Below are 55,570 nucleotides of genomic sequence, written 5' to 3' on the forward strand. Positions count from 1 at the left end.
GACCCCGATACCTAGCGGAGCGAGCGAATTGCGCAACATCCCTTCCGGCCGTCCCCTACGCGGCGGGTTCGATGGTGCCGACCTTGGCGAAGTTCGGTGCCGGCCTTGCACCCCAGGTGTCGAGCGAGGCAGGGACGGGTTCCAGCATGCGCGGGTCGCGCGGCGCCTCCTCCGGGAACTCCTCCATGCCGAAGCTGTACTCCACCGTCATACCGTCGGGGTCCAGGTAGTACAGGAAGATGCTGCCCGACGGCGGATGGCGGCCGGGGCCGAACACGATCTCCACCTGGGCGTCCTGCATGCGGTGGATCGCACGGCCGACATCGTCGATGTCGGTGACCATGAAGTTGACATGGTGCAGCCGGTTCTCCGGCCCCGCGGCGATCGCCAGGCTGTGGTGCAGCGGATTCGGAAAGCAGCGCAGGAACGCCACGATGCCCGGCACATAGTCGGAGGTCCTGAAGTTCAGCACCTCGGCCAGGAAGCCGTGTACGGCCTCCAGGTCCGTCACGCTGACCACCACATGTCCCAGCCGTTCGATCTTGGCGTGCGGCGGGGCATAGGGGATGGCCATGTGCTGAAGGCCACGGAAGAACTCCAGGCAGAGGCCGGAGACGGGCTCCCGGAAGCGGATCGCCCGGCCCATCTTCAGGCCCGCCAGCTCGTCCGCCGCCACGGCCTCCACGGCGATCCCGCGCGACTTCAGGTGCGTCTCGGCCGCTGCCAGGTCGGCATCGGATTCCAGTTCGAAGGCAAGCCGCTTCAGTCCCGGCGCCTCGGCCCGGTACAGCAGCAGGTTGTGATGGTCGTCGCCGCAGCGCAGGGCGGCACGATCCTCGTCCCGGTCGCTGAGGTTCAGCCCGACCAGGTCGCGGTAGAACGCCACCGACCGGTCCAGGTCGGTGACGTTCAGCGCGGCATAGGCCAGCCGCCGGTAGCGGAAGGGGAAGCTCATCCGCCCGCCCCTAGAGGATGATGCTGATGCGGCCCTGCGGCTTCAGGCCGTTCATGTCCAGCTCGCAGCGCTTCTCGCGGATCTTCAGCCCGCTGCCATTGGCGACGATGCGGTAGCGGATCGATCCGACATAGACATCCGTCACCTCGTTTCGGGAACGGTAGGTGGCGAAGGCCGCGCCGACCTCCATTTCGTCGCCCTTGCGTTCGCGGATCCGCACGTTGGAGACCAGGTGCCGCGTCTTCGACCGCGGATATTCCGCGTGGGCGCTTTTCTTCAGCAGGCGCTCCACCCGCTCGCCCAGCCGGAACCGGTCGTCGGCGATGTAGAACAGGTTGGTGTCGGGAGAGGCGTCCGGCGGCAGGTCCGTCGCGGGCACGTAGTAGTGGGCGTCGTCGGTGAACAGCGCCAGCCAGTCCTTCAGCCGCCAGTCGTCCAGCAGTTCCGCCTCGTAGAACAGGAAATCCTCGACCTCGATCCGGTTGACCTCGCCCATCACTCGGCCGCCTCCTGCGCGTGCACCCGCTGCGCCGGGCTGTCGGGGAACAGCAATTCGTTCCAGCGCCGCCAGAAGGCGCGCATCTGCTCCTCGTCGTCGGTGCGGAACTCCGTCTTGCCCATGCCCTTGGAAATGTCGGACCAGGGCGCCTCGGCGGCGTTCTGGAAGCCCTTCTGGCACTGCTCCAGCGCCTCCACGTCGTCCGGCGTTGCGAAGCCGCCCGGGCCGAGGAACTCCAGGAAGTTGTTCAGGCGGTACTTGCGTGCCCACTGGCTCTCTTCGCTGGGCGCGATCGCCCAGGCATTGACCTGCATCAGGGCGGGCGCGGTCGGATAATAGGTCCGCACCGTGATCGCCATGATGTCGTTGATGATCAGGTTCGGGAAGATGAACAGGTTGCGGTTCCGCTCGCCGATCCGCTCCGCCCGCTTCTCGCCGAAACGTTCCACCAGCCTGGCGTAGATCGCGTCGATCTCGCGCTTGCCGTCGTCGCCCCAGGCCGGGATCCACTGCGCCACCGGGCGGCCCCAGGGGGCGGCATATTCGACCACGCCATGGCCGTTGCCCAGGTCGCGGCCATAGCCGCCGACCGCCATCTTCACCAGGCTGCCGGCGGTGTTCTGCAGATAGGCGAAATAGGTCGCATGGGTGGTCGCGGCGTGATAGCCGTCGATGCTGTTCTCGGTCAGCAGTTTCCAGTTCGCGCGGATCGAATAGTCCTGCGTGCCGCCGACCACGGTCATGCCCGCCTCGGACTGGTCGCAGATCACGTCCAGATATTCGCGCGCATTGCCCAGATACTCCTCCAGCGGCACCACGTCGCGGTCGAAGCAGATGAAGCAGAAGCCGCGATACTCCTCGAACCGCGGCACGGCGAGCAGGTCGACATCGCCGTCGGCGTTGAAGCCTTCCGGATAGTCTTCCTGCCCGGGCCAGCTGCGCAGCTTGCCCTCCGGGGTGAAGGTCCAGCCGTGATAGAAGCACTGGAAGGATTTCGACCGGCCGGACCGTTCCCGGCAGACCTGTGCGCCGCGATGCGGGCAGGTGTTGAAGAAGGCGTGCAGTTCGCCCTTGCCGTCGCGGTTGAAGATGATCGGCCGGCCGCCGACATCGCGGGTCACGAAGTCGTTGGGCTGCGGCAGCTCCGAGATATGGCCCAGATAAAGCCAGCAGCGGGAGAAGATCTTCGCCCGCTCCGCCGCCAGGACGTCGGGGTCGGTGAAGCTGGTCCGGGCGACGCGGAAGGTCATCCGGTTCCTGTCCTCCACCACCATGCGCCCGGCTGTGCCACGGCCGTCTTCGCCCCGGCCTTCTTCGTGATGCACGCTCATGGTCATCTCCTCCCGCGGATTGCCGCCTGCGATCGGGTGCAGGTCGGCAGGCTTTCTGCGTCTCCTGGCGGAGGGGGCGGATCCGCCACCCCCCCCTGTCGTTGGCCGTCCCGGGCGGCGGTCTTTCTGCCGCCTGCCCGGCGTTTCGCGTCCGCGCCTCAGTGCATCGCCGCGGCGGTCGGATCGCTGATCAGTTCGCCCTGCGGCACCCAGCTGGTGCCGTCGAACTTGCGCAGCTGCAGTTCCTTGTAGGCGTTGAAGTCCTTTGCATCGTTGCGCAGCTTGATGCCGGGGACCACCATCGGCACCTGCACGCCGTCCAGCGAGGTGGCGACCTTCATCAGGTTCTCCCGGGTCAGGTTGTCGCCGGCCTCGCGCAGCACATGTTCGAACATCGCCGCGTTGATGTAGCCGGAGACCGCCAGCGAATTGCCGGGATTCTCGTTCGGCAGATATTCCTTCATCAGCGCCATGTATTCCTTCATGTCGGCGTCGCCGGCCCAGCGCGGGTCGCTCGGCTCCTTCACGAAGGTCGCGGTCATCATGTCCTTGGACTTGTCCAGGCCGGCCGGCTCCAGCACCGCCTTGATCGAGGTCGAGGGGCTCGCGACATAGTGCACCGGGTGCCAGCCGATCTCGTCCAGGCGCTGGATCGCCTGCGCGGCGAACTTCGGCGTGGTGAACTGCATGAAGGTGTCGGCGCCGGACTGTTTCAGCGATGTGATCTGCGAGAACACGGTCGGGTCGGTAAGCTGGTAGCTCGCTTCCGCCACGATCATCTCGTCGGCCTTGTCGCCCAGCGCAGCGCGCAGCCCCTTCACGTAATCCTTGCCGTAATCGTCATGCTGGTACAGCACGGCGATCTTGGCGTCCGGGTTGGTCTGCAGGACGTGCGCGCCGTAGATCGCGCCCTCCATCTCGAACGGCGGATAGAAGGACATCGTCCAGGGGTAGTTCTCCGGGTCGTTGAAGCGGCTGCCGCCGGCGGAGATCAGCAGCTGCGGCACGCCCTTGCCGTTCAGGTATTTCTGGGTGGCGACGTTGGGCACGGTGCCGACCGTGCCGACCTCGGCCAGGATGCCGTCCTCCTCGACCATCTTGCGGGTCGCCTCGATCGCCTTCGGCGGGCTGTAGGCATTGTCCAGCAGGATCAGGTTGACCTTGCGGCCGTTGATGCCGCCCTGGTCGTTCAGCCGCTCGAAATAGGCCTTCCAGGCATGGCTGTAGGTGCCGAACACCGAGGCCGGGCCGCTGAGCGCGACGCTCTGGCCGACCTTGATCTCGGTGTCGCTGGCGCCCTGGTCGTATTTGGGTTCCGCCGCGGCCATGCCGGCCGAGAGTGCGAGGGCGGCGGACAGCGCACCCCCAAGAAGTCCTGCCGTGAATCCGGTCCGCATAGTTTCCTCCCTCGGGTCCGTTCCGGGTTTCTTTGTGTGCCCCAGTTGCCGTAGGCGCCACTGCCGGCCGCCGGCTGCTCTGTGCGGGGCGCCAGCCACACCATAAAAAAACAGTTCTGACTGTTTGTAAATCGGTAAGACCATTGGGCCATGCGCGGCGGCCGTCCGGGCCGGCGGGAAGGCGGCGCTTCGGACGGCGCCTGGCGGCAGGGCTCAGCGCCGGCCGATCCCTTCGATGTCGAACGGCGTCGACTGGTAGATCTCGTTGATCCAGTTGCCGAACAGCAGGTGCGCATGGCTGCGCCAGCGGTTCTCTGGCGGCCGGGCGGGATCCTCGGCGGGGAAATAGTTGCGCGGGACCTGGACCGGCTTGCCCGTATCGCGGTCGCGGGCATATTCGTCCGCCAGCGAAAAGGTGTCGTACTCGATATGGTTGAACATGTGCAGCGAGCGATGCGCCGGATCGTGCAGCAGGCAAAGCCCCGCCTCGTCGGACTCCATCAGCACGGTCATGCCGCTGTCGGCGGGGATGTCGGCGCGGCGGACCTCGGTCCAGCGCGACACCGGGATCGAGAAATCGTCGGAGAAGCCGCGCAGATAGGGCGAGGCGGGCGCCAGGTTGCGGTGGCGGTAGACGCCGAATGCCTTCTCTGCCAGCAGGTATTTCGGCACGCCGTGGAAGTGGTGCACCGCGGCCTGAGCGCCCCAGCAGATGTTCAGGCAGGCATGCACATGATCCTGCGTCCAGTCGAAGATGCGGCGCAGCTCGTCCCAGTAGGTGACCTGCTCGAAAGGCAGGGTCTCCACCGGCGCCCCGGTGACGATGAAGCCGTCGAAGCGCTCGTCGCGGATCTCCTCCCAGTCGCGGTAGAAGGTGATGATGTGCTCGCCCGGCGTATTGCGGGGCACATGGTGGGTCATCTTCACCAGGGTCAGTTCGACCTGCAGCGGGGTTGCGCCCAGCAGGCGCGCGAACTGGGTCTCGGTGCGGATCTTGTTGGGCATCAGGTTCAGGAGCGCGATGCGCATCGGGCGGATGTCCTGGCGCACCGCGTCCGCCTCGCCCATGACCATCACCCCCTCCGCATCGAGGGTCGCGCGGGCAGGCAGGTCGTCGGGGATCTTGATGGGCATTCTTTACTTCTCGTTCGGCCGGCTGCGCGCCGGCTTCGTCTTCGCGTCCGGCTTCCTCGCCGGGGCCAGACGTTACACCAGAACCGGGACGGATTGACCATCTGCAAATATGCTGTGTGTTCCTGGCCGATCCGCGGTCAGGTTCAGGGCAGGATCCGGTGGCCGGCCCCGGGCGCGGTGGTATCTGGATCTTCACGGATCGGCAACCTGTGCACGGCCACCATGCCGCTTCTTTCCGGCAGGGCGGCGGTCGCGCTTCTTACCGAGTCAGCAGCGAGCGGTCACAGCGGCCATGCAGATCATCCGGCAGCCTGCCCTTTCCCGTCTGTTCCGCCGCCCGGCTGTTTCCCGGGCGATGCTCCTTGCCCGCACCGCGCCCGGCCGGACCGCAGCAGTTCCGGCCATGTCCGCCGGCCTCAGGAATGCGGTGGAGGTCGAGAAGCTGCTGCAGCTGAACCGGAACCAGCTTGTCGCGGCCATCATCGGCATCATCAACCCGCTGCTGCTGGCCTCCGTCCTGTGGCGGCCGGAGACGGCGCATTTCCTGGCCGGCTGGGTGCTTGTCGGGCTTGCCTTCTGCGGCCTGCAGCTGCGCGCATGGTGGCGCAACCGCCATCGCCCGCGACCCGCACGGGCGCCGCGGAACCTGGACCTGCGGGTCTGCCTGGCTGCGGCCTTGGGAAGCCTCTACTGGGCGGTGCTGCCGGTGGTGGCGATACCGCAGGCCGACGAGGCGGAGGTGCTGGCCGTCGTGATCGTGGTCTGCGGCACCGGCGTCGGCGGGGCCGTCCTCCTGTCCCTGGTGCCGCTGGCGGCGGCGATCTACTTCGCGATCACCTTCGTGCCGACGATCGCCATCGTCCTCGCGCGGATACCGGAAACCCCCTGGCTGCTGGCACTGCTGATCTTCAACCTGTTCGTCTTCATGACGGTCACGGTCCAGCGGCTGCACCAGGTCTTCTTCACCAACTGGGCCAATGCGATAGAGACCAGCCGCCTGGCGGAAGAGGCGCGTGCGGCCGAGCGGACGAAGGCGGAGTTCGTCGCCAATATGAGCCACGAACTGCGGACGCCGCTGAATGCCATCAACGGCTTCTCCGAGGCGATGGCGGCGCAGCTGTTCGGCGATCTCGGTTCCGACCGCTACCGGACCTATGCCCAGGACATCCAGGCCAGCGGGCATCACCTGCTGGAGATCATCAACGACCTGATCGACATTTCCAGGATCGAGGCCGGCCGGTACGACCTCCAGAAGGCGGATGTGCCGGTCGCGGACGTGCTGGAGCTGGGGCGGCGCCTGGCCCTGCAGGCGGCGATGGCGGCCGGCGTGGAGCTTCGCGTGCAGGTGCCGGTCGCCCTGTCCGCCCGCCTCGACAGGATGGCGGTGTCGCATGTCGCGATGCATGTCCTGCTGCAGGCGGTGCGCAGCGCGCCGAGCGGCAGCGGCGTGGAACTCTCTGCCGCCGCCGGGCCGGACGGCGCGCTGACGATCGCCGTCCGACTGTCGGATCGGGTAGGGCCGGGGCCGGGCGCAGCGGCGGAGGTCGCCGGCGGCCCGGCGCTGGGGATGCAGCTGGCGCAGGCGCTGATGGTCCTGCATGACGGCGAACTGGTCCTTGGCGCGCCTGCGTCGGACCTGGTCGCGGAGGGCCGCTTTCCGCCAGGTACGGCGACAGGCGTGTCGAAGCCCGGCTAGCTGCCGCCGCGGCCGTGGCACGGATCCTGTATCGCTGCCGCCAGCATGTGCCACCCGTGCCGGGCTGGTGCAGTGTCCCAGCCCATCCGCGACGGAGCGAGTGATGCGAACCGCCATTCTTGCGACCTGCCTGATCCTTGCCGGCACCGTGCCGGCTTCAGCGGAGGACGACTGGACCATCGCGCTGCAGGGCGACGGGGTCCGCTTCTCAAGCGTCCTGCCGCAGAAGGACTGCACGGCGAACAATGCCGGCACGCAGGTCTCCGGCACCTGCGACCATTCGGACATCTTCAACGACTTCGCCGCAGACGTGCAGATCATCGTGCAGAGGGTGACCTCCCAGGGCAGCGTCAACGGCAATACCGAATATGGCTGGGGCGCCAGCTGCTCCTTCACCCTGCACGACCCGGCGATCGGTTCGATGAAACTGACCACGACCCAGGCGTTCGAGCCCAGCTACCCAGCCGAGCCGCTCTGCGGGAAGCTGCAGATCACCGGCGGTGGCGGCTATGACTGGACCATCGTGTACAGCGGCGGATGACGGCACGATGACCGGGCCGGATGACCGGGCCGGATGACCGGGGCGGATGACCGGGGCCGCTGACTTGGGCTGCTGGCCGGGGCAGTTGGACGGGCGGAAGGCTCACGGCCGCTTCCGGTCCTGCGGGTAGGGGCCGAGGACCCGCTCGCACAGCAGCGAGTCCTGGTACTCCTTCATCTCCAAGATCCTGCCGTCCTTCAGGCGGTACAGCAGGCAGTAGTCGTTGCGATAGGGCGTGCCGTCGGCGCGCACCATGTCGCCCTTTGCCTCGACCACGACCCAGTCCCCGTCGGCGATGAAGCGGAAGGCGTCGGTGCGTCCCGGCTCGCGCAGAAGGGTGTGGAGATAGCCGTAGAGGTCGGCCAGCACGCGTTCCTTGCCGCGGAAGACCTGCGACCAGGAATGGGAACCGGTCACCTCCATCGTCACCTCGTCCGCCAGCCGCGCCAGGAACAGGCGCCGGCGGTCGGCACGGTCCCCGGCGCCGAAGATCTCCTGCATGATCCGCTTGTTGTCGGCCGCGCTCATCCTGTCCTCCATTGCGTCGGTCACCCGCCGGACAGGAATCGCCGCAAACGCCGCGCGCCGCCAACGCAACGGCTTCAGCTCGCCATGAATCTCCTTCATGATCGGGCATGGACCGCCTGCCGCCCTTCGATGCCCTCATCGCCTTCGAGGCCGCCGCTCGCCTGGGCGGGATGACCCGGGCCGCAGGCGAACTGGGCCTGACCCAGAGCGCCGTCAGCCACCGGATCCGACGGCTCGAACGGTTCATGGAGGTGGCGCTGTTCCATCGCGGCAATGCCGGGCTTGCAACCACGGCCGCCGGCACCGCCCTGCTGGAGGATGTGCGCGACCTGCTGGCGCGGGCAGCCGACCTGCGGGGACGCTGCCTTCAGGCGGAGGCGCCGCAACGCATCCGGGTCGGCGTCGGCGCGGCGCTGGCGGACAACTGGCTGGTGCGGCGCCTGCCGGACTTCTCCGCCCGGCACCCGGCCGCGATGGTGGAACTGGCGGTGGTGGAGAACGAGGCGCCGGAGCGGATGGCAGGGCTGGACCTGCGGATCCTCTGGGTCGGCGCGTCGGAAGCGCGCGCGAGTACGACCCAGCGGGCGCTGTTCCGCGAGCATGTCTTCCCGGTCTGCGCGCCGGACCTGCTCCGCGGCATCGGGCCATGCGGGAACCCGGACCTGCTGGTCCGGCTGCCGCTCCTCCACAAGCAGGCGCCCGGCGGGCAGGGCGCGGAATGGCACTGGCAGACCTGGTTCGACCGGCTCGGCCTGCCCGGCCGCCCGGCGGAGGCGCTGCGCTTCACGGCGATCGGCCCGGCGATCGCCGCGGCCCTTGGCGGGGCGGGCGTGGCCCTGGCGCGGTCGATGCTGGTGCGGGACGCACTGCGCGACGGCCGCCTGGTCCGCCTGCTGCCGCCCGAACGCGACATGCTGTCGGCCAAGGTGCATGTGGTGCGCTGGCCCGGCCGGCATGCCGGCAATCCCCGCATCCTGGCCTTTGCCGCCTGGCTTGCCGCGGCGGCGCAGGAAGGTGAGGATCGGCTCCAGAACGCAGAAACCGGCGCACCGGTCCGGCGCCATGGCTCGCCATTTCGCTTGGCGCCGTGACGTGCGGTAGCCGGAAGAGGTCAGGGGCCGGAAGAGGTCAGGGGCCGGACGCGGTCAGTGGCCGGACGCGGTCAGGGGAGGAACGAATGGGACGGACTTCGGGCACGACGGCCTACAGGCCTTCCGACGCCTATCTCGCGATCAAGCCGGAGGTTTCCGGCAATGTCATCAACGGGCTCGGGGAGACGGCGCCGCGGCGGGCCTCGCCGAGTTTCTGGCATCCGCCGGAACTGCATCCCTTCGGCGCGGTGCGGGAGATGGCGAGCGAATCCGTGCGGGTGGACCCGGCGGTGCGCGCGGTATTCGCGGAAGCGCACCAGCATCCGCCGCTTGACCCCATCGCCGCGCGACAGATCGTCCGCCCGGCCGCGGAATGGACCGATGCCGCGCGCGACTTCGCACTGTCGCACGAGGCGGACCTGTTCGGTGCCGTGCCGATGCAGGATCACTACATCGTCGACGGCTACGAGATCGCGGAGCGCAACGTCATCGTGCTCGGGGTCGCGCACGACTACGAGAGGATCCGCAAGCTGCCCAGCACAGCGGAGGAGACGGAGGGCGTGATGGATGTCGGCGTGCAATACGCCCGCGGCACCCGCAGCTCCTTCGCGCTGGCGAACTGGATCCGCGCGCAGGGCTTCAGCGCCCATGCCTATCCGGGGCCGAAGGCCGATGCCCTGCTGCTGATCCCGCCGGCGATCGATGCCGGCCTGGGCGAGCTGGGCAAGCACGGCTCGATGATCAACCGGACCTACGGCTCCGGCTTCCGGCTCGCCGGGGTGACCACGGACATGCCGCTGGCCTGCACGCAGCCGGATATCTTCGGCGCGGACGATTTCTGCACCGGCTGCCAGGTCTGCACCAACGCCTGCCCGCCGGGCGCGATCGGGCCGGAGAAGCAGACCGTGCGCGGGGTGGAGAAGTGGTATGTCGACTTCGACCTCTGCATTCCCTACTTCGCCGAGAATGCCGCCTGCGGCCTGTGCATCGCGGTCTGCCCCTGGACCCGGCCCGGCGTCGCGGAGAACCTGCTGGCGAAGATGGCCCGCCGCCGCGAGCGGTCAGGGGCTGAGCGGGCGGGAGCTGAGCGGGCAGGAGCTGAGCAGGCGGGCGCGCGGCTGCCGGACGGCGCGCCGGCGGAATGATCCGCCGGCCGCGGACTGCCGGGTAGCAGCAGCCTGACCCAGGCGCCTCAGTTCAGCCAGCGCTTGCGCCGCCGATAGGAGCGCACGTCGCGGAACGAGCGGCGGCCCTGTTCCGACATGCCGAGATAGAACTCCTTCACGTCGGCATTCTCGCGCAGGGCGGCGGCGGCGCCCTCCATCACCACGCGGCCATTCTCCAGGATATAGCCGTAGCGGGCATATTTCAGGGCGATGTTGGTGTTCTGCTCCGCCAGCAGGAACGACACCCGTTCCTTCTCGTTCAGGTTCCGCACGATCTGGAAGATCTCCTCCACCAGCTGCGGCGCCAGGCCCATCGAGGGCTCGTCGAGCAGGATCGTCTCCGGCCGTGACATCAGCGCGCGGCCGATCGCGCACATCTGCTGCTCGCCGCCGGAGGTATAGCCCGCCTGGCTCTTGCGGCGTTCCGCCAGGCGCGGGAAATAGGCGTAGACCATCTCCAGGTCCGCGGCGACCTTGCGGCTGCCGTCGCGGCGGGTATAGGCGCCGGTCAGCAGGTTCTCCTCAACGGTCAGGTGGCGGAAGCAGTGGCGGCCCTCCATCACCTGGATCACGCCCCGCCGGACCAGCTCGGCGGGCGAGAGCCCGGCGATCGGCAGGCCGCGATAGGCGATCGTGCCCTTTGTGACTTCGCCGCGCTCCGAACCCAGCAGGTTGGAGATCGCCTTCAGGGTGGTGGACTTGCCGGCCCCGTTGCCGCCCAGCAGCGCGGTGATGCCGCCTTCCGGCACCTCCAGGCTGACGCCGCGCAGCACAAGGACGACATGGTTGTAGACCACCTCGACATTCCGCACCGCGAGGAGCGGCGCGGCTGCCTGCGCGGCGGGTGTATCGGGGGCGGCGGCGGCTGTGTCGGTCATCGCGGGTTCCGGATCGGCGGGGCGGGCGGGGCGCCGCCCGCCGGCGGCGCCCCCGAAGGCCCCATGGGGACCTACATGTTGCACGCGCGCGGCGTGATCCCGGCCTCCTTGGCATAGGCCATGGAATCCTCCTGGATCAGCGGATCGACCACCTCGCGGTCGGCGGGGATGTAGTCGGTGATCAGCTTCCATTCCTTGGCCTTGGCGTCCCACTGCTGGATAGCGCCCAGGCCGGGGCCGCCGTGATTGGCGCAGCTCACCTTCACCGGCACGGTGAAGCCGGGCAGGCCGAGCGCCTCCAGCCGCGCCTCGTCCACGTCCAGCGCCTCGTAGCCGTCGCGGACCATCGCCGGCGTCAGCTCGTTGGTGCCGTGGATCTCCATCGCCTTGCGCATCGCCTCGGCGGCCCACATCGCCGCGACCATGCCGCGGTTGTAGAGCACGGTGCCGGGATTGCTGCCGTCGCCGGCGGCCTGGCCCTTGTCATAGACATGCGCCTTCAGGTCGCCGTAGATCGGATAATCGTCGCCGACGCCGTGGAAGGCGACCGCCTTGTAGCCGTCGGCCTCCTCGCCGGCGGGGATCACGTCGTTCTCGGACGCCGACCACCAGACGCCGATGAACTTGTCCATCGGGAAGCGGACCGATGCCGCCTCCTTGATCGCCACCTGGTTCATCACGCCCCAGCCCCACATCGTCACATAGTCGGGACGCTCGCGACGGACCTGCAGCCAGGTCGCCTTCTGTTCCTGGCCCGGATGGTCGACCGGCAGCAGCATCAGTTCGAAGCCGTGCTTCTTCGACAGCTCCTCCAGGGTGCGGATCGGCTCCTTGCCGTAGGCGGAATTGTGGTAGACCAGCGCGATCTTCTTGCCCTTCAGGTCGCCGCCCTCCTGCTCGGCGATATGCTTCACGATGATCGAGGCGGCATCCCAGTAGGTGCCGGGGAAGTTGAAGACGCCGGGGAAGACCTTGCCGTTGGCCGCCGAGGTACGGCCATAGCCCATCGAGTGGATCGGGATCTCGTCTTCGGTCGCCTTCGGGATCAGCTGATAGGTGATGCCCGTCGACAGCGGCTGGTAGACCAGGGCGCCCTGCCCCTTGGTCGCCTCGTAGCATTCCACGCCGCGCTGGGTGTTGTAGCCGGTCTCGCACTCCACCAGCTTGACCTTCGCGCCCTCGATGCCGCCGTCGCGCTCGTTCAGCAGGGTGAAATAGTCCGCATAGCCGTCGGCGAAGGGAATGCCGTTCGGGGCATAGGGGCCGGTGCGGTAGCTCAGCGCCGGCACCACCAGTTCCGCGGCTTCGGCCAGCGGCGGTGCCGCCGCGATGCTCAGGGCCGCCGCGGTCGCGGCGGCCATCATTGCCTGTCTCATTGCATCCTCCCTGGATGTCGGTTCTTGGTTCGCCTTTTGTCGTTCCGGCTGGCGGTGCGGTCGCGCCTCCTCAATAGGGGAACGGCCAGTGGCGAAGCTTCTCCTTCGCCATCGCCCAGAGCCGCGCCAGCCCGTGCGGCTCGACGATCAGGAAGAACACGATCAGGGCACCGACGATCGTGATCTCGAAATGCCGGGCGAGCACCGGCGCCATGCCGGCGGCATCCACCATCGCCTGCTTCAGCACGATCGGCAGCACCACCAGCAGCAGCGCGCCGAGGAAGGAGCCGAGCATGGAGCCGAGCCCGCCGATGATCACCATGAACAGCACCAGGAAGCTCTGGTTGATGCCGAACGCCTCGGTCGGCTCCACCGCGCCGAACCAGATGCAGAAGTACAGCGCGCCGGCGACTCCGATATAGAAGGACGAGATGGCGAAGGCGGACAGCTTCGCCTGCAGCGGCGGCACGCCGATGATCTGGGCGGCGATATCCATGTCGCGGATCGCCATCCAGCTGCGGCCGATGCGGCCGCGCACCATGTTCTTCGCCGCGAAGCCCAGCAGGGTCAGCAGCGCCAGGGCGAACAGGTAGGTCGCCCAGGGCGGCGCGGCCGGACCGGTGACCGCGATGCCGAACATCGTCCGCTCCGGCACGGTGATCATGCCGGTGGCGGAATGGTTGTAGAACCAGGGCACCTTGTTGAAGAGCCAGACCAGGAAGAACTGTGCCGCCAGGGTCGCGACCGCCAGGTAGAACCCCTTGATCCTTAAGGAGGGCAGGCCGAACAGCAGGCCGACGCCTGCGGTGATGCCGCCGGACAGCAGCACGACGACGAAGATGTTCAGCCATTCGAACTCGGTCATCAGCTTGTAGGACGCATAGGCGCCGACCGCCATGAAGCCGCCGGTGCCCAGGCTGACGAGGCCGCAATAGCCGGTCAGGATGTTCAGGCCGATCGCCGCCAGGCTGAAGATCAGGAACGGCAGCAGGATCGACTTCTCCCAGTAGTCGTCGATCAGGAACGGGACGACGAGGAAGGCGAAGGCCAGGGCGAACCAGAACGCCCAGCGGTCCAGGCGGACCGGGAAGATCTGCCCGTCCGCGGCGTAGGAGGTCTTGAAGTCGCCGGTCTCGCGGTAGAACAAGGGACTGCCTCCTTGCCGGCGCGCTCAGACGCGCTCGATCAGACGTTCGCCGAACAGCCCCTGCGGCCGGACCAGCAGGAACAGCAGGGCGACGACATAGGCGAACCAGTTTTCGAGCGCGCCGCCGATGAAGGGACCGAGATAGATCTCCGCCAGCTTCTCCCCCACGCCGATGATCAGCCCGCCGACGATGGCGCCGGGGATCGAGGTGAAGCCGCCCAGGATCAGCACCGGAAGGGCCTTCAGGGCGATCAGGGAGAGCGAGAACTGCACGCCGGATTTCGCGCCCCACATCACGCCGGCGACCAGGGCGACGAAACCGGCGATCGACCAGACGATCACCCAGATGGTGCGCAGGCTGATGCCGACGGACAGGGCCGCCTGATGGTCGTCCGCGACGGCCCGCAGCGCGCGCCCGATGCGGGTGTACTGCGAGAACAGGGTGAGCAGGATCACCAGCACCGTCGCGATCACGGCGGCGGCGACCTCCAGCTTCTCGACATAGATGTCGAAGCGGTCGAGCATCCAGTCCGAGGCGCCGGAGGGCAGGCCGATATCGAGCGGCTTCACGTCCGACCCCCACATCAGGTCGCCCACCCCTTCCAGCACATAGGCCAGGCCGATGGTGGCCATGAACAGGATGATCGGTTCCTGGTTCACCAGATGGCGGAGGATCAGCCGTTCGATCAGGAGCGCGAGGCCGACCATCACCGCCATGGTCAGCGGGATCGCCAGCCAGAGCGGCAGTTCCGGCATCCATGCGGCCGGCAGACCGAGGACGTGCAGGATCTCCGCGAACGGGGTGTAGCCCAGGATCAGGCCGGCCAGGGTCAGCGCCGCGAACAGGCACATCACCCCCTGCGCGAAGTTGAAGATCTCCGACGCCTTGAAGATCAGCACGAAGCCCAGCGCCACCAGGGCGTACATGACCCCCGCCAGCAGGCCGGAGATGACGGTCTCGATGAAGAACAGCATCGCCCGCCTCCCGTCCCTAGCTCTCGTCGTCGTGCGCGACGCCGAGATAGGCGTCGATCACCGCCTGGTTGCGGCGCACCTCGTCCGGCGTGCCGTCGCCGATCTTCTTGCCGTAGTCGAGCACGACGACCCGGTCGGAGATGTCCATCACCACCCCCATGTCATGTTCGATCAGCGCGATGGTGGTGCCGAATTCCGCGTTCACGTCGAGGATGAAGCGGCACATGTCGGCCTTCTCCTCCACATTCATGCCGGCCATCGGCTCGTCCAGCAGAAGCAGCGAGGGCTCCGCCGCCAGCGCGCGGCCCAGTTCCACACGCTTCTGCAGGCCGTAGGGCAGGCGGCCGACCGGGGTCTTGCGGATATGCTGGATCTCCAGGAAGTCGATCACCCGCTCGGCCGCGGCGCGATGCGCCACCTCTTCGCGTTCCGCCGGCCCCTTCCACAGCACCTGCCAGAACAGGTTGCGGTGCATCTTCGTCAGCCGCCCGGTCATGATGTTGTCCAGCACCGTCATGCCCTTGAACAGGGCGATGTTCTGGAAGGTGCGGGCGATGCCCTGGCGGGCGATCTGGTGCGGCTTCAGCGCCCGGCGCAGCTGCCCGTGGAAGACGATCTCGCCCTCCTGCGGGTGGTAGAAGCCGTTGATCACGTTCAGCATCGACGATTTGCCGGCGCCGTTCGGTCCGATGATGGCGCGGACTTCGCCGTCGCGGATGTCGAAGCTGATATCGCTGATCGCGGTCACCCCGCCGAAGCGCAGGGTGATGTTGCGCACTTCCAGCACCGGCGGGCCGATGCGCCGGTCCGCAGCGGTCGGCCGGCCCGAAGCGTCAGCGCCCGCTGCGGTCCCTGCAGCGGCTTCGCCGGCGCCGCCGGACCGGAACGGCATGGCCAGGCCACCGGCGGTCATGCGGCCCTCCCGTGCGGCGCGGGCGCATCCTCCGCCGTGTCCCTGATCTCCAGGGTGGCCGCGAGGCTGCCGCCGCTGCCGTCCTCGTAGCTCACCTCGATCTCCGCGTGCACCGATCGCGCCTCGCCGTACAGCGCTTCCACCAGCGGGGCGTAGCGGGCGGCGATGGCGTCGCGGCGCAGCTGGCCGAGGCGTGTCAGCTCGCCATCGTCGGCATCCAGTTCCTTGTGCAGCACCAGGAAGCGCCGCACCCGGCAGCCGGCAAGGTCGGCATCGGCCGACAGGCTGCGGTTCACCGCTTCCACCTCCTGCCGCAGCAGGTCATGCACGCGGGGATGACCCGCCAGCTCCTGGTAGGAGGTCGTGACGATCTCCTCCCGTTCGGCCCACTTGCCGACAGCCTCGGGGTCGATGTTCAGCAGAGCGGTGCAGAAGGGTCGCCCGTCGCCGAGGACGACGGCGTACAGGATGTGCGGCTGGGCCGTCAGGCGGTTCTCCACGGCACCGGGGGCGAACAGGCCGCCATCGCCGAGGCGGCCCAGATCCGCCGCACGGTCCAGGATGACCAGTTGGCCGCTGCCCGCGTCGAAACGGCCTGCATCGCCGCTGCGCCGCCAGTCTTCCGCGGACTGCGCCGCCTCGGATGCGATCTCGGACAGGCGGTACTCCACCGCACCGTCGCCGGCGATCCGTAGTTCCACGCCGGGCAGCGCCTCGCCCACCGTGCCGGGCCGGACCGCGCCGTCGCGATGCAGGGCCAGGAAAAGGGCGGCCTCGGTCTGGCCATAGGCCTGCTTCAGGTTCACCCCCAGCGCACGGAACCAGAGCAGTGTTTCCGGCGTCAGCGCACCGCCGGCGGCATAGGCATGGCGCAGGCGCGACAGGCCCAGCGCGTCGCGCAGCGGCGCCAGGATCAGCAGCGACCAGAACAGGGACGGGCGCCGGCCCTCGGCAAGCGCCCGCTCTGCGGCCGCCATCGCGCGGCTGTGGAGCCAGCGCTGCAGGCGGCCGGCATCGGCGATGCGCAGGTCCACCCTCGCGCGGATCGCGTCGAAATCCTGCGGTCGCGCCAGCATGTAGCTGGGCCCCAGCTCGCGCATGTCGGCCGGCGCGGTCTCTTCGCCCTCGGCGCAGGCGGTGCAGAAACCGCAGACCAGTGCCTGTGCGACGGAGACCATGAAGTCGCCGATCCAGCACAGCGGCAATGTGCCGAGAACGGAGTCCTGCGGGCCGAGGCGGTCGACCGCGGCAGCGGCGGTGGCGCGCGCGATCACCGTTCCATGAGACAGCAGGACCGGGCGCGGCGCTTCGCCGTCGCCGCCATCGCCGTCGTGAAACAGGATGCAGGGTGCGGTGCGTGCCGTCTCCGCCGCCGCACGGACCAGCGCAGCGCCGGATCCGGCAGAGCGGCCGGCGTGCAGCACTTCGTCGAAGGCATGCAGGGTGTCGCGGTCATAGTCGCGCAGGCCGCGCGCGCTGACGAAGACGACCTGTCGCAGGTCCGGCAGCCGGGTCCGCATGGCCAGCAGCTTGTCGACCTGTTCCTGGTCTTCCGCGATGGCGAAGCCGGCGCCGCTCGCCCGCAGAAGTGCCTCCGCCTCTGCCGGCGTGCTGTCGGGATGCAGCGGCACCGGCACCGCGCCCAGCATCTGTGCCGCCAGCATCGACCAGTAGAGACGCGGATTGTTGCAGCCGAGCAGGGCAAGCCGCGCATCGGGGCCGAGGCCCAGCGCCTGCAGCCCCAGGGCGAGCGCGACGATCTCGTCGCGGGCCTCCGCCCAGGACCAGCTGCGCCAGATCCCCGACCGTTTCTCGCGGAAGGCGGGCCGCGCCGCATGGCGCTCGGCGTTCCGCAGCAGCAGGGCCGGCAGGCTCTGCTCCGCCGGCTCGCCCGGCAATGCCGCGCGCTCCCGTTCGGGCAGGGATTCCGCCCGTTGAACGACTGTCACCCCAGGCGCCTCCCTTGCGACCCGAAACCATGCGACCGGCCTCTGTCAGTGCGGGCCTTGCGGTCGGTCTTGCCGCCCGTTCCGGCGGCTCGTGACAGTTCCTTTTACCCCCGCCGCGTGGCGGAAGCCAGCCGCACCGCGGCCGTGCCGCGGCCCGCGGCCGCTCGCGGCACGAAAAAGGCCGGTGTCCCGTCGCATCGGACGGGACGCCGGCCCTGTCGAAAAAAGGGCGCGCCGGGTCGCCGGCGCTGAGGATTCAGTTCGCGGGGACCGTGATGTCCTTGCTCAGATAGTCGTTGGAATAGAAGCTCTCGACGTCGAACGGCTCGGCCAGGTCGAAATAGGTGTCGACCAGGGCGTAGTCGGCCTTCAGCCGCTCCGGCTCCAGATAGCCCAGCGCGATGTTTTTCGTGGCGTCCGTGGTCATCAGCTCGATCACCCGGTTCCACTGGTCCTCCTGCGCCTTGCGGTCCAGGCCGCTGGCATGGGCCAGCAGGGCGTCGATGCAGGGCGCCGGGTTGTCGGCGCAGGCGCGGAACGCCTTCTGGGTGACGGCGACGAACTTGCCCACCGCCTCCGGATGTTCCTTCAGGTAGCCGGCATTGACGATGATCGAATTGCCGTAGGGGTTCACCCCCAGCTCCCGCCAGCCGACATAGCCGAAATCGTCGCCCAGTTCGCGGATCTTCAGGTCATGGCCGTTGTAGAAGTCGCTGATGATGTCGACCTGGCCCGACATCAGGGTCGGCAGCTTCGCCTGCGGTGCCACGTTCACGAACTTCACCGAATCCTCCGGAATGCCGGCGGCCTGGGCGAAGGCCGGCCACATCACGCGGGAGGCATCGGCCGGCGGGTTGCCGATCGACCGGCCCGGGAAATCCTTCGGCCCGGTGATGCCGGAGCTCTTGCGCCAGTAGAAGCCCTGCGGCGAGTTGGCATAGACCGCCATCAGCGCCTTGATGTCGCCGCCCTTGGAGCGGGCGATCATCGCCGTGGGCAGGTCCGCCACGCCAAGTTCGGACTGCCCGGCGGCCACCGACTGGGAGGAGGCGCCGGAGCCCTTGCCGGTCTGGATGTCGACCTCCAGCCCGGCATCTTCATACCAGCCCTGGTCGAGGGCGTAGAAATAGGGGGCATGGTCGGCGCCCGGGAACCAGTTGAGGATGAAGTCGATCTCGTCCGCGGCCTGGGCCGGCGCCGCGGCCGCCCAGCCGAATGCGCCGATGGCGGTGGCGGCCAGAGCGGTCCCCAGTCTTTTCATGACCCTGCTTTTCATGACCCTACCTCATCAGGTTGTCGCAGGTCCCGGCCGGCCATGCCGGCATTCCGTCTGCAAGGCCGGAATACCGCCATCGCACCCGTGCCTGCGGGCGGAAATGATGGTACGGAGGGGGTATGAGCGAGTCAACGAGACCCAACTGTTTGGTTGAAGCATGACGAAGGCGGTGGAGCTGCCGGTGCGCCGGCGGCGGCGCGGCCCGGCCGGCGTGGCGACCGGGGGCGCGGCCGGTCCGGAGACGGGCGCCGCCGGTCCCCAGACCGAAGGCAAGGGTGCGGCGGACCGCAAGGCCGCGGCGGAACGCAAGAGTGGCGCCGATCGCGCGGCGAAGGGTGCGCGCGCCAGGTCCGGTCGCGGACGCAGCGCGCCGCGCGCGGATTCCCGTGCCGCCCTGCTGCGGGCGGGCCGGGCGGCGTTCGCTGCCGGCGGCCTGGAAGGCGCGCGGGTGGACGAGATCGCGGCCCTGGCCGGGGTCAACAAGCAGCTCGTCTACCATTACTTCGGCAGCAAGGACGGCCTCTATGTCGCCGTCCTCGAAGAGGCCTATCACGAGATCCGCCAGCGAGAGCAGGAACTGGACCTGAGCGAGCTGCCGCCGCGCGAGGCGATGCGGCGGCTGGTGGAATTCTCCTTCGACTATCTGGACGAGCATCGCGACTTCGTCGCCCTGCTGGCTGACGAGAACACCCATGGCGGCCACCACATGGCCGGCTCGGCCACCCTGGCGGACCTGAACCGGCCGATCATCGACCTGATGGCCGCGACCCTGGAGCGCGGCGCGCAGAGCGGCGATTTCCGCCCCGGCCTGGATCCGCTGCAGGTCTACATCTCGGTCGCCGGTCTGGCCTATTTCTACTTCGCCAACATCCACACCCTGTCGCGGATCTTCGACGGCGACCTGGCGCGCCGCAGCGCGATCGCGGCCCGCCGCGCCCATGTGGTGGATTTCGCCCTGGCGGCGGTCAGCCGCTGAAGAGCACGCTGGCGGCGGTCAGCCGCTGAAGAGCACGCTGGCGGCGGTGAGCCGCTGAAGCGGCCTGGTGGCGGCGGTGAGCCGCTGAGGCCGGGGTCCCAGCGGCCCGCTTGACCGACGGCCGCCTGTCGAGCGATTATCAACCAATTGGTTGATCCGTCGGTGGGTGCCGGCGGCGGCCCGGAGCGGACAGGTCATGAGCGCAACTGGCGTCGACGAGACGAAGGCCGGGACTGGGGGCGATACCGGGGCGACGGCAGCAGTGAGCGGCTCGTCCTGGCTCAAGCCCGGCCTGCTCTGGCCGATCGCGCTGTCGCATGCGGCCGTGATCCTGATCTGGTGGCTGGCCGCCGAATATGCCGGCATCCCCCGCTTCATCCTGCCCTCGCCGGAAGAGACCCTGGCGACCCTGGGCAGCGGCAGCTATGCCTGGGTGCGCAACACTGCGGCCACGGTGATCGAGATCTATCTGGGCTATGCGATCGCGGTATGCTTCGGCGTCGCGCTGGCGCTGGGCTTCTACTGGTTCCGCTGGGTCAGCCTGATGATCTTCCCGCTGTTCGTCACCCTGTCGATGGTGCCGAAGGTCGCGCTGGGGCCGCTGTTCGTCGTCTGGTTCGGCTATGGCATCGACACCAACGTCTTCATCGCCTTCACCATCTCCTTCTTCCCGGTGCTGCTGACCACCTGGCGCGGCCTGCGGGAGGTGGAGCCCGACATGCTGGACCTGGCGCGGGCGCTGAAGGCGACCCGCTGGCAGATCTTCACCAAGATCCAGTTCCCCAATGCGTTGCCCTACATCTTCTCCGGCATGAAGGTGGGCAGCATCCTGGCGGTGGCAGGCGCCATCGTCGGCGAATTCATCGCCTCTGAAAGCGGCCTCGGCTACCTGATGATCCAGGTGCAGTCGGTGCTCGACACCGCGGCGATGTTCATGGCGGTGATCCTGCTGACCATCGTCGGCGTGCTGCTCTACCTGGCGATCATGTTGCTGGAGCGGCTGCTGGTGGTGCAGGACGCCCGTATCCAGTAGGTGCCCTGTCCGGCAGCTCCGGCACGCGGCGGCCCGGACCGGGCCCCCCGGGATGCGCGGCAGCGGCGCGGGCAGGTCGAAGTTTGGGAGGAAGCAGGAATGAACGATCAGTCCGCGCCGGCGGGGCCGCTGCCGGAACGCATTGCGGATGTCGACGCGCTGGAGGAACTGCTGTCGCGGCCCAGCCCGGCGGTGATCCGGGATCTATCTGCGCTGGACGGCGACATCATCCTGCTGGGCGCCGGCGGCAAGATCGGCCCCTCCCTGGCCCGCATGGCGCGCCGCGCCTGCCCCGGCCGGCGGATCTATGCCGTCGCCCGCTTCTCCGAGGCCGGCGTGCGGGAGGGGCTGGAAGCCGACGGCATCGAATGCCTGACCGCCGACCTGCTGGACCGTGCCGCGATCGAGGGGCTGCCGAAGGCGAAGAACGTGCTGTTCCTGGCCGGGCGCAAGTTCGGTTCCTCCGGCCAGCAGGCGCTGACCTGGGCGATGAACGCGCATCTGCCGGCCCTGGTGGCGGAGGCCTTCCGGGAGAGCCGGATCGTCGCCTTCTCCACCGGCTGCGTCTATCCCTTCGTGCCGGTGAATTCCGGCGGCGCGACGGAGGACCTGGCCCCCGACCCGCCCGGCGAATATGCCCAGTCCTGCGTCGGCCGCGAGCGCATGTTCGAGCATTTCTCGCAGGTTCACGGCACGCCGGGGCGGTTGTTCCGGCTGAACTATGCCATCGACATGCGCTACGGCGTGCTGCTGGACGTGGCCGAGAAGGTGCGCGACCGCCGCCCCGTCGACGTGACCATGGGGCATGTGAACGTGATCTGGCAGGGCGATGCCAATGCGCTCGCGCTGCGCTGCCTCGCCCATGCCACGGCACCGACCAGCCCGATCAACGTGTCGGGGCCGGAGACGATCTCCGTGCGCTGGCTGGCGGAGGAATTCGCCCGGCGGCTGGACGTGCCGGTGGAGATCACCGGCAGCGAGGCGGAGCGCGGCTGGCTGACCAATACGGCGGAAGCGAACCGCCTGTTCGGCTATCCGGACGTGGCGCTGAAACAGCTGATCGACTGGACCGCCGCCTGGGTCGCCGGCGGCGGCACCACCCACAACAAGCCGACCAAGTTCGAGGTGCGGGATGGCCGCTACTGACGGCGGCACGCCGGCGGAGATCCTGGCGGCCGCCGGCCTGCGGCAGGCGGCGCTGGAGCCTGGCCAGTTCCAGGCCGCCACCGCCCTGGTGGCGGAGGCCGGCTGGAACCAGGTCGCCGACGATTGGGCGCTGATGCAGCGCACCGGCGCGGCGATCGGCCTGGTGGACGAAGCCGGCGGCCTCGCCGCGACGGCCCTGGCCCTGCCCTATGCCGAAGGGGCGCGGCCGGAAGCGGCGCCGTTCGGCTGGATCTCCATGGTGCTGGTCGCCGCCGCGATGCGACGCCGGGGCCTGGCCACCCACCTCCTGAAGGACCGCATCGCCTGGCTGCAGGGGCGCGGCCTGGTACCGATCCTGGATGCGACCGAGGCGGGGGAGCAGGTCTACCGGCCGCTGGGCTTCGGCCCCGGCATCCGGATCAGCCGCTGGCAGGGCCACGGTTCCGGTTCCGGGGATGGCGCGGTCGCGGCCGGCGGCGACGGCATCCGGCAGGCGGTGGCGGCGGACCGGCCCGCCATGGCGACCATGGACCGCGAGGCCTTCGGTGCCGACCGGCGGGCGCTGATCGACGCCTTCCTGGACCGGCCCGGCAGCCATGGCTTCGTCGCCGGGGAGGGCAGCGACATGGCCGGTTTCGCGATCGTCCGCAGGGGCCGCACTGCCGCCCAGGTCGGGCCGCTGCTGGCCGCGGACGAGGATCGTGCGATCGCGCTGCTGGATGCGGCCCTGGCGACGGCCCAGGGGCCGGTTTTCCTGGACGTGCTGGATGTCCGCGCCCGGCTGGTCGCACAGCTGCAGGCGCGCGGCTTCACCCGGCAGCGCGGCTTCCTGCGGATGGCCTTGGGCGCGATGCCGCGCTTCGGCGAACAGGCGACGGACAGGGGCGGCCGGTCGATGGTGATCGCCGGCCCCGAATATGGTTGAGGATTGCAGATGAAGTGGACTGACATCGACCCGGCGCTGCGGACGGCGTTCCGCAACGGCATGGTGATCCCGGCCCATCCGCTGGCGCTGGATGCGGAGCGGAAGCTGGACCTGCGGCGGCAGCGCGCGCTGGCGCGCTACTATGTCGATGCCGGCGCCGGCGGGCTGGCGGTCGGCGTCCATACCACCCAGTTCGCGATCCGCGATGTCGGCCTGTACCGGCCGGTGCTGGAATGCGCGGCGGAGACGGTGGCCGGCTGGGCGACCCGGCCGGTGCTGATGGTGGCTGGCGTGGTCGGCCCGACCGCGCAGGCGAAGGCGGAGGCGGAGACGGCGAAGGCGCTGGGCTATCACGCCGCCATGGTCGGCCTGGCCGCGCTGAAGGAAGCGAGCGAGGACGAACTGGTCGCCCATTGCGCCGAAGTGGCGGAGGTGATGCCGATCGTCGGCTTCTACCTGCAGAAGGCGGTCGGCGGGCAGCGCCTGTCGCGGGAGTTCTGGCGCCGCTTCGCCGGGATCGAGAACCTGGCCGGCATCAAGATCGCGCCGTTCAACCGCTATGCCACCCAGGACGTGGTGCGCGGCGTCGTGGCCGCGGGCGCGGAGGACCGGGTGGCGCTCTATACCGGCAATGACGACCATATCGTGCTGGACCTGGTCAGCCGCTACCGGGTGGCGCGCGGCGGTGAGGTGGTGGAGACCGGCATCGTCGGCGGGCTGCTGGGGCATTGGAGCGTCTGGACCCGCAGCGCGGTCGACATCCTGGACCGCTGCCGGGCGGCGCGCATCGCCGGCCGGGCGGACAACGACATCCTGGCGCTGGATTCCGCCGTCACCGACATGAACGCCGCGATCTTCGACGCCGCCAACGATTTCCACGGCGTGATCGCCGGCTGCCACGAGATCCTGCGCCGCCAGGGCCTGCTGGAGGGGCGCTGGTGCCTGGACCCGGCGGAGGATCTGGGACCCGGCCAGATGGCGGAGATCGACCGGGTCTGTACCGAGCATGCCGACCTGGTCGATGATGCCTTCGTCGCCCGCAACCTGGAGCGCTGGCTGTCATGACCGAGGCGCAGCCCACCGCCGGACCCCCAACGGACGGGGCGCCGCCGATGATCCGGCTGGAAGGGGTCAGCAAGACCTACCGCAGCCGCGGCCAGCCGGCGCATATCGCCGTGTCGGAAGTCGACATGGTGGTGGAGAAGGGGGCGCTCGTTTCCCTGGTCGGGCCGTCGGGCTGCGGCAAGACCACGGTGCTGAAGATCCTGGCCGACCTGCACGACGCCGACGAAGGCGTGGTGGAGATCGGCGTGCCGGGGGAGGCCTTCGCGCCGGGCCGCGACGTCGGCATGGTGTTCCAGCAGGCGCTGCTGCTGAAATGGCGCCGGGTGCTGGACAATGTGCTGCTGCCGGCGGAGATCCTGGGCCTGCCGATGCGCGAGGCGCGCGACCGCGCGCGCCACCTGATCAACATGGTCGGGCTGGAGGGGGCGGAGGCGAAATATCCCTACGAGCTGTCGGGCGGCATGCAGCAGCGGGTCGCCATCGCGCGGTCGCTGGTGCACGACCCGAAGCTGGTGCTGATGGACGAGCCGTTCGGGGCACTCGACGCGCTGACCCGGGAGAAGATGAACCTGGAGCTGCTGCGGATCTGGGAAGAGAGCCGCAAGACCATCGTCTTCGTGACCCACTCCATCCAGGAGGCGGTGTTCCTGGGCTCCCATTGCGCGGTACTGACCGCCGGCCCGGCCCGCATGGCGGACTATTTCGCCATCGACCTGCCCTATCCGCGCAAGCTGGCCGTCAAGCAGGATCCGGCCTTTGGCGCCTATACGGCGCGGATCTACCGCCTGCTGGGCATGGAGTAGGCCCGGAAGTCCTGCGTCCCGAAAGGGGGTGGCCGGGCCGCCCCGCCCGCGCGTCGGGAGGAGTGCGGCCGCTGCGGATACGCAGCAGCGGGCCGCTGAGCGGACCGGCCCGGCCAGTGGTGCGCCGCATCGCCGTCAGGAGGAAAGGGGGGGACCTCCCGGCCGGCACGGGCACCGGTGCCGAGGCGGCGTGGGATTCGACCGCCTGCGACACGAGAAAGACTATCCGGAAACCATTTATGCGGGATTAAGAAGACCCTTATACTTGGGTATAGATTCTCTTCCTTTTTCTGCATCGCATTCTGCAACGGCCGTGACTTGCGCGATGGTCCGTGCGGCCGTGGCCTGGCGGTCCCCGGGCCGGCGACGGACCGGACCGCGACAGTTGCACTCGGTCGTCGCAGCGACGATCCTTCATGCCTTCGTATGCGCGGGGCCCGAAGCGGGGGCGGGGGCCGGCGCATATCCCGTTCCGCGCCCGTAAGCAGATGAGAAGGAGCAGCCCTGTGACCCACAAGGACCTCGGGATGGCCGGCCTGGTCGAGACCGGCGCTCGGATCGCGAAGAAGGAGGTCTCGCCGGTCGAGGTGACCAAGGCGATGCTGGAGCGGGTGGAGGCCTTCCAGCCGAAGCTGCACGCCTATGCCACCGTGATGGCGGACGAAGCGATGGCCGATGCGAAGCGCGCGGAGGAGGAACTGTCGCGCGGCGAGGTGCGCGGCCCGCTGCACGGCGTGCCGGTGGCGGTGAAGGATCTCTGCTTCACCAAGGGCGTCTCGACCGCCTCCGGCATTCCGGCGCTGATGAAGTTCAAGCCCGAGTTCGACGCCACGGTGGTGGAGAAGCTGCGCGCTGCCGGCGCGGTGATCCTGGGCAAGATCCAGCTGACCGAGGGCGCGCTGGGCACCCACCATCCGGACGTGACGATCCCGGTCAATCCGTGGAACAAGGCGATGTGGTCCGGTGCCTCCTCCTCCGGCTCCGGCGTCGCCACCGCAGCCGGCCTGGCCTTTGGCACCCTGGGCAGCGATACCGGCGGCTCGATCCGATTCCCGTCCTATTCCAACCATTGCGTCGGGCTGAAGCCGACCTGGGGCCGGGTCAGCCGCTACGGTGTCTTCCCGCTGTCGGAGAGCCTGGACCATGTCGGCCCGCTGACCCGCAAGGTGGAGGATGCCGCGGCGATGATGGCCGCGATCTCCGGCCTCGACCCGAAGGACCCGACCACCCGGCCGGAGCCGGTGCCGGACTATCTGGCGGAGATGGCGAAGGGCGCCAAGGGGCTCCGCATCGGCTATGACGAGGCCTATTGCAGCAAGGGTGTCGAGGCCCGGGTCACCGACGCGATCCGCCGCGCGCTCGACATCCTGAAGGATGCCGGCGCGGAGATCGTGCCCGTCACCATGCCCGACACCTCCGGCGCGCTTGGCGGCTGGGTGGCGATCTGCGCGCCGGAGGCGGCGCTCGCCCACAAGGCGACCTACCCGTCCCGCAAGGAGATCTATTCGGAGGCCTTCGGCGGCTTCCTGCAGGCCGGGCTGGACCTGACCGCCGCCGACTATGCCGCCGCCCATATCGCGCGGCTGAACTTCACCGGCGCCCTGCGCCTGGTGCTGGAAAAGGTCGACATGATGATCTCGCCGGTGATGTCGACCTCGGTGCCGACCCACGACCGCCTGATGGAGATCCTGGACGCCCCCGACGGGCTGGAGACCCTGATCCGCTTTACCGGCCCGCATGACAGCGCCGGCGTACCGACGATCACCCTGCCGGCCGGCTTCGATGGCAAGGATGAGATCCTGGGCTTCCAGCTGGTCGCCTGGCAGATGGGCGAACCGGCCCTGTTCCGTGCCGGCAAGGCCTACCAGGACGCGGCGGGCTGGCCGCAGGTCCCGCCGGCGGCCTAAACTCCCCCGCCGCCATGGCCCCGGCAGGGGGCCGGGGCCATGGCGGCGCAGGCAAGGGGGAATTGCATGGCCGCAACGCCGGCCGGGCCGTCGAAGGCGGTGTCCATCACCATCCTGGTGGTGGCGGAGATCGCCGCGATGGGCCTGTGGTTCACGTCCGCCGCGGTGCTGTCCGACTGGATCGCGGAGGCCGGCCTGACGCCGGGCCGGGCGGCGTTGCTGTCCAGCGTGGTGCAGGGCGGCTTCGTCGTTGGGGCGGTGCTGGTCGCGGTCCTCGGCCTGGCCGATCGCTTCGACCCCCGGCGGGTGGTCGCGGCCTCCGCCCTGCTGGCCGCCGGCGCCAACGCTTTGCTGCTGGTGGTGCCGGTCGGCGGTGACCTGGCGGTCGGCCTGCGTGCCCTGACCGGGGCGGCCCTGGCCGGCGCCTATCCGGTGGGCATGAAGATCGCCGCCGGCTGGGGGCTGAAGGATCGCGGCTTCCTGGTCGGCCTGCTGGTCGGCGCCCTGACCCTGGGCACCGCCAGCCCGCACCTGGTCGCCTTCCTGGGCGGGGCGGACTGGCATTTCACCATCACCGTCAGCTCGATCGTGGCCGCCTGCGGCGGCCTGGCCGTGCTGGCCTGCGGCCTGGGGCCCTGGCACGGCCGCAGCGCCGCCTTCCGCCCGGCTGCCATGCTGAAGGCCTGGACCGACCGGCGCATCCGCTTCGCGATCCTGGGCTATCTCGGCCATATGTGGGAGCTGTTCGCGCTCTGGGCCTGGCTCGGCGCGGCGCTGACCGCCTCCTTCGCCACCCGACTGCCGGATGACGAGGCCCTGCCCCTGTCGCGCCTGGTCACCTTCCTGGCGATCGGGCTGGGCGGTCTGGTCTGTGTCGCGGCCGGGCTGATGGCCGACCGGATCGGCAAGGTCCAGGTCTCGATCTGGGCGATGGTGCTGAGCGGCGGGACCGCGATCCTCACCGCCCTGGCCTTTGGCGGGCCAGTCTGGCTGATGGTGCTGCTGGTGCTGGTCTGGGGCGCCACCGTGATCCCGGATTCCGCGCAGTTCTCGGCCCTGGTGGCCGACTATGCGCCGCCGGAAGAGGCGGGCACCCTGCTGACGGTGCAGACCGCGCTGGGCTTCCTGCTGACCTTGTTCACGGTGCAGCTGCTGCCGATGGCCGCGGCCGCGATCGGCTGGCCGCTGGCTCTGGCAGGGCTGGCGCTGGGGCCGGCCTTCGGCATCGCAGCAATGGTCCGGCTGCTGGAGCGGCGGCAGGCATAGGCGTCAGACGTAGCGCGGCAGGCGCTTGCCCGGCAGCAGGTCATAGGGCGGCTGCCAGCCGGGCAGGGCGGCGATGCGCTGCAGCCAGGCGGCGATCGCGGGATGATCGCGGGCCAGGTCGTAGCCGGCCTCTTCCGGGGGAAACAGCAGGTAGCCGCACATCGAAAGATCGACGATGGTGGGCGTCGACCCGACGAGGAAGGGCCGTTCGGCGACCGCCTGACCGAGGATGCCGAGGAAATCGTCGATGCGCCGCTTCAGCCAGGCCAGGACCTGCGGATCGGGCGATCGCGTGAAGGCGCGCAGGTAGCGGTAGGTCGCCATGAACCCGGACAGTTTCTGATTGTCCCAGAACAGCCAGCGCAGCACCTCGAACCGCTCCTGCGGATCGGCGGCGCCGAAACGCCCGTGACGTTCGGCCAGCTGCAGCAGGATCGGCGCCGTCTGGGTCAGCCGCGTGCCGTCCACCTCCAGCACCGGGATCTCGCCCATCGGATTGACCGCGGCCCGCCATGCCGCGCTGCGCGTCACGCCGCTGCCGAAATCCGTCCAGACCGGTTCGAACCGCTGGCCGCAGAGGGTCAGCATCAGGGCCAGCTTGTAGCTGTTCCCGGACTCCGGGAAGTAGTGCAGCCGATAGGTCGTCATGGCATTGCTCCGCCCGCTCCGTCCTGCCTGTCCGTCAGCCTAGGTCCGGCCCTGGGCTCGCTGCCATTGCGTTTTCAGGTCTAAGGCTTCAGCTGGATGCAAGGCGTCTTCCGCAGCCTCGCTTAGCAGCCAGTCGCGCAGCATCTCCAGCTTCCCGCCTGCCGCCGCCGTGCCCGTTCGCCACACCAGGTGGAAGTCCCGCGGCAGGCGGACCGGCGCCGGGAAGACCGGCCGCAACCTGCCGCTCTCCAGGAACGGGCGGACCACCGGTTCGATGCCAAGCGCGATGCCCATGCCGGCGGCGGCCGCCTCGTAGACCAGCTGGAGGTTGTCGAACCCGTCCGGGCAGGCCGGCACGGCATCCAGCCCCATCGCCGCGAACCATTCCCGCCAGAAGGCCGGCTGGTGACGGGTCCCCAGCAGTCTGCGCTGCAGCAGGTCGGTCGCGCTGCCGATCGGGGCGTTGGCGGCCAGCAGCTGCGGGCTCGCGACCGGGGCGGCCATTGCCGGAAACAGCGGCACGCCGTCCAGGCCCGGCCAGGGGCCGCGGCCCAGGCGGATGGCGCAGTCCAGGTCGGAACGGGCCCCCAGATCCTCCAGCTCGGGCGAGGTTTTCACCTCGACCACGAGCCGCGGGTGCCGGGCGCGGAAGCCGTCGAGCCGCGGCACCAGCCAGGCGGCGGCAAGGCTCGGCATCACGCTCAGCCGGATGACATTCTCCCGTCCGCCGCGGCGCGCCGCCTCGGTGGCGGCGGCGATCCCGTCCCAGGCCGGCGCCAGCGCGGCGAAATAGCTGCGGCCCGCCTCGGTCAGTTCCAGGCCGGTCGGCTGTCGCCGGAACAGGCGGCAGCCGAGCTCCGCTTCCAGATGCCGGATCCGCCGGCTCAGCGCCGGGACGCTGAGGTTCATGACGCGTGCAGCACCGGCCAGGCTTCCCGACCGTGCCGCGACGACGAAGGCCTCCATCGGCCCAAGGGGCAGTCTGCGCATGCCTGATATCCAGCTCGGCCTTCGGCCCCAGGCCACGGCTCCGGCCTGCCCTTGGTTGCGGTGCGAAATAGTGCGCGCTGCGGTGCAAAAAATTCAGCATCGCCCCAGCGCGGCCTCGGCTATGAATCGGCCAAGGATAACAGGGAGAGTGTCGCAATGACCCCGGAGAAAGTCGCTCTGGTGCAGGAGAGCTTCAAGAAGGTCCTGCCGATCGCCGATGCCGCCGCCGATATCTTCTACGACCGCCTGTTCGCGACCGCGCCAGAGGTGCGGCCGCTGTTTCCGGAGGATATGCGCGGCCAGAAGAAGAAGCTGATGCAGATGCTGGCCACCGCCGTGCAGAACCTGCACCAGGTGGAGACCATCGTGCCGGCGGTGCAGGAACTGGGCCGGCGCCATGTCGGCTATGGCGTGAGGGAAGATCATTACGCGCCGGTCGGCGCCGCGCTGATCTACACCCTGGAGCAGGGCCTGGGGGCGGACTTCACGCCCGAGCTGCGCGCCGCCTGGGGGGAGACCTACGAGCTGGTCGCCGGCGTGATGAAGCAGGCAGCGGCGACCGAACCGGCGTAGCGGCAGGAGCGCTTCGGCTCGGACCCGCCGCGTCCTAAGCTGTCGTCAGCAAAGGGACGCGGGGGGAAACATGAGCCGAAAGATGCACCTGGCCTTCATCCTGGGGCATGGGCCCAGCCAGCATTCGGTGGCGGCCTGGACCCTGCCGCGCGCCTATCGGGGCTTCACCTACGCGCAGCCGGCCTTCTGGGAGGATCTGGGGCGCACCCTGGAGCGCGGCTGCATCGACATGTTGTTCTTCGCCGACGTGTACGGCGTCTACGACGTCTTCGAGGGCCGGCCCGACGCGGCGATCCGCTACGGCATCCAGTTCCCGCTGCACGACCCGGCACCGCTGGTGCCGCTGATCACCCGTGCGACACGCGGGCTGGGAGTCGGCATCTCGGTCTCCACCACCTACCTGCCGCCCTACTACACTGCGCGCCTGTTCTCGACCCTGGACCACCTGACCGAGGGGCGGGTGGCCTGGAACGTGGTGGCCTCCTACGGCCGCAGCGCGGCGGCGCAGTTCTCGATGGCGCAGGAACTGTCGAAGGAGGAGCGCTATGCCCGGGCCGAGGAATACATGCAGGTCTGCTACCAGCTGTGGGACAGCTGGGATCCGGACGCCCTGGTGATGGACCGGGAAGCGAAGGTGTTCGCCGACCCGGCGAAGGTGCGCAAGATCCACCACCAGGGGCGCTATTTCCAGGTGGAGGGTCCGCTGGACGTGGCGCCCTCGCCGCAGGGCCGGCCGGTGATCATCCAGGCCGGCGCCTCCGGCCCCGGCATGGCCTTCGCCGGCCGCCATGCGGAGATCCACTTCGCCACCTCCGCCAGCCTGGACGGGATGCGCCGCTACCGGGCGGAGGTCGCACAGACGGTGGCGCAGGCGGGCCGCGACCCGGCGGATGTGCGGGTGCTCTGGGCGACCTCCATCCATGTCGGCGAGACCGAGGCGGAGGCCCGCGCGAAGGAGGCCGCGCTGCGCGATGCGGTGCCGCCGGAGGGCGGGCTGGCACTGATGTCCGGCCATTTCGGCGTCGACTTCTCCGCCGTGCCGCCGGACCGGCCGCTGGAGGAGCTGGGCCTGCAGGAGACGCCGGGCATGCAGGGGGTGGCGAACATGCTGCTGCGCGACTTCCCGGGCCTGACCCTGGCGGAGGTGGCGCGGATCTACGGCAATGGCATGGGCGGGCTGCGGGTCGTGGGCAGCGCCGCCCAGGTCGCCGACCGGCTGGAGGAGGCGTTCGAGGCCGGCGGCGGCGACGGCTTCATGTTCCGCTGCGGCGAACTGCCCGGCAGCGTGACCGACGTGGTGGAACTGCTGGTGCCGGAACTGCAGCGCCGCGGCCGCTTCCGCACAGCTTATGCCGGCGAGACCCTGCGGCAGACCCTGACGGAGGACTGATCCCGCCGGTCAGAAGTCCGGATTGCCTGTCGGATAGCCGTCGATCCCTTCCGGGAAGCCGGTGGTCAGACCCGGCACCGGTGTGGCCGCCGGGTCCCAGCCGGCATGGAACAGGGCCGGCCCCATCCAGAAGCTGACGGTGGACGACAGCAGCTCGGTTGGGTTGCTGAGGGCGAATTTCAGCCGCATCAGGAAGGGCTCGATCTGGTCCGGCGCGGTGACGGCATAGTCGCCGGGCAGGGCCGGGCGCGGCGGCTGGTAGATGGAGGTGATGTTGCGGAACACCTCCCCCGCGATCACCGGCTGCGAATAGAGGGCGTACCAGACCGTGGTTTTGTAGTAGTCGAGGTCGGCGGCGGCCAGCGCATCGGCGCCGACGCTGTCGCGCAGGTCGGCATAGGGGGTGATGAAGATCCGGTCCTCCGGCAGGGCATAGCCGGAGATCTGCCGCAGCAGTTCCACCATCGAATTGGTGCCGGTGGTGAGGCCGGCACCGAAATTGGTGCCGATCCCCATGTGGATCACCACCATCGCCGACCCCCAGTCGATTTCCGCGTCGGCCAGGGCGGTGTGCACGGTATGGGCGCCTTCCAGCCCCACCAGCGCGAAGGTGCCGACCATCACATTGTTGAACGGGATCGGGTAGCGGTCGCTGCCGGCGGACAGGAAGTCGCTTTCCACCCTGGCCAGGGTGAAATCCGCCCCATCTTCGGCCTTCACCGCCTGCAGGTAGCTGCCGGCCATCCAGGTGCCGTAGTCGACCATCGCCGCGATCTGCCTGCGGAACGGCGCCCAGGCCGGCTGTGCCAGGGCGTCCAGCCAGGCGCCACCGCCGTGCCGGTTCAGCGCCTGGACATCGCGCAGGGCGGCGAGCAGGTCGTCCAGCCGGTCGCGCCAGCGCGGGTCGCCCAGTTCCTTCATCTTCGCCAGGTAGGAGATCGCCGGCCCGACATGGGACAGGCCGGTCAGCTCGAAGAAACCGGAATTGGTCGCCTCGCGGAAATCGGCGCCGGCGATCAGTTCTCCGGACGCGCCGTCATAGGCGAAGACACCGTCGCCGGTGACCAGCACCAGCGGCCCGTCGGCGGCCAGGGCGCCGGCCTTCTCCATCGCTTCCGCCAGCTGGCGGCCGATGGCGTCGGGGCCCTGGGAGTTCGGGAACTGCCTGTACAGGGTCATGAAGGGGGCCGGCGTCACATAGCCGTCCTCGGCCGCCGATGGCGCGGGGGACAGGGCGGCGGTGATGACCAAGGGGGTGGCGACCAGGGCAGCGGCGGCCAGCATCGGGAGGCGCATCATGGAAATTCCCCGGAGAGCGAAGCGGAGCCTTCTGTCTACGGCGTTTCGGCCAGCGACGTCATCTCAGGCCTGGCTCGGCTCTGTGGCGGCGGCACCGCCGCTCCAGGGCGAACGGCCCGCGGCCAGGGCGGCCCGGATCGCCGGCCCGTCGGCATCCAGCTGCGGCGCCGGTCGCGGTTCCGGCCGCGCTGCGCCGTCCACCCAGATAGGCGGCATCACGGTGCGGGCCACGGCCGATCCCTGCGGCGCGGCGGCGATCGCGCCGCAGGCGACGGATTGCGGGCTCTCGGCGGCCTGCTCGGTGCTCAGCACCGGCCCGGCGGAGAGCTGCGCGGCCTGCAGCCGCGCCGCCCAGTCCGGCCAGCTGCGGGTCGCGAAGACCTCGTCCAGCAGGGCGGTCAGCGCGGCGGCATGGGCGGCACGGCCCTCCGCGGTGGCAAAGCGCGGGTCGGCGGCCCAGTCCGGGCGCTCGATCACCTGCAAGAGCCGCTGCCAGTCGCGCTCCGGCTCCACGCCGGTCAGCATGAACCAGTTGCCGTCGGCGCCGCGGTAGATGTTGACAAGAACGGTGAAGGGCGCCTGCCTGTCGCGCCGCGGTGGCACCTCTGCACCGGCCAGGGCGCCCTGCGCCAGGATCGCGTTCGACCACAGCCCGTTCGCCAGCAGCGAGGTATGGACATGCCGGCCGCGGCCGCTGCGCTGCCGGTCGTACAGTGCCAGCATGATGGCGCCGAACAGGGCGATGGCGGTGGGATGGTCGCCCTGTCCCGGCACCGACATGGCCGGCGCAGCCTCCGGCGCGGAGCGCAGCTGGTGCATCAGGCCGGACCGCGCCCAGAGGCTGGAGGCGTCGAAGGCGGTGCCGTCGGCATCCGGCCCGGTCTCGCCGAAGGCCGTCAGGGAGGCATAGATCAGCCGTTTGTTGCGGGCGGAGACCGCCTCCCAGGTCAGGCCCATGCGGCGCCGTGCCGGCAGCGGCTGGTTGGTCAGGAAGATGTCGGCGGTTTCGATCAGGCGGTCCAGGACGGCGCGGTCTGCCGCGGCCTTCAGGTCCAGCACCAGGCTGCGCTTGCCGCGGCTGTCCAGGTCCCAGAGGCTGTCGAAGCCGGGCTCCGGCATGCCCGGCAGCTGGTGCAGCCGGCGATAGCCGTCGCCGCCGGGCGGCTCCACCTTGATCACTTCCGCGCCGTGGTCGGCCAGCACCAGGGCGGCGGCCGGACCGGCGACGAAGCTGGCCATGTCGATCACCCTGATGCCGTCCAGGATCGGCCGTCCGCCGTCCGTCGCGTCCCGTTGCAGGCTCACCTCGTCCCTCCCCCACGGTTTCCGCCGGTCGCAGCCGGCCTCCTTGCGGCAGAGCCTAGCGAAGCCGCGCCGCCACGTCAGGATTCTCGTTTCGGGACGCCGAATCGGCCTGTAAGTTGCGTAGGGAAATCTTTACGATTGTATAGCATTCTCAGCCGTCACCCCGGGACGGCGGCGTACCGGTGGCCTGGACGGGTTTGTCATCGCGCCCCCGCCTGCCGCTGTCAGAGACGCACGACTTTCGCGCACGCGCCCATCGCCGCCGGGTGGGGAACGGGATCGCTCGATGGATTTCCTGCTCGACGAAGCCTTTCATCCTCTGCCGTCCAGCATCCTGGTGGGACGCGATACCTATATCGCCAGCTACGACCTGAACCTTGTCGCGCTGTCGGTGGTCATCGCCACCCTGGCCGGGATGGTCGCGCTGACAATCGGAGCACGGCTCACCCAGGTGGAAGGGCGCTGGCCGCGCTTCCTCTGGCTCGGGGCCGGCAGCACCGTCATGGCGGGCGGCATCTGGGCAATGCATTTCGTTGGCATGCTCGCCTTCTCCCTGCCCTGCGCCGTCAATTACGACCTGTCTGTCACCATGCTTTCGACGATCCCGGCATGGCTGGCGAGCTTCGCGGCCCTGGCCGTCAGCTCGCGCAGCGACAGCATGTCGAGCTGGCAGGTGGCCGTGGCCGGTTTGGTCATGGGGCTGGGCATCGGCGCCATGCACTATACCGGCATGGCGGCGATGCGAATGGAGGCGATTCTCGTCTACGACCCGCTCCTCGTCCTGGTCTCGGTCGCCGTGGCAGGAGGCCTCGCCTGTGCCTCCCTGGCCCTGAACGTCCGCCTGGTCTCCGGCGAGCGGCGGACCCGCATCTTCGACCAGCGCCGGCTGCCCGCCGCGCTGTTCATGGGCATCGCCGTCGCCGGCATGCACTATACGGCAATGGCGGCGGCGATCTTCGTGCCCGATCCGAGCCCTTCGGGCGACCCGCTCTCCGTCTCTCCGGATCTGCTCGCCCTGCTGATCACGGTGGTCACGACGGCGGTGATCGCCGCCACCCTGGCGATCGTGTTCGGCAGCGTTCAGCGGGAGACGGCGGGCATCCTGCGCGAGGCGGTACGTAGCCGCGAGGCGGCCGAGATGGCGGCCGAGGAACGCGGCAAGCGCCTGCAGGCGATCCTGGACAATCTGGCAGAAGGCATCGTCTCGATCTCGGAGGATGGCCGGATCCTGCACTGGAGTCCGTCGGCGGAACGCCTGTTCGGCTACACGGCGGCGGAGGTGGAAGGGCGGAACGTCGCCTGCCTGATGCCGGAACCCTATGCCAGCCAGCATGACGGCTACCTTGCCGCCTATTGGCAGACCGGGGTGGCCAATGTCATCGGCCGCGGCCGGAAGGTGGCGGGCCGGCGCAAGGACGGCAGCGTCTTTCCGCTCTACCTGGCGGTCGGCCGGGCGGACCTGGAGACCGGCACGGTCTTCACCGGGATCCTGCGCGACCTCTCCGCGGAGGAGGCGGCGCAGGCGGAGGTGCGAACCAAGCAGCACCAGCTTCGCGTGGCGCTGGACAGCATGGCCGACGGGTTGTGCATGGTCGACGTCGACGGGCGGATCGTCGTCGCCAACGACACCTTCGCCGACCTTATGGGCGTGGCGCCGGAAAGCCTGATGCGCGGCGCACAGAGCGTGTATCCGGTCAGCGACCTGGAGAACCGCTTCGAGACGGTGGAGCTGACCATCGGCCGGCAATCGATCGAGCTTCAGATCACGCCCACCGACGATGGCGGCCATGTCCTGCTCGCGCATGACATCAGCCAGCGCAAGCAGACGGAGCAGGACCTGCGCTCCGCCCGCGACCGGGCCGAACTGGCGACCCGGGCAAAGAGCGCCTTCCTGGCCAATATGAGCCATGAGATCCGCACGCCGATGAACTCCGTGCTGGGCTTCATCTCGCTGACACTGGAGGAGACGGGCCTGTCGGCGGAGGTGCGCCGCCACCTGAAGGTGGCGGACCGGTCCGCGCGCGCGCTGCTGCAGATCATCAACGACATCCTCGACGTCAGCAAACTGGAGAGCGGCGCCGTCGTGCTGGAACTGATGCCGGTCTCTGTCTCGGAATGCCTGCGCGGCGTGCAGGACCTGCTGGCGCTGAAGGCGCGTGAGAAGGGACTGGAGCTGTCGCTGGAGATCGACCCCGCTGTGCCGGAATGGGTCAGCGGCGACCCGACCCGGCTGCGGCAGATCCTGCTGAACATCGTCGGCAACGCGGTCAAGTTCACCGACCGCGGGTCGGTTCAGGTTTCGGTCACCCTGGAACCTGCCGGGGCGGACGACGACGCAACCGCCGGCCTGCGCTTCGCCGTCGCCGATACCGGCCCCGGCATCGCCCCGGACCGCCTGGACAGCATTTTCGAACCGTTCTCGCAGGAGGACGAGAGCACGACCCGGCGGTTCGGCGGATCGGGCCTGGGCACCACCATCTGCCGCCAGCTGGTGGACCTGATGGGCGGCCGGATCTGGGCGGAGAACCGGCCCGGCGGCGGCGCCCTGTTCACCTTCGTCCTGCCGCTGCAGCCCTCGGCGCCGCCTGTGGCACCGACCTGGATGACGCAGCGGGCGGCGGTGCGGCGCACTTTCCGCATCCTGGTGGTCGAGGATGTCGCCGAAAACCGGCTGCTCTTGGAATTGCGGCTGCGGCGGCTGGGCCATCAGGTCTTCCTGGCTGAGAACGGCGCCGAGGGGCTGGCGATGTTTTCCACCTTGGCGCCTGACATCGTGCTTATGGACGTGCACATGCCGGTGATGGACGGGCTGGCCGCCACCGCCGCCATCCGCCGTGCCGAGGCCGCCGGGCAGGTGGCGGGCGACGGCGACGAAGGCCCGCAGGACAGCACGCCGATCATCGCGCTGACGGCCTCCGTGATGGAGGAGGACCAGGCACAGTGCCTGGCGGCAGGCATGGATGTCGTGGTGGCGAAGCCGGTAGATTTCCCCACCCTGATCCGGCAGATGGAACGTCTGGCCCTGCCCGAGCGGGGGCAGGCGGAATCTTCCCTGCCACCCGCGGAGCAGGCGGCACCTGCGCAGCCCGTAGCGGTGCCGCCGGAGCTGCAGGTGCTGGAAGAGGTCGCCGACCTGCCGGCCGGCATGCGCGCATGGCAGAGCAGCACGGCCTATGCCGATGCGCTCCAGGGCTTTGCCGGCCGCGTCGATGACTGGCAGATGGTGGCGCGGGCGACCGATGACCGGGACTTCCGATCCGCCCGGGCGGTCCTGCATACGCTCAAGGGCCTGGCCGGCAACCTGGCGCTGACGACGGTCGCCGATATTGCCAACCGCTTCGGTGCGCTGCTCAAGGGTTGCGCAGACGGCGACCCGGTGCCCGAGGAAGCGGCCGGCCTGCAGGAGGAACTGCGCTTGGCACTGACGGCTGTCGGGCAGGCGCTGCGGCGGCTGAAAAGGCCACAGGTGGAACCGGACCGGACGGACGCAGCCGGTCAGCAGCCGGACATCGCCACCGCCCTGGAGGATCTGATGGCCGCACTGGGCAACGACAATCCCGATCCGGTCGAGCGTGAGCTGGCGCGGATGGAAGGCATCCTGCCCCCCGGCGTCCTGGACCCGGTGGCGCGGGCTGTCGAAGAATTCGATTTCGAGCTGGCGCGCGAACGGCTGCGCGAGCTGATGGATGCGGAAGGAGTCATGCCGTGACAGCGGAGTCTGGCAAGAGCGGCGAGGCGGGCGGTCCGGAACCGGCAATGCAGCCGCCGCCGGCCTGGAAAGTGCTGGTGGTCGACGACGAGCCGGCGAATCTCAGCCTTATGCGGTCGATCCTGAAGGACGAATTCGACCTATGCTTTGCCCGCTCCGGTGCTGGCGCGCTCGATGCGGTGCAGCGGCACAATCCCGACCTTGTCCTGCTCGACGTCATGATGCCGGACATGGACGGCCACGAGGTCTGCCGCCGCCTGAAGGCGGATCCGGGCACTGCCGGCATCCCCGTGATCTTCGTGACCGCCATGGTCGACACCGATGACGAGGCGACCGGTTTCCAGGTCGGCGCCGTCGACTATCTGCGCAAGCCGGTGGTGCGCAGCCTGGTGCTGGCGCGGACCCGCACGCACCTGGCCCTGGCCCACCAGCGCAAGGAAACCGAACGCCAGGTCTTCATCCGCACGCAGGAACTGGAGCAGGCGCAGAACGACGCGATCCACATGCTGGGCCGGGCCGGCCATTTCAACGACACCGATACCGGTCTGCATATCTGGCGCATGGCGGACTATGCACGCGCGCTGGCGCAGGCGGCGGGATGGCCGGTCACCCGCGCCAACGACCTGATGCAGGCCGCGCCGATGCACGACACCGGCAAGATCGGCATTCCCGACGCGATCCTGAAGAAGCCGGGCCCGCTGGACGCCGAGGAATGGGGGATCATGCGCACCCATTGCGAGATCGGCCATGGCATCCTGTCGGTCGGCCGCTCGCCGTTGTTCCACCTGGCCGCGGAGATCGCCCGCTATCACCACGAAAAGTGGGACGGCTCCGGCTATCCAAGCCGGCTGCGCGGCGAGGCGATCCCGGAAAGTGCCCGCATCGTCGCGATCGCCGATGTCTTCGACGCGCTGACCATGAAGCGGCCCTACAAGGAGGCGTGGGATGTCGACCGCGCCCTGTTCGTCCTGAAGGACGGCGCCGGCGCCCACTTCGATCCCCGCCTTATCGAGCTGTTCATCGAGATCCTGCCCACGATCCTGGAGATCAAGGCGCACTGGGACCAGCGCGAGGCGGCGGCAGCGGACGAGGACGCGCTGTTCGCCACCGCCGCCGACTGAGCCGGCGCGCCGGCCGCGCGGCGGCTCAGCCGCCCAGGAACCGCGCTGCGTTCTGCGACATCAGCAGCGCGCGCAGCCGGTCGTCCGGGCCGATCGCATCGATGGCGCCGACCGGATCCTTCTCCTCGATGGAGAAGGGGAAGTCGGTGCCGATGCACAGCTGCGTCTCGCCGAACCGTTCCAGCAGGAAGCGCAGGGTGGGGGCGTCGTAGACCAGGGTGTCGTAGAACAGCCGCCGGGCATGTTCCGCGGGCGTGCCGCCGGCGATCTCCGCCACCTGCGGCAGCATCGGCCAGCCCTGCATCAGCCGCGGCAGGACCAGGCCGAAGACGCCGCCGCCATGGCTGAAGGCGAGCCGCAGACGCGGAAACCGCGCCAGGGTCCCGCCGGTGATCAGGGAGACGATCGCGAAGGCGGTCTCGCAGGGAAAGCCGACCATCGCCATCAGGCTCTTCGGGCCGATCAGCCGTTCCGCGCCGGTGGGATGCAGGGCATGGACGAAGATCGCGGCGCCGGTCTCCTGCGCGGCGGCATAGAAGGGGTCGAAGCGGGCATCGCCGATCGGCACGCCGTTGACGTTGGTCCCGATCTCCACCCCCCGGAAACGCCCCGTCGCCATCAGCCGCTCCAGCTCCCGCGCAGCCAGCTCCGGGTCCTGCAGCGGCACCATGCCCAGGCCGGTGAAGCGGTCCGGCGCCTGGTCCACCATCGCCGCGATGGTGCCGTTGACATGGGCGCCGAAGGCGGCGGCATCCTCCGCCGAGAACCAGTAGGACAGCAGCTCCGGCATCGGCGACAGCGCCTGGCGCGCGATCCCGCATTCGGTCATCGCGTCCAGCCGGCGCGCCACGTCCCAGGACCGGTCGTCGACGGTCCGGAACAGCTTGCCGTCGATCATCACATTGCGGTGGTGGCAGTCATGGCCCGCCGCCATGGACGGCCAGCGGCTCTCGCCGCAGCGGCCGGCATAGGCGGGGAAATCGCCCGGAACTACGTGGGTATGGATGTCCGTCCCCGACATCGGGGCTGTCATCGGGGCTGTCATGTGCGCGTTTCGCTCCCGGTCCTTTTCGTTGCTCGGCTAGGATCGCCGCCCGGCGCAGTGGACGCCCGTTCCGGACGCACCGCAAGCGCGGCCGGCGCGACCGTCCCGCCGGCACCAGAAGGAGGAATGCCATGTCACGCCTGCCGCCGCTCTCGCCCGACCGGATGACCCCGCCGCAGAAGGCGGTCCATGACGCCATCGTCAGCGGCCCGCGCGGCGCGGTGCAGGGGCCGTTCGCCGCCTGGCTCCGCAGCCCGGAGATGGCGGACCCGGCGCAGCGGCTCGGCGCGTTCTGCCGCTTCGGCAGCACCTTTCCGCCACGGCTCTCCGAACTCGCCATTCTGCTCACCGCGCGTCACTGGACCGCCCAGTTCGAATGGTGGGCCCATGCCCGGATGGCGCGCGACGGCGGCCTGGGGGATGCGGTGATCGACGCGATCCGGGAGGGCCGCCGGCCGGCGGAGATGCAGGAGGACGAGGCGGCGGTCCACGACTTCTGCGCCTCGGCCCTGCGCGACGGCCGGGTGGCGGAGGCCCCCTATCGCCGGGTGATCGCGCTGTTCGGCGAGCGCGGCGCCGTCGAGCTGGTCGGTATCATCGGCTATTACTGCATGGTCTCCCTGACCCTCAACGTGTTCGAGGTGCCGGTGCCAGACGGCAGCCGGCCGCTGGCACCCCCGGCCTCGCCTCGCGCGGGCGAATCGGGCTGAATGTCGGACCATTCCGCGGCAGCGGAAGCAGGGCGGGAGGAAAAGGCATCATGTCAGTGAAGGACAAGGTCGCGATCGTCACCGGCGGCGGCACCGGCCTGGGAGCGGCGGTATCGACCCGCCTGGCGGCGGAGGGCGCTCGGGTGGCGGTGAACTATTCGCGCAGCGCGGCGGACGCCGAGGCCTGCTGCACCGCGATCGGCCATGCCGGCGGCGAAGCGGTGGCGATCCAGGCGGACGTCGCCAGCGATGCCGACTGCCGCCGGCTGGCGGCAGAGGCGCTGGAGCGCTGGGGCCGGATCGACATCCTGGTCAACAATGCGGGCATCACCCGCTTCGCCGACCAGGCCGATCTCGACGCCCTGGACGCGGAGGATTTCGTCGACATCTACCGGGTGAACGTGGTCGGCGCCTACCAGATGGTGCGGGCCTGCGCCCCGGCGATGCGGGCGGCGGGCAAGGGCGCGGTGGTCAACATCTCCTCCATCGCCGGGGTGACCGGGATCGGCTCGTCGATGGCCTATGCCGCTTCCAAGGGCGCGCTGAACACGATGACCCTGTCGCTCGCCCGCTCCCTGGCGCCGGAGATCCGGGTGAATGCGGTCTGCCCCGGCTTCATCGGCACCCGCTGGTTCGCCGACGAGCTGGGGCCGGAGCGCTATGCGGCGCGGGTGAAGCAGCAGGAGGAGACGACCCTGTTGCGCCGCGCCGGCAGGCCGGAGGATATAGCGGTCGTCGTGCTCTTCTTCTGCGGCGAAGGCAGTGATCATATCACCGGGGAGACCCTGATGCCGGATGCCGGCCTGCATCTGGGCTTCGCCCCGCATGTTGCGCGCTGAGCGGGCGGGCCGAGCGGACACCGCAGGACAGCGCGACAGTAACGATGGGAGGAACGGGTAGGATGGTGGAGCAAGCTGCGGGACGGGATCGGGACGCGCCGTTCGAGGGGCTGTTCGAATCGCCCTCGCCGATGTCGGCGCCGGACCAGGGTCCGTTCCAGCCGATCCCCGAGATGCTGGCGCATTGGGCCCGGGTGCAGCCGGACCGCCCGGCTCTGGTCTGCGACGGCGTCACGGTACCCTGGGCGGCGTTCGACCGCGATGTGAGCCGCATCGCCAACGCCCTGATCGCCATGGGATTCGGCCGCGGCGACAAGGCGGCGGTGCTGGCGCCGCCGTCGATCGCCTATGCGGAGCTGTTCTTCGGTATCCTGCGTGCCGGCGGCTGCGTCGTGCCGCTCTCGACCATGGCCAGCCCGCAGCAGCTGGAGGGGATGATCGCGGATTCCGACAGCCGGGTGTTCTTCCTGGGCGCCGGCATGCGTGACCTGGCGGCGCCGTTCGCCGACCGGCTCGACGGCCTGCTGCCCGGTGGGCGGATTGCCATCGACTTCGATGCCGAGGGCTGGCAGCCCTTTGCCGCCTGGCGCGACGCGGCGCCGGACAGCGACCCGCAAGTGGAGATCCGGCCCGAGGATCATTTCAACATCATCTATTCCTCCGGCACCACCGGGGTGCCGAAGGGCATCCTGCACAGCCACGCCCTGCGCTGGTTCCTGATCCGCCGCTTCGAGGCGATGGGCTACAATCCGGAGGCCGTCTCCCTGGTCTCCACGCCGTTCTATTCGAACACCACCCTGGTCGCCTTCATCCCGACCCTGGCGCAGGGCGGCTGCGCGGTGATCATGGGCAAGTTCGACGCCGCCCGCTTCCTGGCCCTGGCGCAGGCGCACCGCGTGACCCATGCGATGCTGGTGCCGGTGCAGTACGAGCGCCTGCTGGTGCATCCCGACTTCGCGAAGGCGGACCTGTCGAGCTTCCGCATGAAGCTGTCGACCAGCGCGCCGCTGCGGATGGAGACCAAGCGGCGGATCGCCGCGGAATGGCCGGGCGGCATGGTGGAGGTCTATGGCCTGACCGAGGGCGGCGGTTCCTGCATGCTCGACGTGGTGGCCCATCCGGACAAGCTGCACACCGTCGGCCAGCCCGGCTTCGGCACCGAGCTGAAGATCATCGACGACCAGGGCAACGAGCTGCCGCGCGGGCAGACCGGGGAACTGGTCGGCCGCTCCTTCACCATGATGTCCGGCTATTACCGCCAGCCCGACAAGACCCGCGAGATGCTGTGGTACGACAAGGATGGCCGTGCCTTCTTCCGCTCCGGCGATATGGGCCGGATGGATGAGGACGGCTTCGTCACCCTGCTGGACCGGAAGAAGGACATGATCATCTCCGGCGGCTTCAACGTCTATGCCGCCGACCTGGAGGCGGTCCTGTCCCGCCATCCGGAGGTGGCCGACGTGGCGGTGATCGGCATCCCGTCCGTGGAATGGGGGGAGACTCCGCTGGCCCTGGTCGTGCGCAAGCCGGGGGCGGGCATCGAGGCGGAAGCGCTGCGGGCCTGGGCGAACGGCCAGCTTGGCAAGCCGCAGCGGATCGCCGCGGTGGAGTTCCGGGAGGAGCTGCCGCGCAGCTCCATCGGCAAGGTGCTGAAGAAGGACCTGCGTCAGCCCTACTGGGCGGAGGTGGAGGCGGCCAGGGCGGCGGCGGCGTCCGGCTGACACGTCCGGCCCGCGGCGCGCGGAGCCTCATCGTGCTGGATTTCGTCACGGCCCTGGTCAGCTGGTCGGCTGTCTCGCTCGCGGTCGCGCTGGTCCTGCTGGTGCTCTGGCGGCGCGACCGCGCGTCGGTCTACCTCTGGTGGGGCGCCGGCTTCCTGCTCTGCGCGGTGGGAGCGGCGCTGCTGAGCGCGCGCCACCAGATCCCCGATCTCCTGTCGGCGCAGCTTGCCAACTTCCTGCTGTTCGCCGCCTTCGGCTGCTGGATCTCCGGCACCTATCGGCTCGATGGCCGCAGGCTGCAGGCCGCGGCGTTCCTGCCGCTGCCGCTCTGGCTGCTGGCCATGACGGTGCCGGACCTCCGCGACACGTTCTACCTGCGCACCGCGGTCGCCAATGTCGGCATCGCCTACTGCTATTTCTGCCTCGGCCTGGCGTTCTGGCCGCGCGTGCCGGATGCGCCGCCGAGCCGCCAGGTGATGGCGGTGATCCTGCTATCCGGCACGGCCTGGGGGCTCGGGACCACAGTGCTTGCGCTCTGGCTGCAGCCGCAGGACTTCGCCGGCTTCGCGCTGGGCTGGGCGGATGGCCTGGCCTCCGTCCTGGTCGTCCTGGCGATGGCGATCTTCGGCGGCAGCCTGCTGCGGGACCGCGCGGACACCGGCTGGCGTCGCCTTGCACTGTCCGATCCGCTGACCGGCGTACTGAACCGGCGCGGCCTGCTGGACGCCTTCGCGTCCCGCGCTGCGGCCGGCGGCGGCCCCGCGGGCACCGCGCTGCTGATGTTCGACCTCGACCATTTCAAGCGGATCAACGACAACCATGGCCACCGGGCCGGCGACGAGGTACTGATCGCCTTCTGTCGCAGGGTGGAGGGAGAACTGCGGCCCGGCGACCTTCTGGGTCGCCTGGGGGGCGAGGAATTCGCCGCCCTGGTGGCGGCGGAGACCTCGGACCTGGCGGTCCGGATCGCGGATCGGATCCGCGCCGCGGTGGCCGCGCACCCGGTCGCGACGGCGGACGGACAGGTACCCGTGACGGTCAGCATCGGCGTGGCCCTGCTGCCGGCCGGGGCAGGCGCGGCGGACCTGCCGCTGGATGCGGCCGACGGGGCGCTCTATGCGGCAAAGGCCGCAGGGCGTGACTGCGTCCGCCTGGCCGATAGCCGGGAAGGCGACATTGCCATCGCCGGCCCGGCACCTGCCGGGGTGGCCGCCACGCAGGGCGGCCGCTGATCCGGACGGGTCACGTCGGCGCGCTCAGTCGATCCGCGACTCCCCCGCATCCGGGGGCCGCCCGGCCAGCATCTCCGCCCGATAGGCCTTCGGCGTCATGCCGGTGGCGGCGCGGAACAGCTTGCTGAAATGGGCCGGGTCGTGGAACCCCGCCCGCAGGGCGATCACGGCGATCGTCGTGCCGCGCGACTGGGGTTCCTCCAGCATCCGCTTCGCCGCCTCGATGCGGCGGTTGCGGATCAGTTCGGACACCGACTGGCCGCGGCCGGCGAAGATCTGCTGCAGGTAGCGTTCCGAGACGTTCACCGCCGCTGCCACCCGGCCGACATTGAGCTCCGGATCGGTCAGGTTCGCCTCGATATAGCGCAGCGCGCGCTGGCCGTGCGCGACCTGGACGGCGGTGCCGCGGCCGCCCTCCCTATCTTCCCCCGACAGGGCCAGGACCAGCAGGTCGAGCAGGGTGCGGGTCGCCGCGCTGGCGGCGTCCGGGCTCATCCGCGCGGCGTGGCGGCAATAGGATCCGGCGAAGTCCATGAACAGGTCGACGCTGGGCTGGCCGCCGCGGAACTGCACCGCGGTCAGGTCCTCCAGATGCGGCACCCGCTGTCGCAGGACCTGGCCCGGCAGGCGCAGGGTGCGGTGCCGGTTCCAGGTCCGCTGCTCGTAGGTATAGGTGTCGCAGGTCGCCACCATCGCCAGGTCGCCGGGCCGCACCAGGGACTCGCGGCCGCGCTGGTGCAGGCGCAGCGGGTCGTCGACCGGCATCGGCAGCAGGACGAAGTCGCCGCCCTCCCGCGTCAGATGGCCGCGGCCGCGATGCACGATCATCGGGTCGCTCGACACCCAGCCGACCCGCACGGCGCCGACATCGTCGGCGACCAGCTGCCCGCAGCGGAAGCTGTCGGATGCGGTCGGGATCACGTCCAGCGGATAGTAGGTATCGTAGAGCGCGTCGTTCCAGGCGCGCAGGCGACGGTCAAGCGCCACCCCGTCGATATTCGCGTAGGCGGTATGGCCCTCTGGGGCCGATGTCTGACGGGTCTGCAGAGACGGACTCATGCGAGCAGGCGACTCTTGTGCAGGTGCGAAAGGCACATCCTAGCGAAGATCGGAGCGCCGTTCCAGGTGTCGCTGCGCCCGCGTTGGGGCGACGGTGCCGGTGCCAAGTGGGTCTCAGACTAAATGCTCACGCCAAAGGAAGACCCTTCCGTAGTTGCGAAAGCACCCACTTCAGTCAATCGCGAAATTTAGCAATAGTGAAATAGAATTTTAGAAAATGGGCCGAGATCGGCTGAACCGATCCCGGCCCCCCTCGAAGGAGCGTCCACGCATACTGTGCGGGACACCCCTGCTCACGCATACTGAATCAGCTGCCAGGTAACCGCCCGCCCCGAATAGGGCGGCATGCGATTGCCCTCAGCGATCGGCGCCGTGGTGGTGGGATTCCCCATCACCTTCCAGACACCGCTCTCGGGGCAGACCTCACCAGTCTTCGCAGTCGTGCCGATCGGGGCACGGGCCTTCGTCTTCAACATGCTCACTTCTCCTACTATCACCGGCATCCACCATGGCTGCCATATTCGTATCATTGTGTCTTACATTGCTGTTGTCAAGACCTGGCGCTATGATTTCGTATCACGTTGTCTGACAGACGTTCAGGCGGCCTCGTAGGCGTGACCTTGGGAGGGGTGAACATGTCGCTCGCTACGCGACTTCAGGAGCTGCGGGTCAAAAGCGGCCAGTCGCTGCAAGACGTGGCCGAGGCAGTGGGGGTTTCAAGAACTCATATTTGGGAGCTCGAGAAGGGCCGCAGTCAAAATCCGTCACTTGAGATTCTGCGCAAGCTCGCGGACCATTTTCGGGTGACGATCCGCTTTCTCGTCGGCGAATCACACGAAGCTGCAGACGATGAGCAACTCATGCGAATGTTTCGCCAAGCCGGCGAACTCGAGGAAGTTGATAGGGCGGTACTCGACGACATGATCCAGTCCATGCTCAAACGGCGCCGGGGCCGCGATGTTAAGACTTGACCGAATGGAGATTGATGACGCCGGCGGTGATCCTGCGCGTCTCGCCAAAGCGATCCTCGATCAAATGCCTGGGCATACCGGTCCGGTCCCCGTTCGTGATATCGCGACGGCGCTCGACATCATCGAGATACGTGAGAGCGCGCTTGATGGCCTTGAGGGCGGTCTCATCGCTCCTTCCGACAAGTCGGAAGGAGCGATCCTCGTCAACGCCCGACGATCTGAACGGAGAAAGCGCTACACGATTGGGCATGAGCTTGGACACTACGTGAACCCATGGCACAGGCCTGCGACCACTGATGGTTTTCGGTGTCGGGCAGCGGATATGGTCCAGGAGCGTTTCAACAGAAATGATCGCGCTGCGAAAATGGAAGTCGAAGCAAACCAATTCGCAGCAGAGCTGCTTATGCCCTCTCATCTGATGAATGCATTTCTTCGGAACTGTGATGGTGCAGAGATGCAGCACATTTTAGATTTGTCAGACGAATTCGACGTCAGCCGGGAGTCAGCAGCGAGACGCTACGTTTCAAGAGCCAATGAACCCTGCGCAATCGTCTTCTCGCGAGACGGCATCGTCCGCTACGCGAAGGCGCATCAGCGTTTTCCGCGTCTGGCGGTGTGGGGCCGTGATCCGCTGCCGTCGGGTTGCCTCTCCCTCAGATCTGATACACCGCAAGGGACGCCATCTCAGTGGGCGGAGGTTTCCGGTGATATCTGGTTGAGCAATGCGGATCGATCCGCTGTCTATGAGCAAACCATCGCTCAAAAGAACAACTTTCGAATGACACTTCTCACCCTCGATGAAGCTGATGAGGATGTTTACGACGACGCAGAAGAAGAATGGGTGCCGCCAACACTACACCGCAGCGGCCGCCGATAGGAAGTTATTCAGATATCACCACGATGTCGTGTCCTCTCGAAGGAGAGAGCAATTCGCGTTTCATGAAGCTGCAAATCTTTTTTCTGTATACTAAGGAGGTCTAACAGCAATTGGAGGCGAGCCTCGAGCCTTCCGCTCCACGTGCCAAGCTCGCTTTCCACATCGGTCTTGGCTAGATCGCGGCTGCCAAAAGATGAAGCGGAAATCCTCAGTAGGACAAGATTCTGGTGCTGGGCTTTATGCCGCCTCGTCGGCCCGCGCGGCACACCAGGCCGCCGCGGCCTCCGCCTCGCGCTCCAGGTAGCGGCGGCCGGCCTCGTACAGGCCCAGCTTCAGGTCCGGCGCACGGCCGGCTCCCATCTCGACCATCTGTTCGGCGAAATAGGCGACCGGGGCGCGGGCCAGCGCCGCCTGCACCGCCGCCGGTGGCGCATCGTCCGGCGCCGCCGCGGGGTCGGGGCGCATGTCGGCCTCCGGCGAGGGCGCGACGGCGTCCCGGTCGGCCAGCAGGCGCCGCGGCAGGTCGGGCTCGAGGCACATCGGCCGGCCCAGCCCGACGATATCCACCGCGCCGGCCGCCAGCGCGGCATCCATCGCCCGCCGGCTGCGGAAGCCGCCGGTGACCATCACCGGCATGTCCAGCACCTTGCGCATCGCCTCCGCGAACAGCACGAAATAGGCCTCCCGCTCCGCGGTGGAGCGGGTCAACAGGGCGCTCTCCTCGGACTCGCCCGGCTGGCCCAGCATGGCGTAGCTTTCCGACGAGCCGCCGGACAGTTCCAGCAGGTCGACCCCTGCCGCCTGCAGCCAGAGCGCCACCTGCTCCGCCTCGCCCGGGGTGAAGCCGCCGCGCTGGAAGTCGGCGGAGTTCATCTTCACCCCGATCGGATAATCGGCCCCCAGCGCCTGCCTTGCCCGGCGCACCACCTCCAGCAGCATGCGGGCGCGGTTCTCCAGCGCCCCGCCCCATTCGTCCTGCCGGTGGTTGGCCAGCGGCGACAGGAACTCCGCCAGCAGGTAGCCGTGCGCGGCATGGAACTGCACGCCGGTGAAGCCCGCCTCCCGTGCGGTCACCGCGGTGGCGACATAGCGGTCGATCAGCGCCTCGATCTCACCCTCGTCCAGGGCGCGCGGCACGCCATGCCTGCGCGCCCGGCCGGGACCGACGGCGGCGCCGATCGGAATCGCGGAAGGCGCGACAGGCTGCGGTGTGATCGACGCCGGGCTTTTCCGCCCCGCATGGTTGATCTGCATCCAGAAGGCATTGCCGCCCTCTGTCCCCGCCCGCGCCCAGGCGGCCAGGGCGGCGCGACCGCCTTCGTCCAGATTGCCGTCCACCGCGACATTCAGCGGCCGTTCCATGCAGGACCGGTCGATCAGCACATTGCCGGTCAGCAGCAGACCGGCGCCGCCCAGCGACCAGCGCCGGTAGAGGCGGCAATGCGCCTCCGTTGCCTGGTTGCGCAGATTGGCCAGGCCCTCGGTCAGGCCGGCCTTGGCGATCCGGTTGCGAAGGGTGGCGCCGCAGGGCAGGGCAAGGGGTGTGCTGATATCGATCGGCATGGCGGTCCGGCAATGGTTGACAGGCCTATGCAGCCTAGCCCCGGCCGTCGGTCGCGGCCAGAAGGGGGCCAATTGTCATCCGGGCAGTGGACAGAAGGGGCGGTGCTAGGTCCGCAGCGGGCCGCTAGACTGCGCGCCAAGAAATGCGTTCCCCAAAGATAATGCGTTCCAAAGGAGGAGACGGGCATGACCGCACGCACAACGCCGCCGTTCCGCGCCGACCAGGTCGGCAGCCTGCTGCGGCCGCCGGCCCTGGCGGAGGCAAGGGCGAAGGGCAAGGCCGGCGAACTGCCGCCGGATGCGGTGCGGGCGGCGGAGGATGAAGCGATCCGCGAGGTCGTCGCCCTGCAGGAAGGGATCGGCATGCAGGCGATCACCGACGGCGAGTTCCGGCGCGACTACTGGCACCTGGACTTCCTCTCCGCCTTCGAGGGCTGCGAGATCTGGGAGGCGCGGCGCTCGCAGAGCTTCTCCAACACCGAGCAGCCGCCGATGGTGAAGGTGACCGGCAAGGTCAGCCGCGGCGCGCCGATCTTCGTCGACCATTTCGCCTTCCTGAAGTCGGTGACGACGCAGACGCCGAAGATCACCCTGCCCGGCCCGGCGATGATCCATCTGCGCCCCGGCAACGAGGCGGTCGATCCGGCGGCCTATCGCGACATGGACAGCTTCTGGGCCGACCTCACCGCCGCCTATCGGAAGGAGATCGCCGACCTGGCCGCGGCCGGCTGCACCTATCTGCAGATCGACGATGTCAGCTTCGCCTATCTCTGCGACGAGGGCATGCGGCAGATGTTCCGCGACCGCGGCGACGATCCGGACGAGACGCTGAAGCTCTACGTGTCGCTGATCAACGAGGTGCTGAAGGACCGTCCCGCCGGCCTGCATGTGACGGTCCATATGTGCCGCGGCAATTTCAAGAGCGCCTGGGTGGCGCAGGGCGGCTACGAGCCGGTCGCCGCGGAGGTGCTGGGCAAGATGGCGGTCGACGGCTTTTTCATGGAATATGACAGCGAGCGCGCCGGCGGCTTCGAGCCGCTGCGCCACCTCGCCGACGGCAAGGTGGTTGTGCTGGGCCTGGTGTCCACCAAGACCCCGGACCTGGAAGCGGAGAGCGACCTGAAGCGCCGGATCGAGGAGGCGACGAAGTACGTGCCTCTGGAGCGGCTTTGCCTCAGCCCGCAATGCGGCTTCTCCAGCACGCACCACGGCAATGCCGTGACGGTGGATGACGAGAAGGCGAAGCTGGGCCTGGTGGTGAACACGGCCGCGGAGGTCTGGGGCGGCTGAGCCGCCCCGGCTGGGGCGGGCAGGAGGCGGACATGAACGTGATGCGGACAGCGCGCCCGGCGGGCATGGGCGAGACGGAATGGCAGGCGCGCCAGGACCTGGCGCAGTGCTACCGGATCTTCGATCTGCTCGGCTGGACGGAACTGATCTACAACCACATCACCCTGCGCCTGCCCGAGACCGGGCCGGGCGGGGAGCCGCGCTTCCTGATCAACCCGTTCGGCCTGCACTATTCGGAGGTGACCGCCTCGAACCTGGTCTGCATCGACCTGCAGGGCAATGTGGTGGGGCAGTCCGACTGGCCGGTGAACCCCGCGGGCTTCACCGTCCATGCCGCGATCCACGCCGGGATCCCCCAGGCCCATTGCGTGATGCACACCCACACCACGGCCGGCGTTGCGGTCGCCTGTTCGCAGGCCGGGCTGTCGATGGACAATTTCTATTCCGCGCAGCTGCACGACAAGGTCGCCTGTCACGACTTCGAGGGCATCACCGTGCATGCGGAGGAAGGGCCGCGCCTGCTGGCGGCGATCGGCGACCGGCCGGCGGTGATCCTGCGCAACCATGGCCTGCTGACCTGGGGGGCCGACCTGCCGTCGGCCTTTGCGCTGCTCTGGACCCTGAACCGGGCCTGCGAGATCCAGCTGGCCGGGGCCAATCTCGGCCCCTGCATCCCGATCCCGGAGGAGATCCGGGCGAAATGTACGCGCGACGCGCTGCAGTTCGACCCGCGCCACGGCGCCGGCCGGAACGTGTTCGAGGCGATGGGCCGCCTGGCCGATCGCCGCGACCCGTCCTGGCGGAGCTGAGCGGGCGATGCGGCTCGCCGTCTATGGCGTCGGCGCGATCGGCGGGCTGGTCGCGGCCCGCCTGGTTGCCGCCGGGCACGATGTCACCGGGATCTGCCGCGGCGCCACCCTGCAGGCGATCCGGTCCGACGGCCTGCACCTGACCGTCGGCAAGGACAGAACCCGTCACGACCTGAAGGTCACCGACGATCCCACCGAGGCCGGGCCGCAGGACATGATCCTCGCCTGCGTGAAGGCCAATGCCCTGCCCGGCGTGATCGACGGGCTCAAGGCCCTTTCAGGCCCCGACACCCTGCTGGTGCCGCTGGTGAACGGCGTGCCGTTCTGGTTCTTCCAGGGCTTCGGCGGCCCGCTGGCCGATACGCCGCTGCAGTCCGTCGATCCGGGCGGCGCGCTGGCCGCCGCCTTCCCGGCGGAGCGGGTGACCGGTGCGGTGGTGCATATCAGCTGCTCCGTACCGCAGCCCGGCCATGTCCACAATCACGGTGGCAACCGCCTGATCATCGGCCCGCCGACCCCGGCGGTGCAGCCGCAGGCCGACCGGGTGGCGGACCTGCTGGAGGGTGCGGGCTTCGGCGTGGAACGCACGCCGCGGATCCGTGAGGCGGTGTGGGAGAAGCTGGCCGGCAATCTCAACTTCAACCCGATCAGCGCGCTGACCCGGGCGACGGTGGACCGGATCGCCGGCGATCCGGAATCGAAGGCGATCTGCGTCGCCACCATGCGCGAGATCATGACCCTGGCCGATTCGCTGGGGCTGGCGTTCGAACTCGATCCCGATGCGCGGGTGGCGCTGGCGCTGAAGCTGGGGCCGTTCCGCACCTCGATGCTGCAGGACGTCGATGCCGGCCGCCGGCTGGAGCTGGAGCCGATCGTCGGCGCGGTGGTGGAGATCGCCGACCGGCTGCAGGTGCCGGTGCCGTCAACCCGCGCGATCTACGGCCTGGCGCGCCTGCTGGACGAGAGCCTGGCCGCCGCCTGATCCCGCCGCCCGATCCCGCCGCCCGATCCCGCCGCCCGATCCCGCCGGGAACCCCGCTGCCGGCCGCTGCGTTTCCTTTTCGGTGCCGCAACCGGGCGGCACGCAGCAGGAGGATCGTGCGCCGTCATGGCAGAGGCCCCGCGGGCATATTGGAAGGGACAGTTGCGGCTTTCCCTGGTCGCCGTGCCGGTGACCCTGTTCGCGGCGACCCGCAGCCGCGCCGCGCTCCGCCTGCACCAGATCCACAAGCCGTCCGGCAAGCGCATCCGCTACGAAAAGGTGGCAGCCGGGGTGGGGCCGGTGGACCCGGACGAGATCGTCCGCGGCTTCGCGCTCGACAAGGAGAACTATGTCCTGATCGAGCCGGAGGAGCTGGACGAGATCCGCCTGGAGAGCCGCGACCGCATCGACCTGGTGCAGTTCGTCGACCATAGGGAGATCGACCCGCGCTATTTCGACCGGCCCTACTACATGGCGCCGCAGGACGACAGTGCGGCGGAGGGCTTCGTCGTTATCCGCGAAGCCCTGCGCGACGCGGGCAAGGTCGGGCTCGGCCAGATGGCGATGCGCGGCAAGGAATATCTCGCCGCCATCAAGCCCTGCGGCCGCGGCCTGCTGCTGGAGACCCTGCGCTATGCCGACGAGGTGCGCGACACCGACCAGGTGTTCGACGATATCCCTGACCTCGACATCGAGGGCGAGATGCTGGAACTGGCGCAGGAACTGATCGAGCGAAAGTCCAAGCCGTTCGATGCCGACGCCTTCCAGGACAGCTATGCCGAGGCGCTGCGCGACCTGATCGAACGCAAGCGCAAGGGCAAGGCGGTGGTCGAGGCGGCGGAAGGCGACGGGCGCGGTGGCGGCCAGGTGATCGACCTGATGGAGGCGCTGCGCAGCAGCGTGACGGGTGGCGGCAAGAAGGGTGGCGGCAAGAAGGGGAGCGGCAAGTCGGCATCCGGCTCGTCCGCGTCCGGCAAGACGTCTTCCGGCAAGTCCTCTTCCGGCAAGTCGTCCGCCGCGAAGTCCTCGTCTGGCGGCAAGGCCGGTAGCCGCACCGCCTCGCGGCGCAAGGCGAGCTGAGGGTGCCATGGCGACACGGCAGCCAGGCTCCGCCCTCGATGAGTACAACCGCCGACGCGACTTCCGGCGCACGGCGGAACCCGCCGGCAAGGCCGGAAAGCGCCGTGCCGGCAGGCGGAACGGTGGCGCCTACCTGATCCAGAAGCACGACGCCTCGCGCCTGCACTACGACTTCCGGCTGGAGCTGGACGGGGTGCTCAAGAGCTGGGCGGTGACCCGCGGCCCCAGCCTCGACCCGAAGGAGAAGCGGCTGGCGGTGCGGACCGAGGACCATCCCCTCGCCTATGGCGATTTCGAAGGCGTGATTCCGGAAGGCGAGTATGGCGGCGGTACGGTCATGCTGTGGGACCGCGGCACCTGGGAGTCGAAGGAGGATCCCGCCGAGGGGCTGAAGAAGGGCAAGCTGTCCTTCCACCTGCATGGGGAGCGCCTGACCGGCGACTGGGCGCTGGTGCGGATGCGCGGCAAGAAGAAGGAGAAGCGCGAGAACTGGCTGCTGGTGAAGGAGCGCGACGACGCGGCCGATGCCTCCGGCGGCCTCCTGAAGCGGCACACCGACAGCGTCGCCTCGGGCCGCACGATGGCGCAGATCGCGAAAGGCGGTGCGGTCCTCGGCGCGGCGGAGGAGCGGTCCGCCAAGCGCCGCGGCAAGGCTGCCAGCGCGGCCAAGAGCTCCGCTTCCACCGGCGCGCGGGGCAAGGCACGCCCGACCTTCGTTGCGCCGCAGCTGGCGACCCTGGTCGATGCGGCGCCGCAGGGCGGTGACTGGCTGCACGAGATCAAGTGGGACGGCTACCGCATCCAGGCGATCCTGGACGGCGGCCGGGTGCGGCTGATGACCCGCAACCGGAAGGACTGGTCCGGTCGCTTCCCCGCGATCCGCGACCTGTTGCAGGACCTGCCGGCGACGACTGCGGTGATCGACGGCGAGGTCGTGGCCCTGAGCGGCGACGGCGATGCCGGGGACGGCATGCCCCGCAGCGACTTCGCCGCCCTGCAGCAGGCGATGGAGAGCGGCGCCGCACTCTGCTACGTCGCCTTCGACCTGCTGCACCGCGACGGAGCCGACCTGCGCAAGGCGCCATTGCACGAGCGGAAGGCGGCCCTGCGCGACCTGCTGGGCGAGGGGCTGGCGGGCAAAGGCGCGGAGCTGCGCTTCTGCGACCATCTGGCGGGCGAGGGGCCGGCCGTCCACGCCCATGCCTGCGAGCTGGGGCTCGAGGGCATCGTCTCCAAGCGGGCGGACCGGCCCTACCGCTCGGGGCGGGGCCGCGACTGGCTGAAGGCCAAGTGCGCCCGGCGGGAGGAATTCGTGATCGCCGGCTTCTCCCCGTCCGACAAGAAGGGCCGTCCCTTCGCCTCCCTGCTGCTGGGCACCTTCGAAGGCGGGGACCTGGTCTATCGTGGCCGGGTGGGGACCGGGTTCGACGGCGATACGATGACGGAACTGGCGGCGAAGATGCGGCCGCTGGCGCGCAAGACCGCACCGTTCGACGACGTGCCCGCCGCGATTGCCCGGACGGCGCACTGGGTGACGCCGAAGCTGGTGGCGCAGATCGCCTATACCGAACGCACACCCGACGGCCTGCTGCGCCACCCCGCCTTTCAGGGCCTGCGCGAAGACAAGGCGGCGGAGGAGGTGCATTTGGACCGCTCACAGACAGACGAGACGGCTGCGGCCGGCGACGGTATTGCACTGACCCATCCCGACCGGGTGCTGTTCCCCGAACAGGGGATCACCAAGGGCGACCTGGCCGGCTATCTGGCGGCGGTGGCCGATCATATCCTGCCGCACCTGGCCCACCGGCCGCTGAGCCTGGTGCGCTGTCCGCAGGGTCGGGCGAAGGCCTGCTTCTTCCAGCGCCACCGCATGCCGGGCATGCCCGATGCGGTCCATGCCCTGCCGATCGTCGAGAAGGACGGCACGAAGGCCGACTACCTCTATGTCGAGGATGCGGCCGGCCTGCGCGCCATGGCGCAGTTCGGCGTGCTGGAGCTGCACATCTGGGGTGCGCCGGCGAAGGATGTCGAGAAGCCGGACCGGCTGGTCTTCGACCTGGATCCGGACGAGGGGCTGGGTTTCGCGGCGGTCCGCGCTGCCGCGCGCGACATGCGCGACCTGCTGGCGGCGCTGGGGCTGCAGAGCTTCCCGCTGCTGACCGGCGGCAAGGGGGTGCATGTCGTGGTGCCGCTCACCCCCGTCCGCGGCTGGGAGGAGGTGAAGGGCTTCGCCCGCGGCCTGTCCGAACGCCTGGCGCAGGCCGCGCCGGACCGCTTCGTGGCGAAGGCGTCGAAACAGGCCCGCAAGGGGCGGATCTTCCTGGACTGGCTCCGCAACGAACGCGGTGCCACCGCGATCTGCCCGTTCAGCGCGCGGGCCCGCA

48 protein-coding genes (1 of these 48 cut by a window edge) are annotated in these 55,570 nt (G+C 69.2%); 27 read left to right on the forward strand and 21 right to left on the reverse strand.

All coding sequences use genetic code 11. From position 1 onward, the window contains the following. Positions 1-55: 55 nt before the first annotated feature. The 5 genes from ACFOGJ_RS14805 to metA form a co-directional block, all read right to left on the reverse strand. Complete coding sequence (locus tag ACFOGJ_RS14805; RefSeq protein ID WP_379901691.1) at positions 56-955, reverse strand: VOC family protein; 900 nt, start codon at positions 953-955, stop codon at positions 56-58. Positions 956-965: 10 nt separating this feature from the next. Then, positions 966-1,451, reverse strand: coding sequence for an aromatic-ring-hydroxylating dioxygenase subunit beta (locus ACFOGJ_RS14810; RefSeq protein WP_379901693.1), 486 nt, complete (start codon positions 1,449-1,451; stop codon positions 966-968). After that, a complete protein-coding gene (locus tag ACFOGJ_RS14815) occupies positions 1,451-2,785 on the reverse strand; it encodes an aromatic ring-hydroxylating oxygenase subunit alpha (RefSeq protein WP_379901695.1) in 1,335 nt (444 codons plus the stop codon). Before ACFOGJ_RS14815 ends, ACFOGJ_RS14810 begins: the two co-directional genes overlap by 1 nt. A 158-nt stretch (positions 2,786-2,943) precedes the next feature. Beyond that, positions 2,944-4,182 (reverse strand): ABC transporter substrate-binding protein, encoded by a 1,239-nt coding sequence (locus tag ACFOGJ_RS14820; RefSeq protein ID WP_379901697.1) that lies wholly within the window; start codon positions 4,180-4,182, stop codon positions 2,944-2,946. Between the two features lie 213 nt (positions 4,183-4,395). Beyond that, positions 4,396-5,316 carry a homoserine O-acetyltransferase MetA gene (gene metA, locus ACFOGJ_RS14825; RefSeq protein WP_379901698.1) on the reverse strand — a complete coding sequence of 307 codons (921 nt, stop codon included), beginning with the start codon at positions 5,314-5,316 and terminating at the stop codon, positions 4,396-4,398. Positions 5,317-5,719: 403 nt separating this feature from the next. Between metA and ACFOGJ_RS14830 the strand changes: the two genes are divergently transcribed. Both ACFOGJ_RS14830 and ACFOGJ_RS14835 read left to right on the forward strand, forming a co-directional pair. After that, a complete protein-coding gene (locus ACFOGJ_RS14830; RefSeq protein WP_379901700.1) occupies positions 5,720-7,012 on the forward strand; it encodes a sensor histidine kinase in 1,293 nt (430 codons plus the stop codon). Positions 7,013-7,115: 103 nt separating this feature from the next. After that, positions 7,116-7,553, forward strand: coding sequence for a hypothetical protein (locus tag ACFOGJ_RS14835; RefSeq protein WP_379901702.1), 438 nt, complete (start codon positions 7,116-7,118; stop codon positions 7,551-7,553). A gap of 102 nt (positions 7,554-7,655) precedes the next feature. Here the strand turns inward: ACFOGJ_RS14835 and ACFOGJ_RS14840 are convergent, their stop codons facing one another. Beyond that, the gene (locus tag ACFOGJ_RS14840; protein WP_379901704.1) at positions 7,656-8,081 is read right to left on the reverse strand and encodes a nuclear transport factor 2 family protein; all 426 of its coding nucleotides are present in this window, start codon (positions 8,079-8,081) and stop codon (positions 7,656-7,658) included. Between the two features lie 107 nt (positions 8,082-8,188). On the opposite strand from ACFOGJ_RS14840, the gene ACFOGJ_RS14845 reads away from it, so the two are divergent. Both ACFOGJ_RS14845 and ACFOGJ_RS14850 read left to right on the forward strand, forming a co-directional pair. Continuing rightward, a complete protein-coding gene (locus tag ACFOGJ_RS14845; protein WP_379901706.1) occupies positions 8,189-9,172 on the forward strand; it encodes a LysR substrate-binding domain-containing protein in 984 nt (327 codons plus the stop codon). Positions 9,173-9,258: 86 nt separating this feature from the next. Beyond that, the gene (locus tag ACFOGJ_RS14850; RefSeq protein ID WP_379901707.1) at positions 9,259-10,317 is read left to right on the forward strand and encodes a 4Fe-4S dicluster domain-containing protein; all 1,059 of its coding nucleotides are present in this window, start codon (positions 9,259-9,261) and stop codon (positions 10,315-10,317) included. A gap of 47 nt (positions 10,318-10,364) precedes the next feature. On the opposite strand, the gene ACFOGJ_RS14855 is transcribed toward ACFOGJ_RS14850, so the two are convergent. The 7 genes from ACFOGJ_RS14855 to ACFOGJ_RS14885 all read right to left on the reverse strand — a co-directional run bounded on the left by ACFOGJ_RS14855 (position 10,365) and on the right by ACFOGJ_RS14885 (position 18,837). Beyond that, entirely contained in the window at positions 10,365-11,216 is an 852-nt protein-coding gene (locus ACFOGJ_RS14855) for an ABC transporter ATP-binding protein (protein WP_379901709.1), read from the reverse strand. Positions 11,217-11,287: 71 nt separating this feature from the next. Beyond that, a complete protein-coding gene (locus ACFOGJ_RS14860) occupies positions 11,288-12,592 on the reverse strand; it encodes an ABC transporter substrate-binding protein (protein WP_379901711.1) in 1,305 nt (434 codons plus the stop codon). Between the two features lie 70 nt (positions 12,593-12,662). Then, positions 12,663-13,739 carry a branched-chain amino acid ABC transporter permease gene (locus ACFOGJ_RS14865; protein ID WP_379901713.1) on the reverse strand — a complete coding sequence of 359 codons (1,077 nt, stop codon included), beginning with the start codon at positions 13,737-13,739 and terminating at the stop codon, positions 12,663-12,665. Between the two features lie 24 nt (positions 13,740-13,763). Then, a complete protein-coding gene (locus tag ACFOGJ_RS14870; protein WP_379901715.1) occupies positions 13,764-14,714 on the reverse strand; it encodes a branched-chain amino acid ABC transporter permease in 951 nt (316 codons plus the stop codon). Positions 14,715-14,730: 16 nt separating this feature from the next. Beyond that, positions 14,731-15,627 (reverse strand): ABC transporter ATP-binding protein, encoded by an 897-nt coding sequence (locus ACFOGJ_RS14875; RefSeq protein ID WP_379901717.1) that lies wholly within the window; start codon positions 15,625-15,627, stop codon positions 14,731-14,733. Then, the gene (locus ACFOGJ_RS14880) at positions 15,624-17,576 is read right to left on the reverse strand and encodes an AMP-binding protein (RefSeq protein WP_379901719.1); all 1,953 of its coding nucleotides are present in this window, start codon (positions 17,574-17,576) and stop codon (positions 15,624-15,626) included. Before ACFOGJ_RS14880 ends, ACFOGJ_RS14875 begins: the two co-directional genes overlap by 4 nt. A gap of 256 nt (positions 17,577-17,832) precedes the next feature. Beyond that, entirely contained in the window at positions 17,833-18,837 is a 1,005-nt protein-coding gene (locus ACFOGJ_RS14885; RefSeq protein WP_379901721.1) for an ABC transporter substrate-binding protein, read from the reverse strand. 172 nt (positions 18,838-19,009) lie between these two features. Between ACFOGJ_RS14885 and ACFOGJ_RS14890 the strand changes: the two genes are divergently transcribed. The 8 genes from ACFOGJ_RS14890 (at position 19,010) to ACFOGJ_RS14925 (ending at position 27,973) form a co-directional block, all read left to right on the forward strand. Continuing rightward, positions 19,010-19,828, forward strand: coding sequence for a TetR/AcrR family transcriptional regulator (locus tag ACFOGJ_RS14890; protein WP_379901723.1), 819 nt, complete (start codon positions 19,010-19,012; stop codon positions 19,826-19,828). A 196-nt stretch (positions 19,829-20,024) separates the two neighbouring features. Then, positions 20,025-20,861 carry an ABC transporter permease gene (locus ACFOGJ_RS14895; protein ID WP_379901725.1) on the forward strand — a complete coding sequence of 279 codons (837 nt, stop codon included), beginning with the start codon at positions 20,025-20,027 and terminating at the stop codon, positions 20,859-20,861. Between the two features lie 99 nt (positions 20,862-20,960). Continuing rightward, complete coding sequence (locus tag ACFOGJ_RS14900; RefSeq protein ID WP_379901727.1) at positions 20,961-22,007, forward strand: NAD-dependent epimerase/dehydratase family protein; 1,047 nt, start codon at positions 20,961-20,963, stop codon at positions 22,005-22,007. Further along, positions 21,994-22,932, forward strand: a complete 939-nt coding sequence (locus tag ACFOGJ_RS14905; protein WP_379901729.1) for a GNAT family N-acetyltransferase — start codon at positions 21,994-21,996, stop codon at positions 22,930-22,932. The genes ACFOGJ_RS14900 and ACFOGJ_RS14905 overlap by 14 nt, the downstream gene beginning before the upstream one ends. Positions 22,933-22,941: 9 nt before the next feature. Continuing rightward, positions 22,942-23,997 (forward strand): dihydrodipicolinate synthase family protein, encoded by a 1,056-nt coding sequence (locus tag ACFOGJ_RS14910; protein WP_379901732.1) that lies wholly within the window; start codon positions 22,942-22,944, stop codon positions 23,995-23,997. Beyond that, positions 23,994-24,800 (forward strand): ABC transporter ATP-binding protein, encoded by an 807-nt coding sequence (locus tag ACFOGJ_RS14915; RefSeq protein ID WP_379901734.1) that lies wholly within the window; start codon positions 23,994-23,996, stop codon positions 24,798-24,800. Before ACFOGJ_RS14910 ends, ACFOGJ_RS14915 begins: the two co-directional genes overlap by 4 nt. 506 nt (positions 24,801-25,306) lie before the next feature. After that, a complete protein-coding gene (locus ACFOGJ_RS14920; protein ID WP_379901736.1) occupies positions 25,307-26,707 on the forward strand; it encodes an amidase in 1,401 nt (466 codons plus the stop codon). A 66-nt stretch (positions 26,708-26,773) separates the two neighbouring features. Next, positions 26,774-27,973, forward strand: a complete 1,200-nt coding sequence (locus ACFOGJ_RS14925; protein WP_379901739.1) for an MFS transporter — start codon at positions 26,774-26,776, stop codon at positions 27,971-27,973. Positions 27,974-27,976: 3 nt separating this feature from the next. Here ACFOGJ_RS14925 and ACFOGJ_RS14930 read toward each other — a convergent pair whose 3' ends face one another. Further along, positions 27,977-28,621, reverse strand: coding sequence for a glutathione S-transferase family protein (locus ACFOGJ_RS14930; protein WP_379901741.1), 645 nt, complete (start codon positions 28,619-28,621; stop codon positions 27,977-27,979). Between the two features lie 39 nt (positions 28,622-28,660). Beyond that, complete coding sequence (locus ACFOGJ_RS14935) at positions 28,661-29,611, reverse strand: LysR substrate-binding domain-containing protein (RefSeq protein WP_379901743.1); 951 nt, start codon at positions 29,609-29,611, stop codon at positions 28,661-28,663. Between the two features lie 156 nt (positions 29,612-29,767). Between ACFOGJ_RS14935 and ACFOGJ_RS14940 the strand changes: the two genes are divergently transcribed. Together ACFOGJ_RS14940 and ACFOGJ_RS14945 are read left to right on the forward strand one after the other, a co-directional pair. Further along, on the forward strand, positions 29,768-30,184 hold the full coding sequence (locus ACFOGJ_RS14940) for a globin family protein (protein ID WP_379901746.1): 417 nt from the start codon (positions 29,768-29,770) through the stop codon (positions 30,182-30,184). 70 nt (positions 30,185-30,254) lie between these two features. Continuing rightward, positions 30,255-31,574, forward strand: a complete 1,320-nt coding sequence (locus ACFOGJ_RS14945) for an NtaA/DmoA family FMN-dependent monooxygenase (RefSeq protein ID WP_379901748.1) — start codon at positions 30,255-30,257, stop codon at positions 31,572-31,574. Between the two features lie 9 nt (positions 31,575-31,583). Here the strand turns inward: ACFOGJ_RS14945 and ACFOGJ_RS14950 are convergent, their stop codons facing one another. Together ACFOGJ_RS14950 and ACFOGJ_RS14955 are read right to left on the reverse strand one after the other, a co-directional pair. Then, entirely contained in the window at positions 31,584-32,873 is a 1,290-nt protein-coding gene (locus tag ACFOGJ_RS14950) for a DUF5624 domain-containing protein (RefSeq protein WP_379901751.1), read from the reverse strand. 63 nt (positions 32,874-32,936) lie between these two features. After that, positions 32,937-34,178: a CaiB/BaiF CoA transferase family protein gene (locus tag ACFOGJ_RS14955; RefSeq protein ID WP_379901754.1), complete on the reverse strand. Its 1,242-nt coding sequence runs from the start codon at positions 34,176-34,178 to the stop codon at positions 32,937-32,939. Positions 34,179-34,464: 286 nt separating this feature from the next. Between ACFOGJ_RS14955 and ACFOGJ_RS14960 the strand changes: the two genes are divergently transcribed. Together ACFOGJ_RS14960 and ACFOGJ_RS14965 are read left to right on the forward strand one after the other, a co-directional pair. Further along, the gene (locus ACFOGJ_RS14960; RefSeq protein WP_379901757.1) at positions 34,465-37,887 is read left to right on the forward strand and encodes an MHYT domain-containing protein; all 3,423 of its coding nucleotides are present in this window, start codon (positions 34,465-34,467) and stop codon (positions 37,885-37,887) included. Beyond that, positions 37,884-39,008: a response regulator gene (locus ACFOGJ_RS14965; RefSeq protein WP_379901759.1), complete on the forward strand. Its 1,125-nt coding sequence runs from the start codon at positions 37,884-37,886 to the stop codon at positions 39,006-39,008. Before ACFOGJ_RS14960 ends, ACFOGJ_RS14965 begins: the two co-directional genes overlap by 4 nt. A gap of 25 nt (positions 39,009-39,033) precedes the next feature. Here the strand turns inward: ACFOGJ_RS14965 and ACFOGJ_RS14970 are convergent, their stop codons facing one another. Then, positions 39,034-40,029, reverse strand: a complete 996-nt coding sequence (locus ACFOGJ_RS14970; protein WP_379901762.1) for an amidohydrolase family protein — start codon at positions 40,027-40,029, stop codon at positions 39,034-39,036. A 155-nt stretch (positions 40,030-40,184) separates the two neighbouring features. On the opposite strand from ACFOGJ_RS14970, the gene ACFOGJ_RS14975 reads away from it, so the two are divergent. From ACFOGJ_RS14975 to ACFOGJ_RS14990, 4 genes are all read left to right on the forward strand, one after another. Then, a complete protein-coding gene (locus tag ACFOGJ_RS14975) occupies positions 40,185-40,763 on the forward strand; it encodes a carboxymuconolactone decarboxylase family protein (RefSeq protein ID WP_379901765.1) in 579 nt (192 codons plus the stop codon). 50 nt (positions 40,764-40,813) lie between these two features. Then, positions 40,814-41,602: an SDR family NAD(P)-dependent oxidoreductase gene (locus tag ACFOGJ_RS14980; RefSeq protein ID WP_379901768.1), complete on the forward strand. Its 789-nt coding sequence runs from the start codon at positions 40,814-40,816 to the stop codon at positions 41,600-41,602. 62 nt (positions 41,603-41,664) lie between these two features. Continuing rightward, positions 41,665-43,323: a class I adenylate-forming enzyme family protein gene (locus ACFOGJ_RS14985; RefSeq protein WP_379901771.1), complete on the forward strand. Its 1,659-nt coding sequence runs from the start codon at positions 41,665-41,667 to the stop codon at positions 43,321-43,323. A gap of 32 nt (positions 43,324-43,355) precedes the next feature. After that, the gene (locus ACFOGJ_RS14990) at positions 43,356-44,555 is read left to right on the forward strand and encodes a GGDEF domain-containing protein (RefSeq protein WP_379901774.1); all 1,200 of its coding nucleotides are present in this window, start codon (positions 43,356-43,358) and stop codon (positions 44,553-44,555) included. 24 nt (positions 44,556-44,579) lie between these two features. Here the strand turns inward: ACFOGJ_RS14990 and ACFOGJ_RS14995 are convergent, their stop codons facing one another. Then, positions 44,580-45,614: a helix-turn-helix transcriptional regulator gene (locus ACFOGJ_RS14995; protein ID WP_379901776.1), complete on the reverse strand. Its 1,035-nt coding sequence runs from the start codon at positions 45,612-45,614 to the stop codon at positions 44,580-44,582. A gap of 293 nt (positions 45,615-45,907) precedes the next feature. After that, positions 45,908-46,090 (reverse strand): hypothetical protein, encoded by a 183-nt coding sequence (locus ACFOGJ_RS15000; RefSeq protein ID WP_379901778.1) that lies wholly within the window; start codon positions 46,088-46,090, stop codon positions 45,908-45,910. A gap of 159 nt (positions 46,091-46,249) precedes the next feature. Between ACFOGJ_RS15000 and ACFOGJ_RS15005 the strand changes: the two genes are divergently transcribed. Continuing rightward, positions 46,250-46,585: a helix-turn-helix domain-containing protein gene (locus tag ACFOGJ_RS15005; protein WP_379901780.1), complete on the forward strand. Its 336-nt coding sequence runs from the start codon at positions 46,250-46,252 to the stop codon at positions 46,583-46,585. Positions 46,586-46,589: 4 nt separating this feature from the next. After that, positions 46,590-47,462: an ImmA/IrrE family metallo-endopeptidase gene (locus tag ACFOGJ_RS15010; RefSeq protein ID WP_379901782.1), complete on the forward strand. Its 873-nt coding sequence runs from the start codon at positions 46,590-46,592 to the stop codon at positions 47,460-47,462. Positions 47,463-47,699: 237 nt separating this feature from the next. Here ACFOGJ_RS15010 and ACFOGJ_RS15015 read toward each other — a convergent pair whose 3' ends face one another. After that, complete coding sequence (locus ACFOGJ_RS15015; protein WP_379901784.1) at positions 47,700-49,025, reverse strand: oxidoreductase; 1,326 nt, start codon at positions 49,023-49,025, stop codon at positions 47,700-47,702. A gap of 186 nt (positions 49,026-49,211) precedes the next feature. On the opposite strand from ACFOGJ_RS15015, the gene ACFOGJ_RS15020 reads away from it, so the two are divergent. From ACFOGJ_RS15020 to ligD, 5 genes are all read left to right on the forward strand, one after another. Continuing rightward, positions 49,212-50,315 carry a 5-methyltetrahydropteroyltriglutamate--homocysteine S-methyltransferase gene (locus ACFOGJ_RS15020; protein WP_379901786.1) on the forward strand — a complete coding sequence of 368 codons (1,104 nt, stop codon included), beginning with the start codon at positions 49,212-49,214 and terminating at the stop codon, positions 50,313-50,315. A 32-nt stretch (positions 50,316-50,347) separates the two neighbouring features. Beyond that, positions 50,348-51,124, forward strand: a complete 777-nt coding sequence (locus tag ACFOGJ_RS15025) for a class II aldolase/adducin family protein (protein ID WP_379901789.1) — start codon at positions 50,348-50,350, stop codon at positions 51,122-51,124. Positions 51,125-51,131: 7 nt separating this feature from the next. After that, positions 51,132-52,106: a ketopantoate reductase family protein gene (locus ACFOGJ_RS15030; RefSeq protein ID WP_379901792.1), complete on the forward strand. Its 975-nt coding sequence runs from the start codon at positions 51,132-51,134 to the stop codon at positions 52,104-52,106. Between the two features lie 126 nt (positions 52,107-52,232). Further along, positions 52,233-53,186, forward strand: coding sequence for a non-homologous end joining protein Ku (gene ku / locus ACFOGJ_RS15035; RefSeq protein ID WP_379901794.1), 954 nt, complete (start codon positions 52,233-52,235; stop codon positions 53,184-53,186). A 7-nt stretch (positions 53,187-53,193) separates the two neighbouring features. Continuing rightward, a protein-coding gene (gene ligD / locus ACFOGJ_RS15040; protein ID WP_379901796.1) for a DNA ligase D crosses the window boundary here: on the forward strand, positions 53,194-55,570 show its 5' portion. Its footprint extends 464 nt past the window's final position; only the first 2,377 of its 2,841 coding nucleotides appear in the window; the start codon lies at positions 53,194-53,196; the stop codon falls past the right edge of the window.

This window comes from Marinibaculum pumilum, from assembly GCF_042646425.1.
Lineage (GTDB): Bacteria > Pseudomonadota > Alphaproteobacteria > Ferrovibrionales > Ferrovibrionaceae > Marinibaculum > Marinibaculum pumilum.

What these genes read in the sequence shown, in the direction of transcription:
- ACFOGJ_RS15030 (WP_379901792.1), top strand. Translation starts at nt 51,132, where the DNA reads ATGCGGCTCGCCGTCTATGGCGTCGGCGCGATCGGCGGGCTGGTCGCG.
- ACFOGJ_RS14815 (WP_379901695.1), bottom strand. Translation starts at nt 2,785, where the DNA reads ATGAGCGTGCATCACGAAGAAGGCCGGGGCGAAGACGGCCGTGGCACA.
- ACFOGJ_RS14960 (WP_379901757.1), top strand. Translation starts at nt 34,465, where the DNA reads ATGGATTTCCTGCTCGACGAAGCCTTTCATCCTCTGCCGTCCAGCATC.
- ACFOGJ_RS14820 (WP_379901697.1), bottom strand. Translation starts at nt 4,182, where the DNA reads ATGCGGACCGGATTCACGGCAGGACTTCTTGGGGGTGCGCTGTCCGCC.
- ACFOGJ_RS15000 (WP_379901778.1), bottom strand. Translation starts at nt 46,090, where the DNA reads ATGTTGAAGACGAAGGCCCGTGCCCCGATCGGCACGACTGCGAAGACT.
- ACFOGJ_RS14945 (WP_379901748.1), top strand. Translation starts at nt 30,255, where the DNA reads ATGAGCCGAAAGATGCACCTGGCCTTCATCCTGGGGCATGGGCCCAGC.
- ACFOGJ_RS14975 (WP_379901765.1), top strand. Translation starts at nt 40,185, where the DNA reads ATGTCACGCCTGCCGCCGCTCTCGCCCGACCGGATGACCCCGCCGCAG.
- ACFOGJ_RS14970 (WP_379901762.1), bottom strand. Translation starts at nt 40,029, where the DNA reads ATGTCGGGGACGGACATCCATACCCACGTAGTTCCGGGCGATTTCCCC.
- ACFOGJ_RS14900 (WP_379901727.1), top strand. Translation starts at nt 20,961, where the DNA reads ATGAACGATCAGTCCGCGCCGGCGGGGCCGCTGCCGGAACGCATTGCG.
- ACFOGJ_RS14930 (WP_379901741.1), bottom strand. Translation starts at nt 28,621, where the DNA reads ATGACGACCTATCGGCTGCACTACTTCCCGGAGTCCGGGAACAGCTAC.
- ACFOGJ_RS15015 (WP_379901784.1), bottom strand. Translation starts at nt 49,025, where the DNA reads ATGCCGATCGATATCAGCACACCCCTTGCCCTGCCCTGCGGCGCCACC.
- ACFOGJ_RS14915 (WP_379901734.1), top strand. Translation starts at nt 23,994, where the DNA reads ATGACCGAGGCGCAGCCCACCGCCGGACCCCCAACGGACGGGGCGCCG.
- ACFOGJ_RS14985 (WP_379901771.1), top strand. Translation starts at nt 41,665, where the DNA reads ATGGTGGAGCAAGCTGCGGGACGGGATCGGGACGCGCCGTTCGAGGGG.
- ACFOGJ_RS14995 (WP_379901776.1), bottom strand. Translation starts at nt 45,614, where the DNA reads ATGAGTCCGTCTCTGCAGACCCGTCAGACATCGGCCCCAGAGGGCCAT.
- ACFOGJ_RS15010 (WP_379901782.1), top strand. Translation starts at nt 46,590, where the DNA reads ATGGAGATTGATGACGCCGGCGGTGATCCTGCGCGTCTCGCCAAAGCG.
- ku (WP_379901794.1), top strand. Translation starts at nt 52,233, where the DNA reads ATGGCAGAGGCCCCGCGGGCATATTGGAAGGGACAGTTGCGGCTTTCC.
- ACFOGJ_RS14870 (WP_379901715.1), bottom strand. Translation starts at nt 14,714, where the DNA reads ATGCTGTTCTTCATCGAGACCGTCATCTCCGGCCTGCTGGCGGGGGTC.
- ACFOGJ_RS14885 (WP_379901721.1), bottom strand. Translation starts at nt 18,837, where the DNA reads ATGAAAAGACTGGGGACCGCTCTGGCCGCCACCGCCATCGGCGCATTC.
- ACFOGJ_RS14850 (WP_379901707.1), top strand. Translation starts at nt 9,259, where the DNA reads ATGGGACGGACTTCGGGCACGACGGCCTACAGGCCTTCCGACGCCTAT.
- metA (WP_379901698.1), bottom strand. Translation starts at nt 5,316, where the DNA reads ATGCCCATCAAGATCCCCGACGACCTGCCTGCCCGCGCGACCCTCGAT.
- ACFOGJ_RS14830 (WP_379901700.1), top strand. Translation starts at nt 5,720, where the DNA reads ATGTCCGCCGGCCTCAGGAATGCGGTGGAGGTCGAGAAGCTGCTGCAG.
- ACFOGJ_RS14835 (WP_379901702.1), top strand. Translation starts at nt 7,116, where the DNA reads ATGCGAACCGCCATTCTTGCGACCTGCCTGATCCTTGCCGGCACCGTG.
- ACFOGJ_RS14860 (WP_379901711.1), bottom strand. Translation starts at nt 12,592, where the DNA reads ATGAGACAGGCAATGATGGCCGCCGCGACCGCGGCGGCCCTGAGCATC.
- ACFOGJ_RS14910 (WP_379901732.1), top strand. Translation starts at nt 22,942, where the DNA reads ATGAAGTGGACTGACATCGACCCGGCGCTGCGGACGGCGTTCCGCAAC.
- ACFOGJ_RS14855 (WP_379901709.1), bottom strand. Translation starts at nt 11,216, where the DNA reads ATGACCGACACAGCCGCCGCCGCCCCCGATACACCCGCCGCGCAGGCA.
- ACFOGJ_RS14840 (WP_379901704.1), bottom strand. Translation starts at nt 8,081, where the DNA reads ATGAGCGCGGCCGACAACAAGCGGATCATGCAGGAGATCTTCGGCGCC.
- ACFOGJ_RS15005 (WP_379901780.1), top strand. Translation starts at nt 46,250, where the DNA reads ATGTCGCTCGCTACGCGACTTCAGGAGCTGCGGGTCAAAAGCGGCCAG.
- ACFOGJ_RS14810 (WP_379901693.1), bottom strand. Translation starts at nt 1,451, where the DNA reads ATGGGCGAGGTCAACCGGATCGAGGTCGAGGATTTCCTGTTCTACGAG.
- ACFOGJ_RS14805 (WP_379901691.1), bottom strand. Translation starts at nt 955, where the DNA reads ATGAGCTTCCCCTTCCGCTACCGGCGGCTGGCCTATGCCGCGCTGAAC.
- ACFOGJ_RS14895 (WP_379901725.1), top strand. Translation starts at nt 20,025, where the DNA reads ATGAGCGCAACTGGCGTCGACGAGACGAAGGCCGGGACTGGGGGCGAT.
- ACFOGJ_RS14935 (WP_379901743.1), bottom strand. Translation starts at nt 29,611, where the DNA reads ATGCGCAGACTGCCCCTTGGGCCGATGGAGGCCTTCGTCGTCGCGGCA.
- ACFOGJ_RS14845 (WP_379901706.1), top strand. Translation starts at nt 8,189, where the DNA reads ATGGACCGCCTGCCGCCCTTCGATGCCCTCATCGCCTTCGAGGCCGCC.
- ACFOGJ_RS15025 (WP_379901789.1), top strand. Translation starts at nt 50,348, where the DNA reads ATGAACGTGATGCGGACAGCGCGCCCGGCGGGCATGGGCGAGACGGAA.
- ACFOGJ_RS14905 (WP_379901729.1), top strand. Translation starts at nt 21,994, where the DNA reads ATGGCCGCTACTGACGGCGGCACGCCGGCGGAGATCCTGGCGGCCGCC.
- ACFOGJ_RS14980 (WP_379901768.1), top strand. Translation starts at nt 40,814, where the DNA reads ATGTCAGTGAAGGACAAGGTCGCGATCGTCACCGGCGGCGGCACCGGC.
- ACFOGJ_RS14950 (WP_379901751.1), bottom strand. Translation starts at nt 32,873, where the DNA reads ATGATGCGCCTCCCGATGCTGGCCGCCGCTGCCCTGGTCGCCACCCCC.
- ACFOGJ_RS14940 (WP_379901746.1), top strand. Translation starts at nt 29,768, where the DNA reads ATGACCCCGGAGAAAGTCGCTCTGGTGCAGGAGAGCTTCAAGAAGGTC.
- ACFOGJ_RS14925 (WP_379901739.1), top strand. Translation starts at nt 26,774, where the DNA reads ATGGCCGCAACGCCGGCCGGGCCGTCGAAGGCGGTGTCCATCACCATC.
- ACFOGJ_RS14890 (WP_379901723.1), top strand. Translation starts at nt 19,010, where the DNA reads ATGACGAAGGCGGTGGAGCTGCCGGTGCGCCGGCGGCGGCGCGGCCCG.
- ACFOGJ_RS14875 (WP_379901717.1), bottom strand. Translation starts at nt 15,627, where the DNA reads ATGACCGCCGGTGGCCTGGCCATGCCGTTCCGGTCCGGCGGCGCCGGC.
- ACFOGJ_RS15020 (WP_379901786.1), top strand. Translation starts at nt 49,212, where the DNA reads ATGACCGCACGCACAACGCCGCCGTTCCGCGCCGACCAGGTCGGCAGC.